This is a genomic window from Pseudanabaena sp. SR411 (assembly GCF_002251945.1).
Taxonomy (GTDB): domain Bacteria; phylum Cyanobacteriota; class Cyanobacteriia; order Pseudanabaenales; family Pseudanabaenaceae; genus Pseudanabaena.
In genome coordinates, this window is sequence record NZ_NDHW01000184.1 from 1 (window position 1) to 57,671 (window position 57,671).

58 protein-coding genes and 3 pseudogenes (1 of these 61 running past the window's edge) are annotated in these 57,671 nt (G+C 42.8%); 36 read left to right on the forward strand and 25 right to left on the reverse strand.

The annotated features are described in order from the left end of the window. A pseudogene (locus tag B9G53_RS19165) lies at positions 1-250 on the forward strand (transposase); the annotation flags it as partial. Here B9G53_RS19165 and B9G53_RS29150 read toward each other — a convergent pair. The 6 genes from B9G53_RS29150 to B9G53_RS19190 form a co-directional block, all read right to left on the reverse strand. Continuing rightward, complete coding sequence (locus B9G53_RS29150; protein ID WP_369683006.1) at positions 239-454, reverse strand: hypothetical protein; 216 nt, start codon at positions 452-454, stop codon at positions 239-241. The pseudogene B9G53_RS19165 and the gene B9G53_RS29150 sit on opposite strands and share 12 nt — an antisense overlap. Positions 455-497: 43 nt before the next feature. After that, positions 498-2,027 carry a response regulator gene (locus tag B9G53_RS19170; RefSeq protein WP_094535074.1) on the reverse strand — a complete coding sequence of 510 codons (1,530 nt, stop codon included), beginning with the start codon at positions 2,025-2,027 and terminating at the stop codon, positions 498-500. 84 nt (positions 2,028-2,111) lie between these two features. Beyond that, a complete protein-coding gene (locus B9G53_RS19175; RefSeq protein WP_094535075.1) occupies positions 2,112-2,486 on the reverse strand; it encodes a response regulator in 375 nt (124 codons plus the stop codon). Between the two features lie 73 nt (positions 2,487-2,559). Then, positions 2,560-4,359, reverse strand: a complete 1,800-nt coding sequence (locus B9G53_RS19180) for an ATP-binding protein (RefSeq protein ID WP_094535076.1) — start codon at positions 4,357-4,359, stop codon at positions 2,560-2,562. Positions 4,360-4,435: 76 nt separating this feature from the next. After that, a complete protein-coding gene (locus B9G53_RS19185) occupies positions 4,436-5,167 on the reverse strand; it encodes a phycocyanobilin:ferredoxin oxidoreductase (protein ID WP_094535077.1) in 732 nt (243 codons plus the stop codon). An 85-nt stretch (positions 5,168-5,252) separates the two neighbouring features. After that, positions 5,253-5,831 carry a phycobilisome protein gene (locus tag B9G53_RS19190; protein WP_094535078.1) on the reverse strand — a complete coding sequence of 193 codons (579 nt, stop codon included), beginning with the start codon at positions 5,829-5,831 and terminating at the stop codon, positions 5,253-5,255. A 207-nt stretch (positions 5,832-6,038) separates the two neighbouring features. Between B9G53_RS19190 and B9G53_RS19195 the strand changes: the two genes are divergently transcribed. From B9G53_RS19195 to B9G53_RS19215, 5 genes are all read left to right on the forward strand, one after another. Continuing rightward, positions 6,039-6,695 (forward strand): HEAT repeat domain-containing protein, encoded by a 657-nt coding sequence (locus B9G53_RS19195; protein WP_094535079.1) that lies wholly within the window; start codon positions 6,039-6,041, stop codon positions 6,693-6,695. 188 nt (positions 6,696-6,883) lie between these two features. Next, positions 6,884-7,438, forward strand: a complete 555-nt coding sequence (gene cpeB / locus B9G53_RS19200) for a C-phycoerythrin subunit beta (protein ID WP_094535080.1) — start codon at positions 6,884-6,886, stop codon at positions 7,436-7,438. Between the two features lie 126 nt (positions 7,439-7,564). Continuing rightward, the gene (gene cpeA, locus B9G53_RS19205) at positions 7,565-8,059 is read left to right on the forward strand and encodes a C-phycoerythrin subunit alpha (RefSeq protein WP_094535081.1); all 495 of its coding nucleotides are present in this window, start codon (positions 7,565-7,567) and stop codon (positions 8,057-8,059) included. A gap of 117 nt (positions 8,060-8,176) precedes the next feature. Next, positions 8,177-9,448, forward strand: a complete 1,272-nt coding sequence (locus B9G53_RS19210; protein WP_094535082.1) for a HEAT repeat domain-containing protein — start codon at positions 8,177-8,179, stop codon at positions 9,446-9,448. A 69-nt stretch (positions 9,449-9,517) separates the two neighbouring features. After that, positions 9,518-10,126 carry a HEAT repeat domain-containing protein gene (locus B9G53_RS19215; RefSeq protein WP_094535173.1) on the forward strand — a complete coding sequence of 203 codons (609 nt, stop codon included), beginning with the start codon at positions 9,518-9,520 and terminating at the stop codon, positions 10,124-10,126. A 72-nt stretch (positions 10,127-10,198) separates the two neighbouring features. Here the strand turns inward: B9G53_RS19215 and B9G53_RS19220 are convergent, their stop codons facing one another. Further along, entirely contained in the window at positions 10,199-10,999 is an 801-nt protein-coding gene (locus tag B9G53_RS19220; protein ID WP_217901630.1) for a pentapeptide repeat-containing protein, read from the reverse strand. A gap of 168 nt (positions 11,000-11,167) precedes the next feature. Between B9G53_RS19220 and B9G53_RS19225 the strand changes: the two genes are divergently transcribed. The 11 genes from B9G53_RS19225 (at position 11,168) to B9G53_RS19275 (ending at position 19,755) form a co-directional block, all read left to right on the forward strand. Continuing rightward, positions 11,168-11,716: a phycobiliprotein lyase gene (locus B9G53_RS19225; RefSeq protein WP_094535084.1), complete on the forward strand. Its 549-nt coding sequence runs from the start codon at positions 11,168-11,170 to the stop codon at positions 11,714-11,716. A 426-nt stretch (positions 11,717-12,142) separates the two neighbouring features. Beyond that, positions 12,143-12,874 (forward strand): 15,16-dihydrobiliverdin:ferredoxin oxidoreductase, encoded by a 732-nt coding sequence (locus tag B9G53_RS19230; protein ID WP_094535085.1) that lies wholly within the window; start codon positions 12,143-12,145, stop codon positions 12,872-12,874. 1 nt (position 12,875) lies between these two features. Continuing rightward, entirely contained in the window at positions 12,876-13,613 is a 738-nt protein-coding gene (locus B9G53_RS19235) for a phycoerythrobilin:ferredoxin oxidoreductase (RefSeq protein ID WP_094535174.1), read from the forward strand. Positions 13,614-13,926: 313 nt separating this feature from the next. Beyond that, the gene (locus tag B9G53_RS19240; RefSeq protein WP_094535086.1) at positions 13,927-14,787 is read left to right on the forward strand and encodes a phycobilisome linker polypeptide; all 861 of its coding nucleotides are present in this window, start codon (positions 13,927-13,929) and stop codon (positions 14,785-14,787) included. Between the two features lie 276 nt (positions 14,788-15,063). Further along, positions 15,064-15,807 carry a phycobilisome rod-core linker polypeptide gene (locus B9G53_RS19245; RefSeq protein WP_094535087.1) on the forward strand — a complete coding sequence of 248 codons (744 nt, stop codon included), beginning with the start codon at positions 15,064-15,066 and terminating at the stop codon, positions 15,805-15,807. A gap of 93 nt (positions 15,808-15,900) precedes the next feature. Next, positions 15,901-16,605 carry a phycobilisome rod-core linker polypeptide gene (locus B9G53_RS19250; RefSeq protein ID WP_094535088.1) on the forward strand — a complete coding sequence of 235 codons (705 nt, stop codon included), beginning with the start codon at positions 15,901-15,903 and terminating at the stop codon, positions 16,603-16,605. A gap of 206 nt (positions 16,606-16,811) precedes the next feature. Continuing rightward, entirely contained in the window at positions 16,812-17,345 is a 534-nt protein-coding gene (locus tag B9G53_RS19255; RefSeq protein ID WP_094535089.1) for a phycobiliprotein lyase, read from the forward strand. Positions 17,346-17,349: 4 nt separating this feature from the next. Then, on the forward strand, positions 17,350-17,961 hold the full coding sequence (locus tag B9G53_RS19260) for a chromophore lyase CpcT/CpeT (protein WP_094535090.1): 612 nt from the start codon (positions 17,350-17,352) through the stop codon (positions 17,959-17,961). A 58-nt stretch (positions 17,962-18,019) separates the two neighbouring features. After that, positions 18,020-18,325, forward strand: coding sequence for a CpeR family transcriptional regulator (locus tag B9G53_RS19265; RefSeq protein WP_094535175.1), 306 nt, complete (start codon positions 18,020-18,022; stop codon positions 18,323-18,325). Between the two features lie 289 nt (positions 18,326-18,614). Next, positions 18,615-18,854, forward strand: coding sequence for a hypothetical protein (locus B9G53_RS19270; RefSeq protein ID WP_094535091.1), 240 nt, complete (start codon positions 18,615-18,617; stop codon positions 18,852-18,854). A 28-nt stretch (positions 18,855-18,882) separates the two neighbouring features. Next, positions 18,883-19,755: a HEAT repeat domain-containing protein gene (locus tag B9G53_RS19275; protein ID WP_094535092.1), complete on the forward strand. Its 873-nt coding sequence runs from the start codon at positions 18,883-18,885 to the stop codon at positions 19,753-19,755. Between the two features lie 544 nt (positions 19,756-20,299). On the opposite strand, the pseudogene B9G53_RS19280 reads toward B9G53_RS19275, so the two are convergent. After that, positions 20,300-20,542 (reverse strand): annotated as a pseudogene (locus B9G53_RS19280) (transposase); the annotation flags it as partial. Here B9G53_RS19280 and B9G53_RS19285 point away from each other — a divergent pair. Then, positions 20,481-20,813, forward strand: coding sequence for a DUF2202 domain-containing protein (locus B9G53_RS19285; RefSeq protein WP_254923744.1), 333 nt, complete (start codon positions 20,481-20,483; stop codon positions 20,811-20,813). The pseudogene B9G53_RS19280 and the gene B9G53_RS19285 sit on opposite strands and share 62 nt — an antisense overlap. Before the next feature lie 123 nt (positions 20,814-20,936). Here the strand turns inward: B9G53_RS19285 and B9G53_RS19290 are convergent, their stop codons facing one another. The 7 genes and pseudogenes from B9G53_RS19290 to B9G53_RS28670 all read right to left on the reverse strand — a co-directional run. After that, a complete protein-coding gene (locus tag B9G53_RS19290; protein ID WP_094535095.1) occupies positions 20,937-22,217 on the reverse strand; it encodes a hypothetical protein in 1,281 nt (426 codons plus the stop codon). A gap of 194 nt (positions 22,218-22,411) precedes the next feature. Then, a complete protein-coding gene (locus B9G53_RS19295; RefSeq protein WP_094535096.1) occupies positions 22,412-22,564 on the reverse strand; it encodes an ARMT1-like domain-containing protein in 153 nt (50 codons plus the stop codon). 162 nt (positions 22,565-22,726) lie between these two features. Beyond that, positions 22,727-22,906 carry a hypothetical protein gene (locus B9G53_RS28660; protein ID WP_254923737.1) on the reverse strand — a complete coding sequence of 60 codons (180 nt, stop codon included), beginning with the start codon at positions 22,904-22,906 and terminating at the stop codon, positions 22,727-22,729. Then, entirely contained in the window at positions 22,903-23,223 is a 321-nt protein-coding gene (locus B9G53_RS28665; protein WP_254923738.1) for a hypothetical protein, read from the reverse strand. Before B9G53_RS28665 ends, B9G53_RS28660 begins: the two co-directional genes overlap by 4 nt. A gap of 38 nt (positions 23,224-23,261) precedes the next feature. Further along, the gene (locus B9G53_RS19305; protein ID WP_094535097.1) at positions 23,262-24,356 is read right to left on the reverse strand and encodes a nitronate monooxygenase family protein; all 1,095 of its coding nucleotides are present in this window, start codon (positions 24,354-24,356) and stop codon (positions 23,262-23,264) included. A gap of 265 nt (positions 24,357-24,621) precedes the next feature. Next, positions 24,622-25,704 (reverse strand): photosystem II q(b) protein, encoded by a 1,083-nt coding sequence (gene psbA, locus B9G53_RS19310; protein WP_094535098.1) that lies wholly within the window; start codon positions 25,702-25,704, stop codon positions 24,622-24,624. A 435-nt stretch (positions 25,705-26,139) separates the two neighbouring features. Beyond that, positions 26,140-26,334: pseudogene (locus tag B9G53_RS28670) on the reverse strand (transposase); the annotation flags it as partial. 415 nt (positions 26,335-26,749) lie between these two features. Here B9G53_RS28670 and B9G53_RS28675 point away from each other — a divergent pair. Then, positions 26,750-26,878: a hypothetical protein gene (locus tag B9G53_RS28675; protein ID WP_254923739.1), complete on the forward strand. Its 129-nt coding sequence runs from the start codon at positions 26,750-26,752 to the stop codon at positions 26,876-26,878. Positions 26,879-26,895: 17 nt separating this feature from the next. On the opposite strand, the gene B9G53_RS19320 is transcribed toward B9G53_RS28675, so the two are convergent. After that, positions 26,896-28,599, reverse strand: coding sequence for an NAD(P)H-quinone oxidoreductase subunit 4 (locus B9G53_RS19320; RefSeq protein WP_094535100.1), 1,704 nt, complete (start codon positions 28,597-28,599; stop codon positions 26,896-26,898). A 184-nt stretch (positions 28,600-28,783) separates the two neighbouring features. Here B9G53_RS19320 and B9G53_RS26915 point away from each other — a divergent pair, with 184 nt between their 5' ends. From B9G53_RS26915 to B9G53_RS19385, 14 genes are all read left to right on the forward strand, one after another. Then, positions 28,784-28,996 (forward strand): hypothetical protein, encoded by a 213-nt coding sequence (locus B9G53_RS26915; protein ID WP_141211830.1) that lies wholly within the window; start codon positions 28,784-28,786, stop codon positions 28,994-28,996. A 159-nt stretch (positions 28,997-29,155) separates the two neighbouring features. Beyond that, a complete protein-coding gene (locus tag B9G53_RS19325; protein ID WP_094535101.1) occupies positions 29,156-30,052 on the forward strand; it encodes a carbohydrate ABC transporter permease in 897 nt (298 codons plus the stop codon). Between the two features lie 2 nt (positions 30,053-30,054). Then, positions 30,055-30,894: a class D beta-lactamase gene (gene blaOXA, locus B9G53_RS19330; protein WP_094535102.1), complete on the forward strand. Its 840-nt coding sequence runs from the start codon at positions 30,055-30,057 to the stop codon at positions 30,892-30,894. 56 nt (positions 30,895-30,950) lie between these two features. Next, a complete protein-coding gene (locus tag B9G53_RS19335; RefSeq protein ID WP_094535103.1) occupies positions 30,951-31,799 on the forward strand; it encodes a carbohydrate ABC transporter permease in 849 nt (282 codons plus the stop codon). A 181-nt stretch (positions 31,800-31,980) separates the two neighbouring features. Beyond that, positions 31,981-33,651 carry a DUF1565 domain-containing protein gene (locus B9G53_RS19340; protein WP_094535104.1) on the forward strand — a complete coding sequence of 557 codons (1,671 nt, stop codon included), beginning with the start codon at positions 31,981-31,983 and terminating at the stop codon, positions 33,649-33,651. A 388-nt stretch (positions 33,652-34,039) separates the two neighbouring features. Continuing rightward, the gene (locus B9G53_RS19345) at positions 34,040-34,246 is read left to right on the forward strand and encodes a DUF2892 domain-containing protein (protein ID WP_094535105.1); all 207 of its coding nucleotides are present in this window, start codon (positions 34,040-34,042) and stop codon (positions 34,244-34,246) included. A gap of 91 nt (positions 34,247-34,337) precedes the next feature. Next, the gene (locus B9G53_RS19350) at positions 34,338-35,663 is read left to right on the forward strand and encodes an NAD(P)/FAD-dependent oxidoreductase (protein WP_094535106.1); all 1,326 of its coding nucleotides are present in this window, start codon (positions 34,338-34,340) and stop codon (positions 35,661-35,663) included. Positions 35,664-35,706: 43 nt separating this feature from the next. Then, positions 35,707-36,030 (forward strand): helix-turn-helix transcriptional regulator, encoded by a 324-nt coding sequence (locus B9G53_RS19355; protein WP_094535107.1) that lies wholly within the window; start codon positions 35,707-35,709, stop codon positions 36,028-36,030. Positions 36,031-36,067: 37 nt separating this feature from the next. Next, positions 36,068-36,595, forward strand: coding sequence for a DUF3122 domain-containing protein (locus B9G53_RS19360; RefSeq protein ID WP_094535108.1), 528 nt, complete (start codon positions 36,068-36,070; stop codon positions 36,593-36,595). A gap of 262 nt (positions 36,596-36,857) precedes the next feature. After that, on the forward strand, positions 36,858-37,253 hold the full coding sequence (locus B9G53_RS19365; protein ID WP_094535109.1) for an SCP-2 sterol transfer family protein: 396 nt from the start codon (positions 36,858-36,860) through the stop codon (positions 37,251-37,253). A 290-nt stretch (positions 37,254-37,543) separates the two neighbouring features. Next, on the forward strand, positions 37,544-37,897 hold the full coding sequence (locus B9G53_RS19370) for a rhodanese-like domain-containing protein (protein WP_094535110.1): 354 nt from the start codon (positions 37,544-37,546) through the stop codon (positions 37,895-37,897). 32 nt (positions 37,898-37,929) lie between these two features. Then, positions 37,930-39,276 carry an efflux RND transporter periplasmic adaptor subunit gene (locus B9G53_RS19375; protein ID WP_094535111.1) on the forward strand — a complete coding sequence of 449 codons (1,347 nt, stop codon included), beginning with the start codon at positions 37,930-37,932 and terminating at the stop codon, positions 39,274-39,276. 12 nt (positions 39,277-39,288) lie between these two features. After that, on the forward strand, positions 39,289-42,660 hold the full coding sequence (locus tag B9G53_RS19380) for an efflux RND transporter permease subunit (RefSeq protein WP_094535112.1): 3,372 nt from the start codon (positions 39,289-39,291) through the stop codon (positions 42,658-42,660). Between the two features lie 384 nt (positions 42,661-43,044). After that, positions 43,045-43,452 (forward strand): ISAs1 family transposase, encoded by a 408-nt coding sequence (locus B9G53_RS19385; protein ID WP_254923745.1) that lies wholly within the window; start codon positions 43,045-43,047, stop codon positions 43,450-43,452. A gap of 47 nt (positions 43,453-43,499) precedes the next feature. Here B9G53_RS19385 and cbiT read toward each other — a convergent pair whose 3' ends face one another. The 5 genes from cbiT to B9G53_RS19410 all read right to left on the reverse strand — a co-directional run bounded on the left by cbiT (position 43,500) and on the right by B9G53_RS19410 (position 47,847). After that, complete coding sequence (gene cbiT / locus B9G53_RS19390; protein WP_094535114.1) at positions 43,500-44,099, reverse strand: precorrin-6Y C5,15-methyltransferase subunit CbiT; 600 nt, start codon at positions 44,097-44,099, stop codon at positions 43,500-43,502. 89 nt (positions 44,100-44,188) lie between these two features. Beyond that, on the reverse strand, positions 44,189-45,421 hold the full coding sequence (gene ruvB / locus B9G53_RS19395) for a Holliday junction branch migration DNA helicase RuvB (RefSeq protein ID WP_094535115.1): 1,233 nt from the start codon (positions 45,419-45,421) through the stop codon (positions 44,189-44,191). Beyond that, positions 45,402-46,217, reverse strand: coding sequence for a creatininase family protein (locus B9G53_RS19400; RefSeq protein ID WP_094535116.1), 816 nt, complete (start codon positions 46,215-46,217; stop codon positions 45,402-45,404). Before B9G53_RS19400 ends, ruvB begins: the two co-directional genes overlap by 20 nt. Before the next feature lie 189 nt (positions 46,218-46,406). Beyond that, complete coding sequence (locus tag B9G53_RS19405; protein WP_094535117.1) at positions 46,407-47,219, reverse strand: MerR family transcriptional regulator; 813 nt, start codon at positions 47,217-47,219, stop codon at positions 46,407-46,409. A gap of 226 nt (positions 47,220-47,445) precedes the next feature. After that, positions 47,446-47,847, reverse strand: a complete 402-nt coding sequence (locus tag B9G53_RS19410; protein WP_094535118.1) for a helix-turn-helix transcriptional regulator — start codon at positions 47,845-47,847, stop codon at positions 47,446-47,448. Positions 47,848-48,285: 438 nt separating this feature from the next. On the opposite strand from B9G53_RS19410, the gene B9G53_RS19415 reads away from it, so the two are divergent. Continuing rightward, the gene (locus tag B9G53_RS19415) at positions 48,286-48,846 is read left to right on the forward strand and encodes a hypothetical protein (protein WP_141211832.1); all 561 of its coding nucleotides are present in this window, start codon (positions 48,286-48,288) and stop codon (positions 48,844-48,846) included. A gap of 93 nt (positions 48,847-48,939) precedes the next feature. Here B9G53_RS19415 and B9G53_RS19420 read toward each other — a convergent pair whose 3' ends face one another. From B9G53_RS19420 to B9G53_RS28680, 3 genes are all read right to left on the reverse strand, one after another. Then, positions 48,940-49,815 (reverse strand): hypothetical protein, encoded by an 876-nt coding sequence (locus B9G53_RS19420; protein ID WP_094535120.1) that lies wholly within the window; start codon positions 49,813-49,815, stop codon positions 48,940-48,942. Between the two features lie 166 nt (positions 49,816-49,981). After that, a complete protein-coding gene (locus B9G53_RS19425; protein ID WP_094535121.1) occupies positions 49,982-51,478 on the reverse strand; it encodes a bifunctional orotidine-5'-phosphate decarboxylase/orotate phosphoribosyltransferase in 1,497 nt (498 codons plus the stop codon). Positions 51,479-51,721: 243 nt separating this feature from the next. Then, positions 51,722-53,761: a diguanylate cyclase gene (locus B9G53_RS28680; RefSeq protein ID WP_094535122.1), complete on the reverse strand. Its 2,040-nt coding sequence runs from the start codon at positions 53,759-53,761 to the stop codon at positions 51,722-51,724. Between the two features lie 663 nt (positions 53,762-54,424). Here B9G53_RS28680 and B9G53_RS19440 point away from each other — a divergent pair. After that, positions 54,425-55,360, forward strand: coding sequence for a peptidoglycan DD-metalloendopeptidase family protein (locus B9G53_RS19440; protein WP_094535124.1), 936 nt, complete (start codon positions 54,425-54,427; stop codon positions 55,358-55,360). An 82-nt stretch (positions 55,361-55,442) separates the two neighbouring features. Here B9G53_RS19440 and B9G53_RS19445 read toward each other — a convergent pair whose 3' ends face one another. Next, positions 55,443-56,459 (reverse strand): adenylate/guanylate cyclase domain-containing protein, encoded by a 1,017-nt coding sequence (locus tag B9G53_RS19445; protein ID WP_094535125.1) that lies wholly within the window; start codon positions 56,457-56,459, stop codon positions 55,443-55,445. Positions 56,460-56,893: 434 nt separating this feature from the next. Here B9G53_RS19445 and B9G53_RS19450 point away from each other — a divergent pair, with 434 nt between their 5' ends. Continuing rightward, positions 56,894-57,671 carry the 5' portion of an efflux RND transporter periplasmic adaptor subunit gene (locus B9G53_RS19450; protein WP_094535126.1) on the forward strand. 563 nt of this gene lie beyond the right edge of the window, so only the first 778 of its 1,341 coding nucleotides appear in the window; its start codon is at positions 56,894-56,896; the stop codon falls past the right edge of the window.

A 57,671-nucleotide genomic window follows, 5' to 3' on the forward strand; every position in this document is an offset into this window, starting at 1 on the left:
TTTGATTGCTTGTGTTGATGGTTTGACTGGGTTTCCTAAGGCACTTGAAATGGTGTTTCCCAAAACGCAGGTACAGTTATGCATTGTCCACATGGTCAGAAACTCAGTCGCTTTTGTGCCTTGGCAACAACGCAAGCAAGTTTGTGCCGACCTCAAGGCAATTTATGCTGCGGCAACGGAATCGGAGGCGGAGTTTAACCTTGAACTCTTTGCGGAGAAGTGGGACAAGCAATATCCATCAATCTCCAAAGTCATGCACATTTTTATAGGTACTTTCGATTCCTAGTTTTTCCTGTAGCCATTGTCGTATCTCTCCGTAGCTATTAAATCCTTCTTCCTGTTGCAGTTGTTTGTCCAGTGCTTTTTGCACCCACTCTGGGATTTTGGGTATTCTGCCTACTCTTGGTTTATGGCTTAGTATTCCTGCTATTCCTCCCTCTCGATATCCTCTGATCCACTCTTGTACTGTGCTGCTGTAGAAACTTCCACGTCACCAGTTACTGATAAGCTCTAACTCTTTGCAGGCGATTGTGAATGCGGCTGGCTAGATCTATGCCCACGATTGGCTTACATAAATAATCATCTGCACCGACACCAAAGGCAAGGTTCTGAGTATTCGCATCTGTCATAATACTCAAAAATAAGACTGGTAAACGCTGCCAATTGAGATCGCTTCTAAGGGATTGACAAAGCTCAAATCCATTGATTGGAGGCATATTTATATCTAAAACCAATATATCAGGCAATACCGATCGCAGCACTGCCCAAAATTCCTGTGGATCAGCTAAGGTAGTTACATTAAATCCCCAAGGTTTGAGAAGTCTCGATAGCGATCGCAAACAATCCACATCATCATCAACAATCATCACTTTCGGCTCAATGAGCGATCGCTCTATCTTCAGCACTGGTGATGCGGCACTTGCACTTATTGGTAAGCTTTTGATTGCATCGGTATTTTGAATTGCTTGCTCTAGAGAAGTCACTAATGGTTGCAATATTTCCAACTGTGATTTTTTGATTAATTCTTGGCTTTTGAGCAGGTTTTCCAATTGAGATGCTAGATGCATGGCGTTGGTTAATCCTAAAGTTCCTAAGGTTCCAGCTAATTTATGAGCCGTTTGGGAAGCGAGGTCTTGGAACTGAGGATCAAGCAAACCAGATTCTAATTTATCGATCATTTGAAATAATATTACCAATTGTTCTAAACTCTTTGGTTTAGTAGTTATCCAAAGCTGATTTAAGAACTCCAAATACTGTTCCTGTTGAATATCTTGAACATTCACTTCAGGTAAATTCAGTAAATTAGAAGGAGCAGTTTCAGGTAGATTTGATATTTCTACAGCAGCAGCTTTATCTGGTGCTTTGAGATAATATCCACGCCCATGCACCGTAGCAATAAAGTCTGATGGAGCACCTGCCGCTGCTAACTTGGTACGCAATCGCCGAATATGCGATCGCACAGTTGCTTCCGAAGGAAACTCATCTGAAGACCAAAGGCGATCGAGAAGATCCTCAACACTGAGTACATGCTGACTATCCCGCAGTAGAATCTCTAATAATTCATATTCTTTATTTGTAAGGGTTAGAGCATGGTTATTGTAAGAAACTTCAGAGGTATTAGGATTCAAAAGTAAATCACCCCAAACTAGTAACGGAGAAGAACTTGCATTACCCCGTCTCAGTAATGCCCGAATGCGAGCAATTAACTCTGGTACATCAAAAGGCTTAACCACATAATCATCTGCTCCCGCATCTAAACCATTTACCTTATCAGTACTGGTATTTTGTGATGTCAGCAAAAGAATGGGAGCGCTATATCCTTCAGTACGAAAACGTTGACACAAGCGAATTCCATCTAACTTAGGCAAACCAATATCTAAAATGATGAGGTCATACTCAAAGGTCGAGCCATAACTCCATGCTATTTCACCATCCTTAACCACATCCACAATATAGCGATGTTCGGTAAGAGTTTTCGTCAAGACCGCAATTAAAACCTCATCATCTTCTACTAACAATATCTTCATAGGATTTGAGAACTATTTACAGCTTTGTGGAGATTAATTAAGGTGTGCGTCCAAAGGTTTCGATTTTTATAACCTATTTTAGATTTACCAATCAAGTATTTTTGCAATTAAATCGGGCAGATCAAGTGAATTGAATGGTTTTGTGATCACTCCACTCACACCTAAATCGTTAAACTGTCGCCTTTCTGAGGTTTGAGCTTTAGCCGTTAAGAAAATCACAGGAATTTGGGCAGTTTGTGGATCTGCCTGAAGTGCCTTAAATGTATCGATACCATTCATATCTGGCATCATCACATCTAATAAAATCACATCAGGTTTTTCTGCACAAGCGGTCTCAATACCCTGATGTCCTGAACTCGCAATAAGGACTTTCCAATCTACGACCATCTGAACACCAAACTGCACGACAGTTTGAATACATTCTTCATCATCAACAATTAAAATCTTCTTAGTTGGCATAGTTTTAGGAGATTTCTGCAAAATAGCTTACCCAATTTTTGAGACGAGGGTGCGGATTTGCTTTATGTTCATTTCAATTTAATAAAGGTAGAGTAAACGAAAAAGTACTACCTTTACCAAGAGTACTCTCGACCCAAATTTTACCCTCATGTTGTTCAACGATTTTACGACAGATTGTTAACCCTAGACCTGTACCACCTTTGCGGCGAGAGTCAGAGGAGTCTACCTGTTGGAATCGTTCAAAAATACTTTCCAGTTTGTCTGATGGAATTCCCTGACCTTCATCGCAAACAGAAAAAAGAACTTCGGCATTAGGTGTATTTTCTGCGCTTAGCCATACTGTACTATCAGAAGAAGAGAATTTAATCGCATTGCTGATCAGATTTGTTAGCGCTTGTACGATGTAGTCGGAATCAACGAAAATCTCGATATCAATCTGATTCACGACTAACACCACACCATGTTGCTGTGCCATTGGTTGCATTGCTTCCGTTGCCTGAATCATTAAAGTCGAGACATTACAGATTTGTTTTTCCATTTTGACTTCGCCCGACTCAATGCGCTGCAAGTCGAGAACGTTATTCACCAGACGAACTAAACGCTCTGTGTTGTCATCAGCAATTTCCAGCATTTGCTGCCCATCTTTTGAAAGAGTTCCTAATCTGCCTGTTGCTAAAATCTTTAAGGCGCTGTGCATAGAAGTTAAAGGCGTTCTCAATTCGTGACTGACGACAGCGATAAATTCATCTTTCATGCGCTCGATCGCTTTGCGATCGCTAATATCGGTGGTCAGCGCAAAAAAGCCTTTCACATTTTGCTGTTCGTCAAGATGAGGAATATAAGTAACATTTACCGAACAGGGCAGACCATCCTTCAAGAGAATTTCATTTTCATAGGTCACAGCTTGTCCTAATAGAGCCAGATTCACATAGACTTGCATCCTTTGGTAGCAGTTGTTTCCCCACACAGTTTTAATGTTGCTGCCGTAGATATCGGCTGGTACTTGACCTAGCCAATCTTCATAGGCTTTATTGTTAAAGCGATAACACTGATGATCATCCACATAGGCAATCAGCACAGGTAAGGCATTGGTAATCAGTCGTAACTGCTCTTCACTCCTTCTCAATGCAGCTTCAGCTTGCATCCGATCATTGATTTCCTGCTGAAGGTTGCGATTGACTTCTTGCAATTCGGCAGTGCGAACTTCGACTATTTCTTCTAAATGCTCTAGAAATTGCGCTTGCGATAGAGCAATACCAATTTGATCGGCAAGTTGTTGCATTAGTTCCAACTCAAAATCTAGCCATTGGTAGGGGCGATCGCAATGGTGGGCAATCAGCAATCCCCATAACTGGTTAGATGAACTGGATTCATTTTGTTGATGAGAATTCAGATTTTGCAGAATTGGCACAATCATCTTTGCTTTGATATTGAACTGATCAACAAATTCAATCAGACAGTCAGATAATCCTGCTTGGCGATCGCGCACATCGGCGATCGCTCTTACCCGTCCCTTCGCATAAAGTTGCTGATATTCGGTTGGAAAGACTTCTTCGGGAAATTCTAAATCGAGAATCGGTGGATAATCTGGTAGAACCGCTTCGGTAATAGCGCGACCTGTACCATCGAGGAAAACTTGATAAATCAGTACTCGATCGGCTTGTAAAATACGCTGTACTTCGGTGACGGTTGCTCGCAAAATTTCCTTAAAATTCAACGATTGCCGAATTTTAAACGTAACTTCTGCAAACAATTTTACCCACTGCCTTTGTCGAAGTAACTCATCTTGCTCGTTATGTTTGAGAGGACGATGGTTGTTGGCAATGGTAGGCTGATTTTTTTTGCGCGATTTGGAACTCTTACGTTTAGACATGACTGAATTTTACACTTACAGCGCTTTGCGCTCAAATCTAAAACTGAAAGGGGTGCTTTGCAACCCTTTCAGTTTTTTAAACTATTGAGTCAAATAACATTGAAGTCATATAACGATCAGCCCATTCTTCACCAAAAGATTTTTCGAGAACTCGACGAGTTTTATCGTTTTGTTGTTGCTTGGCGCAGTAATATTGCTGACCTGCGATCGCATTAGCAACATCAGTTTCAGAAGTTAATGGCTCGATGTTGTTAGCAATCTGACAATGAATAGTCAAAAAATCTTCAACTCTTTGCAAAAATGCTGCTTCTTCCTCGGCTCCTATGGGGCGAACAAATAAACAAAACTCAGAAAAAATATCTGCCCATTCAGGTAGGGCGCGAGGATGTGTAAATTCTACATTCTTTAAACTAGCTAAGCTTTGTTGGTAATTAGCAGGTAAAGATTTTTCTCGGTTGCTCGGTGACAGATCGGCGATCGCGGCACTAATTGCACCTCCACGTCCTCCCACAATATCTGCCCCAAAAATGGGTAAAGCATACTCAGGATTGGGGAACATTACACAATGCAAAATATCTAAGCCATTGCCTACCTGAGCTAGTTCTAGATGCAGCTTGCGAAATTGTTTGGTTTGATAACAACAATTTTCAATTACTAACTTTTCTCCCTCTAAATGCCCTTCAATGTAGCCTAATCCCTCTGGAATTATATATGGTTCAAGATCTAGATTTTTTTGCCAAATTTCTTCAATAGAGTTAGCTAATTTCTGAATTAAATGATGTTGACGAGTGCGTAATGATGCTGACATAGACTTTTTTAAAAATATTAAATAATTAAACAAAGGGAGCAATAATATATTTTTTGCTAGTAAGCATTCCTCATTTTCACATCGTCTAAAAAAGCTTTAATTCTTCAATTAGACAATCAAAATAAGGTGCTAATAAGGTTTGCTGATCTGGCTCTAGTCGATTGAGACTGGCAATTTTGATACTTGTTAAACCAAGAATCATAGCATCAAGAGGTACTTGTAGCTCTTGATAAAGTTGTTGCATATACCCCAGTCCTTCCGCACTCAAATAATCAAGACGCTGACCAGTAATACCGTAGGTAATACAGCGTAAAAAATGCCAAAAGTCTCGCCAGCAAGCGTTAGCTCGTTCCGCAGGATAAAGCCCACCGCCTTCTTGAGTAATGTCTGGGAAATTTGTTAAGACTTGTGTACGCGCTTCGTCAACGATGCTCGCTGCTTGCTCAGTCAATAGCTTTACAATGGGGATATATGCTGCGATCGCAGGTGTTAATCTCTGTAAATCATCGAGATCTTGATCAGTAAGATAACGACCTTGATCATCGGCGGCTTGAAATTTGGCGATTGCGAGGTCTGGATAAATACTTTGCCAAGAGGTAAAGCTAACAATTCGCGATTTTTGAATTAATTCACGAACTTTTTCGCTGAGTTTGGGGTTAGACATTAAGTTGAATTTGTGGGGAATGGTGGCAAGCAATTAAGTAGCCCAGCATAGTTAAAACCCAAAACCAGAGCTTGTGCCGCCCGCGTAGCGGGCGGCACAAGCTTCTAGGTTTTAAGTTTATTTGGCTTGAAAATAGTCTAGCTGATTGCGTTAGGCTTAAATTAATTAAGCACTCTTCCTCAAAAAATTTTCACCTCCTAACTATTTATGGATCTTTCTCAGATCAAGATTGATTTACAAAATCCTGACTTTCAGTATCGGCTCAAAGCGATCGCTGCCCTCAAAGATTTTACGGCGGAAGTTGCGATTCCTTTATTACTCCAGCACGTCAAAGATCCAGAATTTTTGGTGCGGACTTTTGTGGCTAGAGAGCTAGGTCGTCAAAAAAATGCCGAATCCTTTGCGGCGCTCCTGCAAATCATGCGCTACGACAATACCCCCAATGTCCGAGCCGAAGCTGCTAACTCTATTTCCCTCTTTGATCGCATTGCCGCATCTCACTTAGTCCAAGCCTTTCATCAAGATGATCATTGGCTGGTCAGGCGGAGTATCTTATCGGCGCTAGTGGAAATGCAATGCTATCCAGAGACCTTTGAAATATGTTGTGTGGGATTAGCAGGAGATGATGCAGCCGTACAGGAAGCTTGTATCGATGGTTTAGGTTCTCTAGCTAGTTCTAATCAATCTGCATTAGCTTTATCAAAACTATTAGAACTTAAAAACTCAGAATTTGAATATATCCGTGTGCGGGTTGCCTATGCACTGACGCAATTTGATACCCCTGAAGCGAAAGCAGCGATCGTTGAACTCAGATGCGATCGGGATTATCGGGTGGTGGGTGCAGCTATGGAAAATCTGCTGTAATCCTTGCTAAATATAGAGAAAGGCTTTTTTCTGACTATATCTTTAGAGTGATTTGTTAAGGATTGTTACTTACTTTACAAAAGATGAGACTAGAACGCGACCTATCTTTTATGTTCTATATGTCTTGTAGATTACATAAGACAAAAACGTTTTAAATAAGATAACTATTTTTTAAGGAGAGCTATTAAATGCTTGACGCTTTTTCTAGAGCTGTAGTTTCAGCTGACGCTAGCACCTCTGTAGTCGGTGATATTAATGCTCTTAAGGCATTCGTTGCTAGTGGCAACCGCCGTTTGGACGCTGTAAACGCGATCGCCAGCAACGCAAGCTGCATGGTTTCTGACGCAGTTGCAGGTATGATTTGCGAAAACCAAGGCTTGATTCAAGCTGGTGGTAACTGCTACCCTAACCGTCGCATGGCTGCTTGCTTGCGCGATGCTGAAATCGTTCTACGTTATGTCACCTATGCTTTGTTGGCTGGTGATTCTTCCGTACTAGATGATCGTTGCTTGAATGGTTTGAGAGAAACCTACGCAGCTTTGGGCGTACCTACAACCTCCACAGTACGTGCTGTCCAAATCATGAAAGCACAAGCTGCTGCTCACATTCAAGACAATCCTAGCGAAGCTCGTGCAGGTGCTAAGCTCCGCAAGATGGGAACCCCTGTTGTAGAAGATCGTTGCGCTAGCTTGGTTGCTGAAGCTTCCAGCTACTTCGATCGCGTAATCGCAGCTCTCAGCTAATTGATATCTGTCAATTGATATCTGCTAGTTAAATAGCTGATTGCGACTTCACTGGTTGAAACTTGATTGACCAAAACAAAAACTAAGCTCACTGAATAAAAAGAATCCAGTTTGGAGATTTAATAAATGAAATCCGTTGTTACCACCGTTATTGCCTCTGCTGATGCAGCAGGTCGTTTCCCTAGCACCTCAGACCTCGAATCAGTACAAGGTTCTATCCAACGCGCTGCTGCTCGTTTGGAAGCTGCTGAAAAGCTAGCTGCTAACCTTGATGCAGTTGCTTCTGAAGCTTACAATGCTTGTATCAAAAAGTATCCTTACCTGAACAATGCAGGTGAAGCAAACTCCACCGATACCTTCAAGGCAAAGTGCGCTCGTGACATCAAGCACTACTTGCGCTTGATTCAGTACAGCCTCGTTGTTGGCGGTACAGGTCCTTTGGATGAGTGGGGTATTGCAGGTCAGCGCGAAGTTTATCGTGCATTGGGCTTGCCTACCGCTCCTTACGTTGAAGCATTGAGCTATGCTCGTAACCGTGGTTGCACACCTCGCGATATGTCTGCACAAGCATTGACCGAGTACAATGCATTGCTAGACTATGCAATCAATTCTCTTTCCTAATTGATTCTCTTGGTAAGCGATGAGTTTCATCGCTTACTAAAAAAACAAAAGTAGGGGCAATTCATGAATTGCCCCTACTTTTGTTTTGGGACTAGCGATTGATATAATTCAAAGATTATGGATAAACGTTTTTATAGTTTTTTTAATTTGACGGAAGATCAGGCGATCGCCATTTTAGATACGCCACAGGATCAAATAGGAGAAGAGGATTCTCGTTATATTGCTGCTTCCCATTTAGTGAATTTTAATTCTGAACAAGCGATCACCGCTTTGGTGAGAGCGATCCATCAAACTGATCCTGAAATGGATAATCAGATTGTGAGACGGAAGTCCGTCGAAACTTTAGGTCGTCTTCAAGCCGTGACCACTTTGCCTGTGCTTCGTAAATGTCTAACTGATCCAGACTGCTATATGGTAGAAAATGCAGTGTGGGCGATCGGGGAAATTGGTACACAAGATCCAGAGATTTTAGAGGAGATTACGCAGCTATTAGATAAGCATGGACAAACTTACCGCGTGATTATTCAGACATTGGCGAAGTTAGATTATCAACCTGCGATCGCGAAAATTCGTCAATTTTTGAATGATCAGAGTTTGCCAGTCTCTAGTGCTGCAATCACGGCAATTTGTCGATTAACTAAAGATTTTTCGCAAATGGATAAGATCGTCGCGTTGCTCCAAAATCGCAATGTGATTGCCCGACGTTTATCCATTCAAGATTTAATCGATGCCAAATATTATGCGGCAATTCCTGATATCTCGCGCTGTCCTGTGTCATTAGTATTTCGGTTGCGCGGCATTCGGATGTTAGCGGAAGAAGGTATCCAATCAGGGGCGATCGCCTTTGCCGATGTGCAACCATTTTTAGAAAAATCTTTAATCGATCATCCTTCCAGTCTTTCACCAGTACATCACTATAGTACTTTTCCCGATCTGCCACGTCTGATTCATGAACTGTATGAAACGGATTTTGGTAGATGCTATTTAGCAATCCAAACTATTTTAGATAACTATGCCGAAGATGCTCCTGCGGCGCTCTTTGCTGCTTACGAGCAGGAAGCGAAAAATGATTACGGCGCACATTTCCATGTAGTTAAACTCTTTGGTTGGTTGAAACACGCACCAGCTTATGATCTATTAATTGAGAGTTTGCATAACAAACAGCCACAGTATCAAAAGTCTCGTGCGGCAGCAGCGATCGCCCTTGCAGAAATTGGTGATCAGAGAGCGATTCCCGAACTAAAAGTTTGTTTAGAAGCAAAAATATGGGACTTGAAATATGCGGCTCTGTTAGCATTAGAGAAGTTTGGCGATCGCAGTGGTTATGAAGTGCTTGCCAATGATAGCGATTTGTTAATTCGCGAAAAAACAAAGACTCTAGCAATTTAGAGAAGTCATGATTTGTCCGCTATGCGCGGCAAATCATTAAAAACAATCAAAATTATCAATTTAATCAAAATGTCTCTTGAAACTTTCTTCCAACAACTTAAACATCCCAATCCCAATGTTCGCAATCAAGCGATGTGGGAAATTGCTGCTAATTATGATGCTGAAGTCATTACGAGATTGATGAGTATTCTCGATGATGAGGATACCAACTATCGCAGAGCCGCCGTGAAAACTTTAGGCGAGATTGGTCATGAGGCTGTACCATCTCTAGTTGAAGCGATGCTCCATAGCGACAATGTGACCGTGCGTGGCAGTGCCACTAAAGCTCTCGCACAAGTAGTAATTTGTCATCGTGATGAGCCGCTATCGGCTGAAGGCATCGCAGGTTTAAAGGCGGCTTTGCAAGATCCCAATCCTGTGGTGAATATCGCGGCAGTGATGGCGATGGGAGAAATTGGTGAGCCTATTTTGGATATCCTGATTGAAGCTTTAAAAGAAACAGATAATCCTGCTTTGGCAATTTCGCTAGTGAATGCGATCGCCTCGATTGGCAGCAGTCGAGGTATGGATGTTTTGCGTTGGATTATTGACAATGAAGAGGCAGATTCCTATGTCAAAGAATCGGCTGTCAGTGCTTTATCTAGGTGTGAAATGACTGATGGATTTAAGCAAAATTGAACTTAAAACAGCTAAGCTTGTACCGTCAACTAAGCGAGTGATACAAGCTTAGCTGTTTTATTTTTTTTAAATTTAGTCCTTGTTAGCCAGACTAGCTAATGTTGTCTTCAGAGTTAAAGGATTAAGCGTTTCTAGATCTTGTTGCGGATGACTGAGTAGGCGCGATCGCATTTGGTCAGTCAAACCCACAACATAAGTAAAATCTGCTCCTGCAATACTTTCAAACTGCTCGAAATCTGCATCAGTGAGATTGGCTGTCCGCAAGTCTACCCCCGCCAAATTTGCACCATTCAAGCGTGCGTTCTGCAAACAAGTGCCGATTAAGGAAGCTCTTCGTAAATCTGCTTGGACTAATCGCGCCCCCATTAAATTTGCACCAGACAGATCGGCTCCTCCCAAGTATGCGCCCAAAAAGTTGACTCCTTGTAAATCAGCATTTTTGAGATTTGCGGTGTTAAATGGTGCACCATTTAAGTTTGCGTTTGGTCCCACTGCTCCCGATGACTTATAAGCAAAAGCTTCTGGAAAAATTGTCTGACTGTCATACATGGCTCCTTGTAATTTGGCATCTTGCAAATTTGCGCCTGACAAATCGGCTCCACATAAATTGACACGATATAAACAAGCCCCTTCCAAATTTGCTTGTCTTAACACCGATTGGCTAAGATCTGCTCCCCTTAAATCCACTGCACTTAAATTCGCATTACTCAAGTTAGTGTGGCTGAGATTTGCCCGTACAAGAATTGCTTTGTGAAAATTTGCACCACTTAAGTTCTGACCACTAAGATCGCACTGATAAAGGTCCGCCATGCTTAAAGTCTGTCCAGACTTAATCGCATCTAAAGTTTCTTGAGTTTTGTTTTTTGTTTCCATATTTGTCATGCCATTGAGTGCAATATTTTTGATAGTCTATTGAAATTGTCACACTGCTCTGTAACTATTGTTTCCCCGCCTTTGGGAAACAATTCAGTAACTAGACTGTAAAACGCTATAACTACAGGGAAATCATTATGAAGGAGAAGCTAAGTGTTAGTACCACCAATGACAATGATGGAATTCTTTCGCAAGAGTGAGGGGATTTGGTTTATCCATCGTACCGTACATCATTTTGATGCGGTGAAGGATGAGTCGGGAGAATCCAAAATTCATGTCAAAGTTTTGACCCGCGATGATGAAAGAATAAAAAAAATCTGTGAAGCGCAGGGCGGACAACTTGCGGCGGCGATCGCCTCTGGCGGGGCGAGTTTTATGTGGCAAGCCCATGAAGAAGGTGGACAAGAACCCAACCCAGATCACGCTGCCATATTGGTAGATGTACCAGATGATGAAACAGGGCGATCGGGCAAGCTTTTACGCAATCAAGGCTATGTCGAAAAAATTCCTGTGATCAGTCGCTATTGGTTTGGGCAGGATGGCATCTTAACCATTGATACAGACTATGACAATAACCAAGGGCAAGAGCGCTGCTGGTTTATTACTGATGATTTTCGAGTCCGTGTCAGCAATGTGCGGATGATGAATGGCGTATATTTAATGACCTACTGCTCCGAAAAGCGTTATCTCAGCGATGCCAATTTAATTAAAAACTAAGTGCAGCGCAAAGCGCTGAATAAAATCCCCAAAAAAATTTTGAACGCGCCGCTTTGCGGTGCGTTCAAAATTTTTTTGGGCTACTTAACCTAAGAAGTGAGTGGCGGTGCTTTGCACCGCCACTCACTTCTTAGGTTTTGATACCTATAAAAAAGTAAAAACTATCTTTAATTTAATGGGTAAGTGGACGAACTGCGCTACAGATCTACGCCCCAAGAATTGTGCAAAATGTATGCAAGTTAACAAATCTTGATAATTAAAGTTGCTGACTTATACGAAAATCAATCATAACAAGGCGAGGTAAAAGCCTTTTGTACTAAGGCTTGACTATCCAAGAATTGTGCAATTGAGATTTACTTTTTAATTATTTTTTAATTACTTTATCTATTGAGATTTTTTTTACTTTTTACTTTTGCTTAAAAAATCATGTATAAACCTTTCTTGGAACACCTAGAGCAATCAATGTTTCAGAGATTTAGTCTACAAAGCCGATCAATACCAGCAGGTTTAGAGTCTTGTACCAGCGATCGCGGTCGCAGCCCCGCCACAATTCGTAGTTGGTGCTATCAATGTCCTGAACTTCGCAAAATTCGCTATACATATATTGATGCAGGTTCTAGCGCTCAGATTTTTAACAGTGTCATCTATCCCAATCATTATTATGACTTGCCCTTGTTGGGAATTGACTTTTTGTCATTTGGACAGGTCAAAAACTTGATTGTGATGGACTTTCAGCCATTGTTTCAAGATTTGGTATATCTTGAGAAATATATCCATCCTCTTAAGGTTCTGCACGATAAATATCCAGAACTTTCGCAGAATCTGGAAATGAAGTTTTACGATGCCAATCAGTACTTCTCGAAATATTTACTGTTTGCTAAAACTGATCCAGAAACAGTGAGAACTCGTGTATTTGAGGCTTTTCAAGACTATTTGAATTTGTATTGGCAGATGCTTGCAGAGGCTACTCCCTTAGATGATCAATCAGATATTCAGAGAGTTGTGAAAGCACAAAAAGATTACGACCAATACAGCGCCGATCGCGATCCTGCTTCTGGTTTGTTCAGCAGCTATTTCGGACATGAATGGTCGGAAAAATTCCTATATGGATTTTTGTTTGAAGATGCGATGCCACTAGCGACAGGAGTACGTGCTTAACTTGACACTCTATCAACCATTCTTAGACTATGCGATCGCCTATTTACAAGAACGCTTACCCGATTTGCAACCTTATCCAATTCCTGAAGGATTTGAATCAAAATCAGCGATCGTGGGCAAGGGAAATCATCAAAATGAAGTTTTGACCACTAGCTATGGTTATCAATCAGCAAAACTACGGCAAATTCGAGCAGCTCATGTTCAAGGTGGAAGTTCTCTTCAGGTCTTAAATTTTGTGATTTTTCCACGACTAAATTATGATCTGCCTTTTTTTGGCGCAGATTTAGTCACTTTACCTGGTGGACACTTGATTGCTCTAGATATGCAGCCGCTATTTCGAGATAGTCCTGAATATCAAGCAAAATATACGCAGCCAATTTTGCCAATCTTTGATTCCTATCAACCGCATTTGCCTTGGGGTGGTGATTTCCCTGAAGAGGCGAGTCAGTTTTTCTCCCCAGCTTTTCTGTGGACGAGACCGCAACAAAATGATGTAGTTGAGACCCATGTATTTAACGCTTTTAAAGATTATCTGCGGGAATATTGTGATTTTAGCGATCGCGCTGTTCCTGTGACTGATCCTGAGCAATTACAAGCGATCAAAGCCTCTCAGCTACGTTACTTACGGTATCGTGCCGAGAAAGATCCTGCTAGAGGTATGTTTAATCGCTTTTATGGCTCTGAGTGGACCGAAGAATATATTCATGGTTTTTTGTTCGATTTAGAGCGTCATATATAGCGCTTTTCAAGCAAGCGAGGTATATAGGATTGTTTCCCCGCCGAAGGCGGGGAAACAATCCCGTACTTCACTAGACTGAAAAGTGCTATATGGGCAATACTTAACATTTAAGAATTGTGCAAGATTTATGCAAGTTAACAAATCTTGATAATTGATGGCACGGACTTGTAAGACAATTTAGTCATCAGCGCGTAATAAAAGCGGTTTTTTTAGATGCTTAACTAAAAGTTGGCAAGACAACAAGATTTTTTGAAATCACTTTTGTAAGGTCACTTTTATTAAATCCTTTAGTTAAATTAGGAGATATTTCGTAATGGCCTTTGGACCAGCCTCGCGATTGGGTGTAAGCCTGTTTGATGAAACTCCGCCTGTTGAGTCGGTAGTAGGACAATCTCAGGGAGATACTGAAACTATTATTCGTGCAGTTTATCGGCAAGTTCTTGGCAATGCTTATGTAATGGAGAGTGAACGACTAACTGTTGCTGAATCTCAGTTCAAACGTGGCGAACTAAGCGTCCGTGAGTTTGTAAGGGCTGTAGCTAAGTCCGATCTTTACTGCTCTCGGTTCTTTACAAGTTGTGCTCGCTATCGTGCGATCGAACTTAACTTCCGCCACTTGTTAGGTCGCCCACCACTAGATTTGGAAGAAATGCGTTCACATAGCACAATTCTTGATACTCAAGGATTTGCGGCTGACATTGATTCCTATATCGACAGTGATGAGTACCAAAATACTTTTGGTGAGAATATCGTTCCTTTCATTCGCGGTTACAAGACCGAAGCCTGTACCAGTATGGTGCAGTTTACGCATACCTTTGAGTTGGTACGCGGTGCTTCTAGCAGTAGCTTGAAGGGCGATCTCTCAGGTAACAGCCCTAAGCTGAATTCTCTAGTAATTAACCCAACTCCAACTGCGGTTATTCCTTCTGTAGGTGCTGGATCGACATTCCGTAATCCTTCTGATGCTCCTTTAACTCGTCGTGGTGCTTTTGCTGCACCTAGCAGCAACTTCTATCGCATTGAAGTTACTGGTTATCGTGCCAAAACCGTTAACAAGGTTTCACAGTTCCGTCGTAGCAACAAAGTGTATTTAGTCCCCTTTGAGCAACTTTCGGCACAATTCCAACGCATTCATGCACAAGGCGGTTTGATTTCTAGCGTCACAGTTGTCTAGTCTAGAATTTATAGGAAGGGAATAATTTGTTAGAGACATTTTATTCCCATGCTTCCCACATATTTACACTGCTTGATCAATTGAAGGGAAATTGCTATTAACTAACAACCCTGTCAATTGTTGATATAGCTAGTTTTCTTTAGTTAATACTTCTTTTTTTTGTATCTACTTTTAATTAGTTTTGAAAACCCTTACTGGGTTGGTTTTTTAATTCACACAAGTGTTGTCACACTTTTATGAATTGGTATAAATACATAAGCTTGGAGATAAATTTTTATGGCAACTTTAATCAATCCTGAATTTGTTACTCCCAGTGCGGATGATGTCAATACCGTCATTCGTGCAGTTTACAAACAGGTTTGGGGCAATCCTCATGTGATGGAGAGCGAACGTCTGGTTTCCGCAGAATCGAAACTTACCAATGGTGAAATTTCTGTTCGCGAATTTGTGAGAATTGTTGCCAAGTCTGACTTCTATCGCGATCGCTACTTCTCTTCTTGTGCGCCCTATCGCTTTGTAGAATTGAACTTTTTACATTTGCTCGGTCGCGCTCCCCAAGATCAACGCGAAGTTTCGGAACACATCATTCGTTGTGTGGCTGAAGGCTATGACGCAGAAATCGATTCTTACATTGATAGTGATGAGTACGAAGTTGCCTTTGGTGAAAATACCGTTCCTTCCTATCGTGGTAAGGATAGTGCCGCCAATGCTAAGCAGGTTGGTTACAATCATATGTTTGCTCTTGATCGCGGTGCAGCACAGGTTGACAGCGCTGTTCAAGCATCGCAACTGGTGTTTGCGGTTGCAACCAACAAAGCTAGTAAGATCAATGCATCTACCGCAACTGTGATTGGTTCTGGCACTGAAAAGCGTTTCAAGATTCTGGTTTCTGGCTCAAATTTTGAGAATAAACCATCTGCTACCACTACTGAGTACCTTGTTTCGGCAAGCAGAATGACTTCTCAAATCCAAGCGATTAATCGCTCTTCTGGCAAGATCCTTAGCATTAAAGCTGCTTAATGTTTAATGTGATGGGCGGCGCAAAGCACCGCCCATCACATTAATAAAAATTCCATAGAGATATCCTTCTATACAACATTGGAGATAATTATTATGACAATTGATACCGTTATTCGTGCAGTTTACAAGCAGGTTTTGGGCAATCCTCATGTGATGGAGAGCGAACGTCTGGTTTCCGCAGAATCGAAACTTACCAATGGTGAAATCTCTGTTCGTGAATTTGTGAGAATTGTAGCCAAGTCTGACTTTTATCGCGATCGCTACTTCTCCTCCTGTGCGCCCTATCGCTTTGTAGAATTGAATTTCCTACATTTGCTAGGACGCGCTCCTCAAGATCAGCGTGAAGTTTCGGAACACATCGTCCGTTGTGTCGCTGAAGGCTATGATGCCGAAATCGATTCTTACATCGATAGTGATGAGTACCAAGCTGCCTTTGGCGAAAATAACATTCCTTCCTATCGTGGTAAGGATAGTGCTGCTAATCCTAAGCAGATTGGTTACAACCGTATGTTTGCTCTTGATCGCGGTGCAGCACAGGTTGATAGCGCTGTTCAATCGTCACAACTAGTATTTGCGGTTGCCACCAACAGCGCCAATACCATCAATTCATCTACCGCAACGGTAATTGGTTCTGGCACTGAAAAACGTTTCAAAATCTTGGTTTCTGGCTCCAAATTTGACACCAAACGCCGCATCAGCACCACTGAGTACATTGTTTCCGCAAGCAAGATGACTCCTCAAATCCAACGGATTAACCGCACCTCTGGCAGAATTGTGAGTATTACCGAAGTAATCTAGTTTTTGTCACTATATCCTCAGTAAGAGTCACTTTTCCATAAGGCTACGGGTTCACCCCCCCCTTTAATTCCCCCTTGCAAAGGGGGAAGACCAGAAATCTAGTTTCTTCCCCTTTGCAAGAGGAGGGTTAGAGAGGGGTTAAAGAATGGCTTTTACTGAGGAGCTAATCAAAAGCAAATTAAGAAAACAATCAAGTCTAGGGATTAATGGATATTCGGGAGTTTGTTGAGCAATCAATTGGCAATTGGCGATCACAGCGTAGCGCTCATCATCTAGCTTTTGGGCATTTTGAAGCAGTGCTATCTGATATTGAAATAGTCTCACTTGCTGAGGACGATCCAGAGGCGATCGCCCTGTGTAATTCCTATAACATCGATCCGCAATTGGCAGTTTCTCCATTTCGGATGAGTTGGGAAGGACAATCTGATTGGGAAGATAGCGAAGCGATCAAAGGTACTTGCGTACTGGTTCCCATCCCCGATCCTGAAGATCCACTTCGAGGTAGTCTCCTTCGCGATCGCGGTTATGCTGAAGAAATGGCGGCGATCGGCAAGTATCACTTTACCGACGATGGCACATTTGTCTTAACCACTCCCTATGATCGCGCTTCTGCTGAAGAGAAAATTTGGTTCATTAATCCGAACGTAAGGTGTCGCGTATCCCTGATCAAAACTAGTACTGGTTCTGGCGTGGTTACGGCTTCTTTCTCATCGGAGATTCGTCAAACAGCTAAGGCTTAATAGAATGGATAAATCTGAAGTCAATGACTTAATCACTCTAGCGCGATGGATGTCAGGAGACTTTAGCAACTATAAGCAAGCCTCAGCAAGCCCAAAAGATTACGCCCATATTCATGTGTTCTTCCGTCCATTACCCTTTGATTTTTTCTCTGGAATTGGGCTTTATTCTGAACAGGTCTATGACTATGATCTCTGGACTCCCTATCGTCAAGGTGTACATCGTTTAGTTTCGCAGGGCGATCGCATTTACATCGAGAACTTTAGTCTTAAAAATGCAATGTTCTTTGCTGGTAGTGGTCGCGATCTCAGCATCCTCAGGACGATTACCCCAGATGTGATTGAACGTCGTTATAACTGCTCAATGGTGTTTAAACGCAATGGTTCCATGTTTACTGGATCTGTAGAAGGAACTCAATGCTTGATTGAAAAGCATGGCTGCCAAACTTATCTAGATAGTTACGTTGAAGTCACTGAAACCACTTGGCTCAGCCTCGATAAGGGTTTAGACGTAAATACTCATCAACAAGTCTGGGGTTCTACGACAGGGCCTCTAAAATTTGAAAAGAGAGAGAGTTTTGCTAATGAAGTGCCAAATATCTCCAACAGTATCTCCTGAATCTTCTGAAACGGGATTGGTTTATTTAGCTTCCGATGAAGCTCAGCTTGGAGCCAAAATGCTGCCCCCAGAAGCAGAGAAAAAAATGCAGTGCTGGATTCGTAGCCGACATCTAATTTGTTCTGGCAATTTATATGTCTTTGAAACTGTAGATTATAGTGCTGTAGAAAGATTTGCCGAATGTGTTACTGCTCTAGGCGGAACGGTTATTGCTGTTGATGCCGTCGATAAAGTTTGGATTGGCGATCATCGTCAAGTCATTCTCTATCGCTCGAAAGCAAGTCTACACACACCACATCATAAACTTAAGCCCTATTGGATTAAATATGGAAATTTTCGGACAAGATTCGATCAAGGCGTCTAAGTGAAACGTGGACTCATGTTACATTTCATGAATCTCAGCTAATGGTCTAGGCTTTAAAAACTAAAGATGCAATGATTAAGATCCCTAACTTTTTAAATTGTTAACTGATGTTACGTGGAATCCTCATCTCCCAACCCTTTCTGCCGCAGGAGAAGGGGAGCAAAACCCATATTTTTCTTATCCCTCTCTCCTGCGGGTGAGGGGCTAGGGGTGAGTGCTGTAGAAACTTCCACGTAACACCAGTTGTTAAGTTGTATTTAATTTGTATTCTAAAATTATTTAAAAAATTATGTTTGATGTCCCTGAACTTACCTCCCTCGAACTCGCAACTCCTGAGCAACTTACGGAAATGATCACTGACTTAGAGAGCTATCGCGAAAGGATCGTCAGTGATACGCTAGCAATGGCTCAAAAAGCAAAAATCATGAAATCTCAAGCATTGGCTAACTTGGAACCAAATCTGGCAAAAATTGATGCCACTATTGAGTCGTTACGTCAGCAAAAATCAAAAGCAACTGAAGCGCAATAATTTACACTTGTCTCTGAACATCTGCACAATGGAAAATTCTATTCTCGAAATTCAAGCAGCAAACGATCTTCTGGTCGCAAAAGTAAACGATCAAATTTCTTTTGGTACTTTTGATGATAGCGATTCCCAAACTTTAGAGCAACTAGTAGAAGGATTGGGAGATCAGCGTGGGTTAGTCAGACTGAGATTTGCTGAGACTTTGGGCGAAATTGGTGAAGCTGCCACTCCATTCTTGATGAAGTCTTTAGCTAACCATGAAAATGTTGTGGTACGTCGCGCTGCTGCCAAAACGCTGACGATTATTGGCGACCCCATCGCTGTACCGACTTTACTACATTCTTTTCTCAATGATCCCGATACCGTAGTCAGAAGTTCCGCAGCAGGGGCTTTAGCCAAAACGGGAGAAGCATCCGTGCCAGCATTGCTGGAAGTTTTAGGAGATGAGCATCAATCTCAAGATATTAAAGGTCATGCAGCTTGGGCTTTAGCATTTATTGGATCTGAAGGTGCTGAGTATTTGTATAAAGCCTTAGATTCTGCTTCCCTTGATGTTCGCTGTGCCGTAATTGGCGCGATCGGCCATGTGGCTCAGGAACAGTCGGACGAAAAGTCTTGCAATTTGTTGGTGGCAGCACTCACCGATCCAGAAGCAATCATTCGGGCTGAAGCGGCAACAGCATTGGCACAAGTCAATTATCCACCTGCGATTTCGCATCTAATTTTGGCTCTGCAAGATACGGATCTGGATGTACGCAAAGCGGCGGTCAATTCTCTCGGTAAAATGGGCAATCCGATCGCATTAGAACCTTTGCAAAACTTACTTGATGACAAAGAGCAGGTGATTAAAGTATTAGCAAAACTTGCGATCGCCCAAATTCATCGGCAAGCAGAAGAATATTAATCAAAAAATGGGGCTTGCACTGCAAGCTCCATTTTTTATTGTTGTTTGTGTTCCACTTTAAAAATTTCTTCGATAGGTTTGGAGTCGATCGTGGGAGACGACAACGATTCGTGCATTTAAGGGACATAAAAGTAGGTTTACATCTCAAACAAACAGGTCTATAGCTTTTTTCAAGTCAATCTGAGTTTAACGATTAACGATATTAAAAAAACGTACGTTTTTTTGGTACACCTCCTTATGTTCCTCTAAGTCTGATTTTAGGTAGTTCTGAGCTACTTTTTTGCACCAAAAAACTCATCTACGAAATCATAGTACCAAACTCGTCATATGGATTGAGTTGCGCGATATAGCTGTAGCCATTCTTGTTAGGACATAAAACCCAAATAGTGTGAGGCGGCGCGAAGCGCCGCCTCACACTATTTGGGTTTTGATTTGTCCTGATACAGGTGGCTATAGCTATACTAACTTTTAACGGCTGATTATCAAACAATACTACGGACAAAGGTAGGCAGAAATGGAGCCGTAGTTACAAAGCTTGTGGAAATTAACGTGAGTTCAGGTTAAGAAGCAGAAGGCAAAGCCCACGACTATGCAAAGAAGGCTTCTTTGGTTGGTGACAATMAGCAATAAGCCCACAAATGAMWTTGATCAGTGCCTTGATGGGACTGCGATGACGAGAATGTTCAATCTGTGAAATATTTTTGRGTTGGTCAATGATCGTCTCAATGATTGAGCGTTTGCGAGCGAGAAACTTATCAGTCAAGCGCATCAAGCGATTTTTCATATTGCGCTACGGACAGACTTCGTTGCCTGAAGCCTTAAAGGTGGGCGCATTGATCGAAGAAACGGATATAAAAGATTGGCGCGATCGCCTGAATACAACTGCTAATCCTCAGATTAAAGCGACTTATGGATATTTGCTCCAAGGTTCCTACAATCATTTGCAAGCCTTTGTGAGACAGATTGAGCGACAAGGTGGATCTTATATTCCTCAAGTTCTTTCACAGCAGGAGCTTACAGAGATTTTGGCTCAGGGACATCGCTCTGGTCGGCGTTAGGCATAAATCTTATCGCTATACAGACAATTGAGGCTTTGAGTAGTACAGAGAAATTTTGGGAAGCGGCGCTCCGCGCCGCTTCCCAAAATTTCTCTGGTTTTAATTAAGCGCAAAGCGCTATATTTACTCGTTCATATTCTTGTAAGTGGCGACCGCAGATGGCGATACGCGGCTGAGATAGCAGAAAATCCAATATTTGAAAATTGAATCTAAAATCACAGGGAAAGTCGCGATGAATAGGTAAATAAAATCTCTGTTTTCGGGTATGCCCAAATGCCTGAGCAGCCCTTCCATAACTACTTCCCATCCGTGCGAAGAGTGGAATCCTACAAATACATCAGTGAATAAAATAATCAAAAAGGCTTTTGCACTTTCATTTAAACCATAAATTTTTTCATCTAAAAAGTCTTTGAGGATCTCCACGCTTCTTGTGCCAGCGATCAGAATCCATGCAAATGCGATCGCGGAAAGGAGATCGGCAAAAATATTTTGCAAAGCATTGGAGCCTTCATGTTCGCTCTTTCTAGCAACTTCGATACTTTTTTGATGCACCATCTTTTCCACATCTTCTGGAGATAGATTTGGAGTTTTACCGATATTTATCTCAAACTTAATCTTTTTCTCAAAAGCCTCAACTTCTTCAATCGCTTCTCTTTCTAACTGCGAATTAAGTGAAATCTCGATCAGGTTAGTAGCTTGAAAATGAGAGAACAGAGGTGAAAAAATAAAATTCTTAGCAATTTGTTGAGTCAGTAAGGGAACAATAATTAAAATTGCTAGAAATTTTAACGCTCTTTTGGTGCGATATCGTGAGAGCTGAAACTCCTTAATCGCATCGGCTTCTGTATTTACTCTGCGTTCACGATTGTATTTTGTAAAATTAGGGAAAATTGATCGCAGTAAAGGTACTGGCTTATTTACTAAAATTTCTGGTTCGGGTATTGGTTTAGCGACTACTTTTGGATCAAGATCTAACGATTGACTAACCTCCGACAACCGATCAAGACCATTAAAATCCTCGATCAAGATTTCCGATTCCTTATATCTGGCTAAAATCTGATCCACTACCGCTAACTTATTGAGGATTTGTTTTGCTTTTTGACTGGTTTGGTCTTCAGGATTTGACGCGATCGCATTAGCCATCCGAAACTCGGCTAAACTCCACTGCATTTTACGTAACAACTGATGCAGCTTTGTTTGAAAATAGGCTGTTGTTGTATTACCCTCTAGCTGATGGGTTGCGTTAGCATCGATCTTGTTGCCATCAAAATATTCTGTTTCCAAATCTTGAATTGCGATCGCCGATTTAAAAGCTCGATCTAGTGATCGCAAATGCGTATCACGAAACCATCGATAAATATTACTGGTAAAGACTTCAACAGGTGTTGGGGTAATTAATTTCATAGGACAGCGATCGCAAAAAATTAATATCTGGTATTAATCACTAACTTAGTTACTCACTAATGGCTAAGGAGAGCTACAGATGAAAATGCCCAACCAAAGCAATTGTGAGCTTAGCTCATTATATTATTATATAGTAATGTAATTGCAAATATTTAACTAAGCTGAAGCAGCCTCTCCTATTACGTTTTGTGATCTTAGCCAAGTTGAGAATGTACTAGCATTTGCATACCGATCGGTTGATTAACGAGATTGGCAATTACTGCACATTTGACCTTGAATAGGAAAAAGATATTGCTGGGATTATTACTAAGCGTCTCAAAATTTCCTTGCCCTTTAGCAATAATCAAATCAGCCTCAGCAAAGTTGCGTCGTTGAGTACTGGCGAACCTCGGACAACTAGGGTCACTCGTTCTGGTGGAACTTGTTTAATTATTTGTTCCACTGAAGTTGAGTCGATATGTCCTGTTTCTACCTTGACATCTTATTTCGCTACCCTTTCAGGCTGATTCCTAAAAAGGAATCAATTTTTTAGACTGAGATCGATATTGATCATAGTCAGAGAATTTAGTACTCAGCCATGATTCTTCTTTTCCCGCTTTGATGTCAAAAAATAGTAACAGGATCATTGCGCCGATCGCATGGGCAAGACTCAATTTCCAACAACTATAGGCGATCGCTAGAAAAATCACACCGCTTGTCTAACCAACGCATACACACCACCAGTCACCAATTCACCATCATGTTTTGGGTGTGGCAAGGGCGTAAGATTCGTTCCTAACTCAAGGCTGCCCGAAAATAAAAGAAGCAAGGCTATTAGCCCAAAAATTCCCGTCAATACCCAATCTGCATATTTCCAGATTGGGGATAAATCGCTCAAAGCGATCGCGGGATAAACGGACAGCAGCGCAAAGCCAACGGAGAGAACTGTCTGCCCAAGCACCCAATACTCGCCTTTCTCACCGCGCCACCATTGGGCTGAAAATCCCCATTCTTTGAGTTGATTCATATTCTTATATTATTTTTCTAGAAATTATTGTAAGTGGTCTAAGCAACTAACTCAGCCATCAGTTCCGCAACAGGAATAATCCGTTCCGCTCTACCAGCATTACTGCCTGAAAAGATAAGCCCATTCTCAATATCACCTCGCGCCGCTTTGTCCAACACCTGAATGATGCAGTAATGTTTCTGCTCATCTCGGCATTTACAATGATGCAGACAACTTGCCAAGCAACGTTTATTGAGATCGGGAGAACCTGCGATCGCCTTTTCCACAAAAGTATTTCTCAATGCCCGTCCCGGCATTCCCACAGGGCTAGAGATAATCACCACATCTTCGGGTTGAGCATGAAGGTGAAACTCTTTATAGCGAATATCCGCATCACATTCATCGGTGCTGATAAAGCGCGTGCCAATCTGGACTCCACTAGCACCTAATGCCAACATGCGATCGATGTCATCCCGATCCCATACACCACCTGCGGCAATTACGGGAATTGATTTTCCCAGTTCCTGTTGCAGATAGGTCACTAATTCGGGGATGACTTGTTCAGCCTCCAAAGTGCGATCGCCTAATTCCTCTAATTTCGCACCTAGATGCCCACCTGCGGAATTGGGATTTTCTACGATAAAAGCATCAGGCAATTTTCCGTAATTCCGTTCCCATTTACGGCACATAATTCGCGCAGCACGGGTGCTAGAAACGATTGGCACTAGTGCGACTTCTGGATAGTCGGCAGTAAATTCTGGTAATTGCATGGGCAATCCTGCCCCAGAAATAATTAAATTTATCCCTTGCTCAGCCGATGTACGCACTAAGGTTTCATAATCTTGAGCTGCAACCATAACATTGACAGCCAAAATACCATCGGGGCTGAGTTTACGCGCTTTTTGAATTTCATCGATTAGCGCCAGTCGATTTGCTTCAAAAAACTGCTCTCTTCGTTTACCAACATTAGTCTGAGTGATATCAAAATAGGGTGAATTTAGTCCTAAAGCAACAGCAGAGATCACTCCAATACCACCCGCATTAGCAACCGCCGCCGCCAGATTCGCTCCCGAAATACGAATACCCATTCCTCCCTGAATAATGGGATAGTGAGCAGTATGTTGACCGATTTGCAGAGATGGTAATGTTAGCATCTTCAAAGCCAGAGTAGAGTTTTGTCTCTAGTATATAACAAATAATAACTATATAGTTATAAACTAGTCAAAAACAGCAATTCTCATTATGAAACCGATTTTGGTGTTGTCAGCGCCTTCGGCGCTGACAACACCAAAATCGGTTTTTTGAAAGCTCGCCTACGGAGAGCTTTCAAAAAACCGATTTTTATAATGAGAATTGATTAGCTAAAAAGTCCTCCTTATGGAGGGCTTTTTAGCTAATCAAAGAGTCGCTCTTTAAGGATTAACCGTTAATAGCTGGAGATTTCATGCCGATCGGAGTTACATCAAGTGCTGCCAAATCAAGCGGGAAGTTATGAACATTGCGCTCGTGCATCACTTCGATACCCAAGTTAGCGCGATTGATCACATCTGCCCAAGTAGGTACTAAATTTCCTTGGCTGCTAGAAATGGAGTGGTTGAAGTTAAAGCCATTCAAGTTGAAAGCGAAGGAACTTACACCCAAAGCGGCAAACCAGATGCCAACTACTGGCCACATTGCTAAGAAGAAGTGCAAGCTACGGCTGTTGTTGAAGGATGCGTATTGGAAGATCAAGCGTCCAAAGTAGCCATGGGCAGCCACGATGTTGTAGGTTTCTTCTTCCTGTCCGAACTTGTAGCCAGCGTTTTGGGATTCATTTTCAGTGGTTTCACGAATCAAGCTAGAGGTTACAAGGGAACCATGCATAGCAGCAAACAATGCACCACCGAATACACCTGCGACACCTAACATATGGAAGGGATGCATCAGGACATTATGTTCTGCTTGAAGCACAAGCATGAAGTTGAAAGTACCAGAGATTCCCAAGGGTAGACCGTCAGAGAATGATCCTTGTCCCACAGAATATATGAAGAGTACTGCGGTTGCTGCTGCTACAGGCGCAGAATAGGCTACGGCGATCCAAGGACGCATACCGAGGCGGTAGGACAATTCCCATTCACGTCCCATATAGGAGAAAATACCAAGCAAGAAATGGAAGACAATCAGTTGGTAAGGTCCACCGTTGTATAACCATTCATCAAGACTGTCAGCTTCCCAAATGGGGTAAAAGTGCAAGCCGATCGCGTTCGAGGAGGGAACAACGGCGGCGGTAATCAAGTTGTTGCCAGCGAGAAGGGAGCCAGAGATAGGCTCACGAATACCATCAATATCGACGGGGGGCGCACCGATGAAGGCGATGATGAAACAAGTGGTGGCGGTAAGCAATGTGGGAATCATGATAATCCCGAACCAGCCGATGTAGAGGCGGTTTTCGGTGCTAGTGACCCAATCACAAAATTGATCCCACACCGACGCATTGTTGCGTCTTTGTACTGCTGTTGTCATATCTATTGTATGTGAGGTTTGTTAAGTAGATTGGTTGCTTTGAATATCAATATATAACCAATCAGTTATACAACTATACATCATAGAAAGAGGTTGTCAACATAAATCAGTTGTCAGAATGCTAAGAAAAGATAAAGGCTGGTCATGGAAGAGAAGAACATTTTGTGATTAGAGGGATTTGCTATAAGTCTTACTGGTAAAGTCATTTAGCCTGTATATATAGCTGCCGTTGCTTGTGTTAGGACAAAAGCAAAACCCAAGAAGAGAATGGCGGCGCTTCGCGCCACCATTCTCTTCTTGGGTTTTATGTACTAGTACACTTGGCGACAGCTATAAATATAGGGATTGAGATAATAAGTACTTGTGCAAAATAAATTACCAAACCCGTAAAGTTGCGCCCCGCAGGGACGCAACTTTACGGGTTTGGGTTTGCAATTAAAAAGTATGCAGAATAGCCATAATGAAAGCTTGCCTCCTATAGCCACGATCTACCCAAATCGCTGATAAACGTGGAAATTGGTCACAAATTTCATTCAACTTTTCTAAAAGCATGGTCGCACCCTTGCGGTCATTAAGATTTGCCGCAGTCACAACCACCATCATCAGCAAACCCAAAGTATCCACCAGAATAGAGCTATGCTCAGTTGCCTTCATCGAATGGACAACCCCTCCAGCCTTATCAGGCAAAGCGCCAACGTCGCTTTGAAAAGTTTTGTAAACTGCGTTATGCTCAATATATTTTATTTCAATCATCTTCAAAAAGCAGAGAGAACATTTTGTGGACTAAATAATTTTGCGCGGTAGAAATTCATCTAAACAATATCGGCGATCGCATTTACAGGTAGTGAGAAGGGAGTAATACCAAAACATAAAATGGCGTAACCATTTTGTGTTTTTAAAACCCTTACTGGGTTTGGTTTTTAATTCACGAAAGTGTGGCTACACTTTCGTGAATTGGTATAACATGAGATGAAATTTTGGTAAAGAATAGAGATTGACTTGTATAGCTGTAGCCATTCTTGTTAGGACATAAAATCCAAATAGTGTGAGGCGGCGCGAAGCGCCGCCTCACACTATTTGGGTTTTGATTTGTCCTGATACAGGTGGCTATAGCTATAGCTACTTCACCACACTAAAAAATAAGCGATCGCTTATTAAGACGATCGCTCGTTAAATTTAATTAGAGAATTTTTACTTATTTGCTACAACTGCCTTGCTTTTAGCTTCGGACAATGTAGGGAAAGAAGATTGCTCAGCAAAAGTCTCGTTATTCCTGATCAAAGCAACTTGCTCATGGGCAAGACGCATCTGTGAATTAATCGCAGTTGTCGTTGCGTCATAGAGATTAGTTGCCATTTTGGGATAAGCACCGATCGCAATAATTGGTACTAAGAAGCAAACTGCAATAAACACTTCGCGAGGTCGGGCATCACTAAATTCAGCTTCACTAGGCAAAACGCAATTTGTACCGAAACAAACTACATCTTGGTTACCTTGAGCCTTGAGGCTGATGTCCGAAATATCGCAAGAAGGATTGATATCACAGGTGGGATTCGCATCGGAAGCGTAGAAAATCTGACGCAACATCGACAGCAAATAAATTGGTGTAAGAATCACTCCAACTGCGGCTAAAAATACCGTCACTGTTCGGAAGGTAGAGCTATAAACATCACTGGAAGTCATCCCGACAAAGATCGAGATTTCACTAGCAAATCCACTCATCCCAGGAAGGGCAAGGGAAGCCAACGCACCAACAGTAAATAGCGCAAATACCTTAGGCATTACCTTACCGATATAACCCATCTCGGTCATTAACATCGTGTGGGTGCGATCATAGGTGACACCTGCGAGGAAGAACAATACAGAAGCAATTAAACCGTGAGAAAGCATTTGCAACATTGCGCCACTGATACCCAAGTCAGTGAACGAAGCAATCCCGATCAGCACAAATCCCATGTGCGACACCGATGAAAATGCAAGGCGGCGCTTCATATTGACTTGGGCAAAGGAATTCACAGCACCATAAACAATATTAATCACACCGAGCATCGCCAAAACTGGCGCAAAATAAACATGGGCATGGTCAAGTAATCCCATATTCAGTCGGATTAAGCCATAGCCACCCATCTTCAGTAATACACCTGCCAAAATCATCGATACGGGAGAAGATGCTTCACCGTGAGCATCGGGTAGCCAAGTATGGAGAGGGAAAATCGCCAGTTTGACTCCAAAGGCAATTAATAAACCTGCATAAAGTGGAAGCTCTAAGGCAATAGGGAAATCTTTGAGAGCTAGCTCAGCCATGTCAAAGGTGAGGTTGTTACCGTAGAGTGCCATCGCTAAGCCAGCAACTAAGATAAAAATGGATGCGGCAGCGGTATAAAGCAAAAATTTGGTAGCTGCATATTGACGTTTCTGACCTCCCCAGATCGAAACGAGCAGATACACAGGAATTAGCTCAACCTCCCACATGATGAAGAACAGCAGTAAATCTTGGGCAACAAATACACCGATTTGCGCGGCGTACAGTACCAACATCAGGAAGTAAAACAAGCGAGGTTTGATATTAACTTGCCATGCTGCGAAGATGGAAAGCGTGGTGACAAGTCCTGCCAGCAGCACTAGAGGTGCGGAGATGCCATCAACTGAAACTGCCCAACTAAGACCTAATTGGGGTATCCAAGTGTACTTTTCCGCGAGTTGAAATGTCGCGCTGCTCGGATCGTAGTTTTTCCAGAAGGCATAGCACATCAAAATGAAGTCAGCGATGCCTACCCCTAATGCATACCAACGTACAGTTTTGCCTTCTTTGTCGGGCAGTATGGGTATAAGTAAGGAACCTACGAGGGGCAGCAGGACGATCGCGGTAAGCCAAGGAAATTGGGCTGATGTCATGTCAATGAGTCTAAATACTTACTCTAGGGAATATTAAGTATTGTACTAAACTTTACAAAGTTTTAAGCATTATTGTTTTCGATAGCTATCATCAAAAACAACAAAAATATGTCCTCACAATATTTTTAAGGGCTGTCTTGTTTCACTGAGATGGTTTCTGCGATATCTTAAACATATTGCCTCCATGCTTTCCAAAATCTTTCGTTCTCTCAATAAAAAGCGATCGCCCACCTCAGAAAAAACAACTAGCGATCGCTCACTCACCCCATCAACCAGAGATCGCTGCAATCTGGGGGAATGGAGAGAATTCAACATAATAATTTGTATATGGACATCAGTATTAGTACCATTTGGTAAGATGAATGGCGTTATTGTATTGACTAACCAGAAATTCTAATTGTAAAAATCAATTTTTTGAAAGTCCGCCGTTGGCGGGCTTTCAAAAAATTGATTTTGGTGTTTCCAGCGCCGAAGGCGCTGGAAACACCAAAATCGGTTTCATAATGAGAATTGCTGATTGACTAACTTTGATAGATGCTAATTTTTGAGATTTTCTATGCAGTCCAAACTAAAACGACAAAAACTAGGTAAGAAATTTTCTTGGACTCCATACTTATTTCTATTACCAGCGATCGCTTTTCTTAGCTTGACATCATTTTTGCCAGTATTCCAAGCTATATATTTAAGTTTTACCAATTATGATTTTGTCGGTAATCCTGAATTTATTGGTTGGAAAAACTATCTAAATCTCTGGAAAGATCAAACTTTTTGGAAAACCTTGGGTAATACCTTAACTTACTTGATATTTGCAGTTCCTAGCCTTGTAATTTTGCCTTTAGCTTTAGCAATATTAGTAAATCAAAAATTACGCAGCATTAAATTCTTTCGAGCCATTTATTATTTTCCAGTGATTGTTTCTGTGGTTGTCGCTGGTATTGCATGGAAATGGGTTTACGCTCAGAATGGAATTTTGAATTATTTTCTATCAACGATTTCATTTCAAAATATTAAAATCCCTTGGTTAACTGATCCAAAAACTGCCATTTTTGCGATTATTGCGGTAGTAATCTGGCGAGGCGTTGGTTACTATATGGTCATCTATCTGGCTGGTTTGCAGGCGATTCCCGCAGATTTGTATGAGGCGGCTGCGATCGATGGTTCTGATGGTTGGCAAAAGCATTTAGATATTACGATTCCATTAATGAAGCCCTATATTATTCTCGTGGCAGTGATTTCTGCGATTGGAGCTATGAAGGTGTTTGAAGAAGTCTATATCATGTCTCAAGGGGGCCCCGCGAATAGTACCAAAACCGTAGTTTATTATTTATATGACAAAGGTTTTACAAGTTTAGAGATGGGATATGCTTCAGCGATTGGGGTGTTTTTATTTCTGATTATTTTTATTATTTCAATTCTAACTTTCAAATTTATTAATCCTGCCAAAACAATTTAAATATGTTTAAGACTGGTTCTTTTTTGTTGAGTGTTTCTCTGTTTCTCTCTTTACCTGTTTTTGCTCAGAATAGCTCCATTAAATCAACTCCAATATTTCAATCGCAATTTTCCCGTAATCTGTCAAAAAACTTTCAAGAAGCAAAATCTGAAGGCTGCTTTGTTTTATATGACTTAAAACGCGATCGCTATATTCGCTATAACTCTCAACATTGCCAAAAACGCTTTATTCCTGCCTCGACATTTAAGATTTTCAATTCCCTAGTTGCCCTCGAAACTAAAGCGATCGCTGATGAAAATACCGTAATTCTCTGGGATGGAGTCCAACGTCGATTCCCTTTGTGGAATCAAGACCAAAATATGCGAACTGCCTTTACGCGATCGGTTGTTTGGTTTTACCAAGACTTAGCGCGGCGGATTGGGAATGAAAAAATGGCTAAGTATATAAAAGCTGCTAGCTATGGTAATCAAGATATTTCAGACAAGATTGATTCTTTTTGGTTAAATGGCAATTTGAGAATTTCGCCAGAGGAGCAAATCAAGTTTCTCGTCAGACTTTATCAAGAAGATTTGCCATTTTCAACTTCTGTGATGAGAACGGTGAAAGACATTATGCTAATTGAGCGCAAAGATAATTACATTCTTAGAGGTAAAACTGGCTGGGGAACTAATGTTGAGGGCGTGCAGAATATTGGTTGGTATGTTGGTTATATAGAGCGAGATAACAACGTTTATTTCTATGCGTTGAATTTTGAAAATCAAGATCCTAACTTTGAGATGATTCCTATCCGTAAAAAGATTTTGTTTGATGTTTTTAGCGATTTACAACTCATTGAAAAGTAAAAGTCAATATTTTTGATGCGGGCTTCGTTCGCATCAAAAATATAAGAATCAACATTATGAAAAATAAAAACCAGACATTATCATCAAATATCTTTAAAAATATTCCGCAATTTGTGCTTTTAATTGCGATCGCCACTTTAACGGTATTTCCTTTAATGTGGCTAGTCAGCACTGCTTTTAAATCACCTAGCGAAAATATTTTTCAGGCGACACCACAACTCTTACCCGCCCAGCCCACCTTTGAGAACTTCCTCAAGGTCTGGAAAAATTCCCGCTTCGATCTTTATCTTTGGAATAGCTTTTTTGTTTCCAGCATCACCGTAATTTTAAATTTGCTATTCTGCTCCCTCGCTGCCTTTCCCCTTGCGAGATTGGATTTTAAAGGACGGGATTCGATTTTTTGGGCGATCGTGGGAACGACCATGATTCCGTTTCAAATTACGATGATTCCCCTATATATTCTGGCAGTGCAACTAAATCTCAAAAATACCTATGCTGGCTTGATTTTTCCCTATGTAATTTCAGCTTTTGGCATATTTCTACTGCGCCAAGCCTTCCAGAGCGTTCCTAAAGAAATGGAAGAAGCCGCACGAATGGATGGTTGCTCTAGTTTGGGGATTTGGTGGCATGTGATGTTACCTGCGGCGCGTCCTGCTCTGACTACCCTCGCTGTATTTACCTTTGTGGCGATGTGGGGCGATTTTTTATGGCCATTGGTGATCGTCGATAAAGCTGAGCTTTATACATTACCGAGAGGAATTGCCAGTCTGGCAAGTGCCTTCTCTGAGGATTGGCGCTTAATTGCCGCAGGTTCCGCGATTTCGATGCTGCCAGTATTTATCGTGTTTGTATTTCTGCAACGCTACATTATCCCTACAGATGCAAGCATTGGTGTCAAAGGATAAAGACGACGCTTTGCGTTGTCTTTATCCTTTGACTTGTTGCTCTTGCCATAGTTGTGAACTTAAGGTAGTTTATGATTCTTAAGACTAGGGTTTTAAATTTAATCTAGATTTAATATTTCCAGTCAGCCTGCCCACTATCCTGTTCAGCAACTTCAGCAAATTTAAGGGAAGCAATCCGTACATGAAAATGAGCATCTGTAAGACATTTCAAGGCTTTATTTTTCAAAACCTGATTTATTTGCTTCCGATCGCGATCTTGTCACCAAGCTTAGCGATCGCCTCCCCTGTGGTCGCTCAATCACAGACATCGCCTAGCTCATCAGCGATTACCCAAAATATCATCTATGTAAATCCCCAAACAGGTAGCGATCGCCCTGAACAAGGTAGTACTGTTGCACCTTTCAAGACAGTTACCTATGCGATGAGTCGCGCTCAGACTGGACAGATTGTTCAGCTAGCCTATGGAACCTACAGCAGTGCTACGGGTGAGCAGTTCCCAATGCGACTACGCCCTAATGTGACATTACGAGGTAGCGAAGCAACTAAGGGCAAAGGCATCATAATTTTAGGCGGGGGAACCTTACGCACAGGATCAGGGTTTCCTCAAAATGTGGCGATCGCTCTTGGCGATGGATCAGAATTGCGGGGTGTGACTGTCACCAATCCTAATCCTAGAGGTTATGGACTGTGGATTGAAAATGTGAGTCCTGCGATCGCCAATAATACTTTTATCGATAATCAGCAAGATGGCGGCTTAATTACAGGCAAATCAACGGCGATTATTTCTGCGAATCAATTTTTTCGCAATGGGACTAGTGGCTTAGCGATCGAGGGTGAAGCCAGTCCAGATATTCGCGGTAATCTCTTTCAACAAACTACTTTTGGCATGAGTATTCGCCAAGATGCGGCTCCGCAAATCACGGAAAACACCTTTACTCAAAATCAAAATGGACTCCTGATCCAATCCAATGCCAAGCCAATTTTGCGTGGCAATGCGATCGTCAATAATCGAGCCTATGGAGTAACGATTTCTGATGCTGCCAAGCCAGATCTGGGCAAGCCTAACGATGATGGTAACAACACTTTTCAGGGAAATGGCACATTCGATTTGCAAAACGTCAGCCGTAATGCGGTTGCCGTGATTGGCAATCAATTGGACATTAAAAGAGTCAAGGGAAATTTGCAATTGTCGGGTGTGCGATCGCCATCCAATCTATTTGCTAATAGGCTTACTAATAGTCCTTCGACAAATGCGACAACGGCAAAAGCGGCTGTAAGTCAGCCATCATCAACTGCGCCCACAAGCGATCGTTTTGCCAATATCAACCAACAACTAGAACAACAGATTGCAGCCAGTCAGCCTATGAATCTTGCACCTCCCCTTGATAATCCACCCGCATTGATTAGATCGACATCTTCCATCATCAATCAAGGCAGTCAAGCAAATAATCCTTTTTGGTACGAGCCTGTGACCTCTGTAATTGTGAGAATTACACCTAAAAGTTTTAACTCTCCGATACCTGCTAATCCCGAAATTAGTACTAGTTTGCCTCCTGTGCGATCGCAGCCTCCTAGCGGCGAACCTGTCAATCAACCGATCCAAATTGCGCCGCTGGCTAATACCAGTTTTAAACCTCAAACCCCACCTCGTTATCGGGTAGTTGTGCCTGTTTCTTCACCTAATGCCGTTGCTCAAGTACGTCAAATTGTGCCAAATTCCTTTGCGTCTCGACTTAATGGATACTTAGTAGTGCAGATTGGAGCCTATAGCGATCGGCGTATCGCCGAAGTCCAAGTGTCTCGCCTCGCGCAACAAGGTTTATCGGCAAGGATTGAGTCAATTAATCCATAGCAAAAAAAACAAAAAGCTCTCGTAAGATGCGTTAGGGCAACGTAACGCATTCATCAGTAAAAATGATGGGTTAGAGATCGCGTAACCCATCATTTTATTGCGATTTTCAAGTTGTCTCCGACAACTTGAAAAATGTAAGTTTTGCTTAGGACATAAAACCCAAAAGATGAGTGGCAGCGCTTCGCGCTGCCACTCATCTTTTGGGTTTTGATTTGTTTATCTCTTGCGCAGCTATATCAAGTAATATTCTCGCGGCTTACACATTGGCACAGAAAATGTGTAAGCCGCGAGAATTCTAATAAGTTTTAAAATATTTCAATTTATCAACTAAATTACTGTATAGTAATATAATTATTATGCTAAGTTTAAAAACACGACGTAGAAACCGATGATTAGTAGTAACCGATCTTGGAATCAATCGCAGTGGTTGCGCTTAGTCGCAGGCAGTATGGTTTTGCTCAGCTTGTCTCTATCGCTGATTAATATCAACTGGTTATTTTTGACTGCATTTGTCGGACTAAATTTGCTGCAATCGGCTTTTACCAACTGGTGTCCGTTGATTGTCATACTGCAAAAACTAGGAGTGAGAGAGTGAAGGTGTGAGGATGATGCTTTGCCCCATTCTCACATTATGAGCATTTATTAAAAAATTTTATTAAAAATTTATTTTTTTAGGAGTCGAAATTATGGCTCGCGTTGTTGTGATTGGTGCTGGATTAGGAGGTTTACCTGCTGCTTACGAGTTGAGGCATGTATTACCCCGTGAACATAAGATCACGCTTATTTCCAATCAACCAAAGTTTACCTTTGTGCCTTCTCTGCCTTGGGTGGCTCTAGGATTAAAATCCCTTGATAGCATTCAATTAGATTTAGCTACAACCGTCATTAAGCATGACATTGAGTTTATTCATGCAGCGGTTACGGCGATCGATCCTAAGTTGCGGCAAATCAAGATGGACGAGATTGCTCCGCAACGCCAAAGCGATCGCACATTGGACTATGACTATGCGGTGATTGCCACGGGGCCAGAACTTGCCCTAGATGCTCTGAAGGGATTAGGTCCCGAAGGTGGCTATACCCAGTCGATTTGTAATCCCCACCATGCGTTATTGGCTGATGAAGCATGGCAAAAATTTCTTGCCAATCCAGGACCGATCGTAGTGGGTGCATCCCCAGGGGCAAGTTGCTTTGGTCCCGCCTATGAGTTTGCATTCCTAATTCATGATGAATTGAAGAGAAAAGGACTGCGATCGCAGGTTCCGATCACCTTCATTACCTCAGAACCCTATGCAGGACATCTAGGGATCGGCGGCATGGCAAGTTCTCGCTGGCTGATGCGTAAGTTTATGGCAGATCGCGAAATCGAACTGATGGAAAATACGGCTATTTCGCACTTTGAGGCTGATGCAGTGCATTTAGTTGATGGACGCAGTATTCCCTCTAAGTTCACCATGGTTTTACCACCTTTCCGAGGTCCCAAATTTCTCCGCGAAGCGGTCGGATTAACCGATGTCAAAGGTTTTGTGCCTGTCTTGCCGACCTATCGCCATCCAGAATTTACATCAATTTATTCTGTCGGCGTAGTCACCCAACTCAAAGCCGTGGAGCAAACTCCAATTCCTACGGGTGCGCCCAAGGTGGGATTGATGTCGGAAGAAATGGCTTTGGCGATCGCTCAGAATATTGCCCTAGAGTTGGGAGTCTTTACTGGCAATCAATGCAGACCAACCTTACAAGCGATTTGCTTTGCCGATTTTGGGAATACGGGAGCGCTATTTTTAGCCGATCCGCTTTTGCCTAATGTGTCAGGCGATCGCAAACGTGCTTTGATCTATCACGGAATCTGGGTGTCTTGGATGAAGGCTGGATTTGAGAAATATTTTCTCACAAAAATGCGCTTTGGTTGGACAATTCCTTGGTTTGAGAAGCTTGGCTTCAGAGCGATCGGGTTGCCATTAGTGGAGCCAATTATTCCTATCCCAGAACCTGAAGCAGTTCAAGTTAAAGCATGAATAGGAATGGGCTCTACCCTAATTTTGAATGATAGGAGCAGACATGGATATCACTCTCAATCCTAGTGAATTGGAAACTCTGGCAAATCGATTCCGAGCCTTGTCAGACCCAACCCGTCTGCAAATCCTGATGGTGATTTGTAACCAAGAGCGCAGTGTTCAGGATATCTGCGATCGCACTGGACTGCATCAAGGCAATGTATCGAAGCATTTGCGATTGATGAAGGATGCGGGAGTGGTAGCCTGTCGGCGCGAGAGTGTGTGGCGATTTTATCGAGTCATTGATACAGAGTTGCTCTTGCTATGCCGTTCTACTCGTGGATCGTTAGATAGTTCAAAAAACAGTTCAAATCTTTGCCAGAGTTAATTTTTAGCAATTTCAAAAATAATAGGATCTAGATTCAATGAGCTGCCAAATTCGTCAATTTTTTTCTTGGTTATTGCTGATTAGTGCGATCGCAATTTTTGCATTAATCGGATTCGGTGTAATCGATACGCCTAGTGCATCCGCCGCAATTCGCCAACTTGAGGAAGCGCCAAATCAGATGGTTTATCAGTCACGCCAATCTCTCAAAGATCAGCATGGTAATACTTGGCAAACCGTTGCTTTCAAGCGATCGCGTCCTGATGGCAATAGTAGCTTTGAGTTGCGCATAGTGGGATTTCCTAATTTAGTGGCGATCGATCATGCTCAGCCCTTAACTTTAAGCAATTCCTTGGGTAAAACCCTCACGGCTATTGATACCTCTAGCAATATTTTTAAAGAGGGAGCGCAGGCGAATGTCGGACAGTATGATCTGCAACCTTTGTTATCAGAATTGCAAGCTGAGATTCCTTTAAAGATTTCTCTGTCCACGCTCAAAGGTGATGCGATTAGTCTATCGGTTCCACCTGCATTAGTCGCAGAATGGCAAACTGTGGCGAATTATTAAAGTCCTCACCACCCAGCTTCCTCTCCCAAAAACTACTTTGTACAGGCAAGTCATAAAACCTAGATAAGTCAACAATTAATCGCCCCCTAGCCCCCAATTCTGGGGGAACAAGAAAATAACATTCTTTCAAAGTCCCCCAGAATTGGGGGATTTAGGGGGCTTAGATACATTGAAACGAAGATAGAGAGACTTGTGTATACGGTAGTTCCTAAAAGGGGAGAGGTCTAATCAAAATCAAAATTAAATTATTTTGGAGAGAACAATGGCAGATTTATTTTCCCATGAATGGATGAAAGCTTTTGGTGAACTATGGAATGCTGATGCAGAGATTGTTAATGGACTTGCGAAGATACATTTTAACTCAGTAATTGGCTATGGCTTTGAAGATCAAGACAAACCCAGTGGAATACTGGTGGTTCAGGAAGGCAAGGTGGTTTTTGCAGGAGCCTATGATGGTCAGTCATTGAACTGGGATTTACGCGCCGATCGCCCCCATTGGCAAAAGTGGACGATTAAAGGCTTGGATATGTTGGGGTTGAGTATGGCGTATATGAGCCGCAAGCTACAATTCCGCGTTGGTGACTACACAGCCATGATTAAAGATCCAAGGATGGCATCTCCATTTATCAAATCATTTGCAGTGATGAGTAAGGTTTAGGAACCCTCACCCCCCAGCCCCCTCTCCCATTAAGGGAGCTACCGTGTACACACAAGTCATCAAAACCTGTCAAGTCAACAATTATCTACCCCCTAGCCCCCAATTCTGGGGGAACAAGAAAATAAAAGTCTTTCAAAGTCCCCCAGAATTGGGGGATTTAGGGGGCTTAGATCAATCGAACCGTAGACAGCTAGACTTGTACACGGTAGTTCCCAAAAGGGGAGAGGGGCTAGGGGTGAGGGTCTGGTCAACTTCCACGTAACATCAGTAATTTTTAAAGGAATAACATCATGAAACCAAAATCAGCAGCTAAAAAACAAACTAGCCAACCCCTAGCTCCTTCGCCCCTATCTCCATCACAATTAAAGTCTCGCCAGAGTCAATTAATGGTAATGGATGTGCGGGGATGGTTTGAGTATTTCATGGGACATATCGCAGGGGCAAAGAGAATGAGCCGCGATCGCATTCTTAAAGAAGTTCCCCAAGATCAAGCGATCGCGATTACTTGCCTATCTGGATATCGCAGCGATATGGCGGCGCAATGGCTAGTTGCTCAGGGCTATAGCAAAGTCTATAGCCTCAAGGGTGGTTTACTCGCTTGGCAGAGTGCTGGCTATGCTGTTCACCGTGGTAATCAACCTTAATCCTTAACATTCAAGCAGGAAGGCTTAATCCTATGACTCACAGCACATCAGGCAAACCGTCTCATGAATCTCTTACCCAAACAAGCGATCAATTGATGGAAGGAACAGATGAGCAACCACAAGAAAAATTACCCTCCCCAAAAAACTTGTCAAAAATGTCACCAAAGGGGTGGGGAATTTTGATCGGTGGTGTGTTGTTGCTAGCAGGTGGAACTTGGGCAATTTTGCAAATGAACCGATCGCCACATTCTCCAGAAACAACGACAACTCAAGCGATTGCTGTATCCACAATGACACTGAAATCGCAATCGATCACCAATACCTTAGAACTCTCAGGCTCAATTCGTCCTGTGGAACAGGCTACACTCTCCACAAGAGTGATGGGTCGGATTACGGCTTTATCATTGGAATCAGGCGATCGCTTTCGTAAAGGTGATGTCCTCGCAAGCATTGATGTGATGGATATCAATGCTCAAACTGGACAGGCGCAGTTGGGTGTCGCCCAAGCCCAAGCGGAAGTATTTCGTTCTCAAGCAAGTTTAAATCAATTAGAATCGCAAAAATTAGAGGCGCAGTCGGCTTTGCGCTTAGCTCAAGTCACCCAGTCACGGATGTCTCGACTGCAAGCTGAAGGCGCGGTTTCGCAATCGGTATTGGATGATGCGAATACGGCGCTCGAACAGGCAAGGGCAAGGGTCGCTCAGTCGGAAGCGGGGATTCGTCAGTCACAAGCGGCGATCGATCAAACCCAAGCTGCCGTCAGTCGCGCCGAACTGAGCGTAATTTCATCGGATATCAGTGCCAGCTACGGCACAATCTTCGCTCCCTTTGATGGTGTGGTCGTTCAAAAAATGGCTTACGAAGGGGAAATGGCAGCCCCTGGGACTCCAATATTGAAAGTGGAAAATCCCAATAAACTTGAACTAGAAATTTCTGTACCTGAAGAGAATTTGCGCCTAGTGCGAGTCGGACAATCAGTTAAAGTACAGATTGATGCGGTTAACCAAACCATCAATGGCACAATTCAACAAATCGTGCCAGCCGCCAATGCTCAGTCACGCAGTTTTCTAGTCAAAATCCCTCTGAATAATTCTAGTAAATTAATCTCTGGAATGTTTGGCAGAATTGCGTTACCTCTAGGCGCAAATAGAGAGACTTTACTTGTTCCTACTAAGGCGCTGATTCAACGGGGACAGTTGCAAGGAGTCTATGTGGTGGAAAGCACGGAAGAGAAAGCGATCGCCGTTCTACGTTGGGTGAAAACAGGTAAGCCCCAAAATGAACAGATTGAGATCGTGTCAGGCTTGAAAACAGGCGATCGCATCATTACCAGCAACATCGTTCAACTCAGCGACGGACAACCCGTTGCGGCGCGGTAATAGGAGAAAATTATGCAGGATTCACCAAACGGTCAAAATGGTTCTCAATCGCCGCCACCCCGTCACAAACTTGGTTTTGTTGGTCAACTGGCGAAGCAATTCATCGACTCCAAGCTGACCCCATTGATTATCATTGTGGCGATCCTGTTGGGGATTGGTGCAACCCTGATGTTGCCACGGGAAGAAGAACCGCAAATTACCGTACCAATGGCGGATGTGTTTGTGCAGATGCCGGGAGCTTCGGCGAAGGACGTGGAACAGCGCGTCACAGCACCGATGGAGAAATTGATTAAAGAATTGCCCGGAGTGGAATATGTTTACTCCACCTCGCGGCCGGGTTCATCTTTAGTCATCGTCAGGTTTATAGTTGGACAGAATACGGAAGATTCTATTGTTCAGCTTTACAACAAGCTCTATGCCAATTTTGACAAAATTCCTGCGGGAGTTTCTCAACCTCTCATTAAGTCACGAGCGATTAATGATGTACCAATTCTAGCCCTAACCCTATCAGGAGATGGGGTTTCAGGCACGGAATTACGGCAGATTGCGGCGCAATTGGATGAGCAAATCAAGCAAGTTCCCGATGTTTCAGAAACGACGATCATCGGTGGACAGAAGCGCCAATTGCGGGTAGAACTCGATCCCACTCGCCTAAAAGCCTATGGACTCACACCTCTAGAAATCTCCCAAGCCTTTCAGTCCCAAAACTCAGAATTAGCGGGTGGGGCTTTGAGCCAAAACAATCAATCCTTTTTGGTGCGAACTCAAAGTTTTATCCGATCGCCTGAAGATGCGAAAGGGCTAGTCGTAGCGGTGGCTAATAATCAGCCCGTATATTTGCGGGATGTTGCCACAATTACCGATGGTGCGGAAGAACCTGCCAGTTATGTCTTGTTTGGCTATGGCGATGTTGCCCAAGAACATACTGCTAAAGATGTTTCTCAAAAGGACAAGAAGGAAGCCAAAATCACCAAGCATAAGGGGGAAACTGAAGCCGTAACGATCGCGATCGCTAAACGTGGAGGTGCAAACGCCATTCAAGTTTCCCATCGGGTTTTACATAAATTAGATGAGATTAAGCACAACTATCTTCCTAATAATATTAATTTGACGGTTACCCGCGACTATGGCGAGACGGCTGCTGAACGCTCCAATGAGTTGCTATTTCATATGCTGATTGCGGTTGGTTCGGTAACGTTGCTAATGTGGTTTGCTATGGGTCGAAGAGAAGCGATCGTCGTGGCGGTATCGATCCCTGTCACCTTAGCGCTGACCCTTGCCAGTTTTGTCTTTTACGGATTCTCTCTCAATCGTGTTACCTTCTTTGCCTTGATCTTCTCGATTGGCATTCTCGTTGATGATGCGATCGTGGTCGTAGAAAATGTCGGTCGTCATTTGGAACTCCCTGAAAATAAAACTCGTTTAAAATATTCTCCCAATCGTCAGCGCACTTTGCGACAAATTGTCCTTGAAGCCGTTGATGAAGTGGGCAATCCCACAATTTTGGCAACGGTAGCGGTGATTGCAGCGATCTTACCGATGGCATTTGTAGGCGGGTTGATGGGTCCCTATATGCGCCCAATTCCTTTGGGAGCTTCAGCAGCGATGATTTTCTCGGCTTTAGTAGCTTTCATCGTCGTACCTTGGACAACGATGAAAGTGTTTACAGGCGGCAGTCATGGCGGACATCAAGAGGGTGAGGAAGATGCTCTCAGCAAGCTCTATCGCCGCTTTATGTATCCTTTGGTGCATTATCCCAAAAAGGGAACGACGTTTCTAATTGCGACAACACTGGCTTTAGTGGTGATTGTAGTGGGGCTGGCAGGATTCAAATTGGTGATCCTGAAGATGCTCCCCTTTGATAACAAGAGCGAATTGCAAGTGGTGGTCAATATGCCTGAAGGCACGACCCTTGAGCAAACTGCAAGAGTAACGCGCGAACTAGGACAATACCTTGCTTCTGTACCCGAAGTTACCCATTATCAAAGCTATGTTGGTACATCTTCCCCCTATAATTTCAACGGGTTAGTGCGCCATTACTTTTTGCGATCAGGTGCTAACGTTGCCGATATTCAGGTCAATTTTTTACCGCGAGAAGAGCGCAAACGTCAGAGCCATGATATCGCCAAGGCAATTCGTCCTAAGCTCAAGGAAATCGGCGATCGCTACAGTGCGCGGATTCAAGTTGCCGAAATTCCCCCAGGTCCTCCCGTACTGCAAACCCTAGTTACGGAAGTCTATGGACCTAATTACCAAGGACAAATCGAAGTTGCTAAAGAAATCTATCGATTATATAAATCCACCGATGGTGTGGTGGATGTGGATTGGTATGTGGAATCGCCCCAAACGGATTATCACTTAGTAATCGATCGCGAAAAAGCATCTTTAAATGGCATCAGTCCCGCCCAAATTTCCCAAGTTTTGCAAATGGCAATTTCTGGGCAGAATGTGGGCTTACTCCATGATGAAAACTCCCGTGAAGATGTGACGATCAATCTCCGCTTTAGTCAGTCTAGCCGCACTAGTCTAGAAGATCTCAAGGCTCTCAATGTCAAGGGCATCAATGGAAATCTAGTTCCCCTCAGTTCCCTTGTTAAAACCGAAACGGCTACAGTTGACACCAGTATTTATCACAAAAATCTTCAGCCCGTTGTCTATGTGTTAGGCGATGTGTCAGGTCGTGTAGAAAGTTCTGTCTATGCGATGCTGGCTTTACAACCACAGATCGATAAATTAACACCTCCCACAGGTGAAAAAATCAAGACCTATCTCACCGAACAACCTCCCACCACGGAAACCTATTCCATGAAATGGGATGGCGAATGGCAAGTCACCTATGAAGTCTTCCGCGATCTGAGTATTGCCTTTGCGGTGGTGATGCTGTTGATTTACGCTCTAGTGGTCGGTTGGTTCCAATCCTTCACCACGCCCCTAGCAATCATGGTCGCTATTCCCTTCTCCCTCGTCGGGATTATGCCTGCCCACTGGTTGATGGGTTCCTTCTTTACGGCGACCTCAATGATTGGCTTTATTGCAGGTGCAGGAATTGTGGTACGCAACTCGATTATTCTCGTTGATTTTATTGAGTTGCGCCTTAAGGAAGGAATGCCCCTCGAAGAAGCTGTTATTGATGCAGGAGCTGTGCGGTTCCGTCCAATGTTACTCACGGCGGCGGCGGTAATTGTTGGCTCGGCAATTATTCTTGCTGATCCAATCTTCCAAGGTTTAGCGATCTCGCTGATGGCAGGTGAAGTTGCATCCTTGCTACTTTCGCGATCGGCGGTTCCAATTCTTTATTACAAACTCTGGCGCAATAAGAAACCACCGATTTTAGAATCTGCCGAGGAGGAACAGGAAATGGCGATCGCTAGTGTTGATAGCTAAAATCACATTTAAAAAACGATTTTAAGAGATCCCCCTCAAATGCCAGTGCTATAGCTGTCGCCATTCTTGTTAGGACAAATCAAAACCCAAATAGTGTTAGGCGGCGCTTCGCGCCGCCTAACACTATGATCGTCACAGGGGTGATGGAAAACAAAAAAGAGAGTGAGATTAGCGTCATTCAACAGTTGCTATCACAGCTTAAGTTAGAAAATCATGTATTTACGATGGATGCTTTACACTGTCAAAAAAAACAGTCGAAGCGATTGTCGTTAGCAAAAATGACTACATAATCAAAGTCAAGAAAAATCAACCAAAACTACAAGCAGCGATTCAAGCGCATACTGAGCAAGCAAAACCAGTCCAAGTTAAAGTTGAAGACGACTTATCGGACGAAAAGTTAAGAGAATGGTAGAGGTATTTACACCACCACCAGATATCCACCCAAGTTGGCAAAAAGTGCTTTCGGTGATTAGAGTTACTCGTTCAGGAGTTAGAGATGGTATTGCTTTCAGTACTCTAAGCTACTACATCAGTTCTCTTACTCCTACTTCAACTAGGATTGCCAAAGTAATTAGACAGCATTGGCATATTGAAAATCGCTTACATTGGGTAAAAGATGTCATTTTCAATGAAGATCAGAGTAAGCAAAGAGCAGGTAAAACACCGATTAATCTATCGATTATTAGGACTTGGGTGCTTTCTATATTTAGAAATAATGGCTTTGAATCAATGAAAGGTGCTATTGACTATTTTGCACATAATTTACCTGCTATCTTGTCTTTACTTTCTTAAAATCTCTCTAGCTCTTTCTTGAAATAGTCTTGGGGAATTAAAGGGGGTTACAGTTTTTCGCCGCTAATAATAAACATCGGACTAACAGCAGCAAAGACTTGACGGTTGCCGCGAGTTTCTAAGCGGTTTACCGAGGACTGCACTACTTCTACATTTCGCGCTTGTAGTTTGGCAAAACTTTCAGAAATTGCATATAAACCCTCCAGACTATTTGTAGTTGCGATTGCCCTACCATCAATTTGCAAACGCTCCCAACAATATTCTAGAATTTCCGATACTGATCGCCCACCTTCAATACAAATGCGATCGGGGTTAGTCGTCAGACTAGTAAGACATTCTGGCGCACTACCAATTTTAATTTCGACATTATTCACGCCAAATTTCTGGCAATTCTTGTCAATCAATCCTGCCACATCTTCATCACGCTCGATCGCTACAATTTTACCCTGAGGACATAGCAAACCCGTCTCAATGGGGATTGTCCCTGTACCTGCACCAATATCCCATAGTACTGAGTCAGCCTTGAGCCGTAACTGACCAATAATTAACAGTCTTGTTTCACATTTGCTCATCGGTATTCCTGGCAAGCGATCGAATAATTCGTCAGGTATACCAGGGGTGACATAGGACCAGATAGGTTCAGACATGAGCTTCGCGCACGGGATGGTTAAACATGATAAATATAGCGTTTTTCTACCCTAATTATTTTCCCCTTCTTTTGAGAGTAGAATGTGGGCTATAACAAACCTGCGATCGCTGTTTGCACAGGATAGCCCAAATGTTTCCATGCGGCTGCCGTAGCCACCCGTCCGCGAGGCGTGCGATTGATATAGCCAATCTGTAATAAGTACGGCTCATACACTTCTTCAATCGTATGAGCATCCTCACCTGTCGCCGCCGCCAAGGTATCCAAACCTGCGGGACCACCATTAAAGTTCTCAATTAACACCGTTAGCAATTTGCGATCAATCCAATCGAGTCCTTTCGGATCAACATTAAATAATTCCAATGCTGACTCCGCGATCGCCCCTGTAATATGTTCGCCCTTAGCCTTAACTTCGGCATAGTCCCGCACTCGCTTTAAGAGCCGATTAGCAATCCGAGGCGTACCTCTTGATCTTGCAGCGATCGCGATCGCACCATCGTCATGGATTGGAGTCTCTAGAATCTTGGCACTGCGGGACACAATTTGTGTTAGTTCATCCTGCTCATAGAAACGGAAATGTTGCACAAAGCCAAAGCGATCGCGCAATGGTGAAGATAAAGCCCCAATTCTCGTAGTCGCGCCAATCAGCGTAAATTTATTTAACTGCACACTGCGAATCCTTGCCCCTTGTCCTTTCCCAATCGTAATGTCAAGGCGATAATCTTCCATCGCAGGATAGAGAATCTCTTCGGTCACGCTTGGCAAACGATGGATTTCATCAATAAAGAGAATGTCTCCCTGTTGCAGAGAAACCAATAGACCAGCGACATCACGGGGACGCTCTAGGGCTGGAGCCGAGGTGATTTTGCATTGCACGCCCATTTCCTGAGCGATGATTAGCGCCAGAGAAGTTTTCCCTAATCCGGGAGGACCATATAACAGCAAATGATCGAGGGCTGATGATCGCGACTTTGCCGCCGCGATCGCAATATGGAGCAACTCCTTTAAATCTTTCTGTCCAATATAGTCTTCGAGATTTTTGGGACGGATATTAATATCAACCGAAACTTGAGCAGGAGCATCTTTTGCTAGTTGATCCTCTAATTTCTCCTCTGGCGTGGCTTCCGCTTGCAGCAAATCTAACGCCTGTTGCATTTCGGGCGATGTTACTTCTTTTTTGGTGGATTTTTTAGGAGATCGGGGAGTTGCTTTTTTACCCGCAGTCTTTTCAGAAATTGCGTCCGATGGATTTTGAGAGTCAACCTGATTCGCAAGGCGATCGCCTTCAGGATTTGGATTTGGTTTAGAGGAGATGATTGCCATACGCCTTCGGTTGCTCAAATTTATAAATATCTTCGATCAATTGCACCCAACCATCAACTAAAGAATCAAGAATTTTCTCACCTTTTTCTTTGGTCGCCGCCTTGGCATCCCCCAACACCCCACTTCTCGTCAAATCGCGCATCACCCATGCAAAAGGGTTTGCTGATTCCATACTCAGTAAACTATTTTCAGGCAATCCATAGGGATATTCGGTAACTGCCTTGTCCATTTGTACCTGTTCAGGCAAAAGCGCCAACATCAGACTGGTTTCGGCATCACCACCATGAATTCCAAATTCTAATTCTTTTTCAGTCAATAAATCTTTAGCCACATTGGGAACGCGCCAAGTAAAGAGCGGAAAAATCGAAAAGTCGGCATATTTCTCATGGAGATCGCGAGCAATTATTTCCAAAATCTGCGGCTGTCCCCCGTGAGAATTCATCAGAGCCAACTTCCGAAATCCTGCTCGATAGACACTTTCGGCAATATCGGTTAAAACTGCCAACATTGTCTGCGATCGCATTGTGATTGTGCCTGCAAAAGTACTATGTTCATTCGACTTACCATAATATAGAGGGGGCAAAGCATAGGCGGGAATCGCTGAATCTAATTTTTCTAAAGCCCTTGCCAATACCCCAATACTAATCGCCGCATCAACGATCAATGGCAAATGTGCGCCATGCTGCTCAATCGCCCCCATGGGTTGAATAATCACCACGTTTTGCTTATCTGGCATTGAGGCGATCGCTGGCGAAGTAAGGTAAGCAAAATATCGATGAGCAGGAAAATAATTCATAGTCAATATTTTATACCAAAACACAGAGTGGCTACGCTATTTTGTATTTTGAAAACCCTTACTGGGTTTGGGCTTTATAGCGCTTTGCGCTCAAATTCAAACTAAAAGATTTTTTGAAAGTGTTACTGCCACACTTTCAAAAAATCTCTTGTGAAGCCGACTGTATGGCAACCCTACAGAGCTTAGCACTTAAATTTTCTCGACTGGGAATTGAATCTCGGTAATGTAAGACTCATTGTCTAGCTCAACGCCACCTTGAATATAGAACTCACGGTTTGCGCCGATGCAACGATAGCCATTATTCTCAATCCAAGTTAGCAAATATTGATAACCATTGTTAAGAGTGCTGTAGCTACCATGATGAACCACACAGGCGATCGCCTCATATCCCTGAAGCTCATAGACCTTGATGCGATCGCTCCCTTTTACCGAAGCAGGTACAGACACAACTGCCTCAGCATCAACATCGCTCTCCTTGTAGCCAGAATCATGCCAGATCCCAGCATCATAGTCAAACTTGGTAACTCCATGCTGTGCGAGATACTGATATAGCTCTTGAAAGAGCTTAGCGATCTCAAAATAATGAGGCAAAATCTCGCGAATTGAAGCAACTGTAATCGGTTCAAACTTCTTAATCACAACTTCGTAATCAGACATAACATCCTCCTGTTCTATTTGTTTAAGGCGGGCTGCTACTCTCACCAATCGCGCTTGTTCCTCCTCAATCTGCTGTTGCAAATCAGCTTGCTTCAGCCGCAACATTCCGCGCATCTGTTCAGGAGAAATCTCTTCATTTAGCAGTTGAGAAATTTGCTCTAAAGAGAATCCCAAATCTTTGAAGGCAAGGATACGATTGAGTCTGGGTAATTGACTCGCAGAATAAAAGCGATATCCCGTAAAGCGATCGACGGTGATTGGCTTGAGTAAACCCATTTCGTCATAGAGGCGTAGGGCTTTAATAGACACCTGACTGAGTTTAGAAAAATCTCCAATTTTGAGCATTTCGTTGACCTCATCAACCTCTTGTTGTGATTACACACTATCCCCTAAGGGTAGAGTCAAGGATAAACCCAAAGAAGTGCGGCGCTGAGCGCCGCACTTCTTTGGGTTTACTCAATTTCATAAGGGCTTCACTGTAAAATAAGGAACCGATTTTGATCGTGCATCTTCGCCACGCGATCCAAATCGGTTCCTTATGAAATTGCAGAACTTTTACTTACAGAAGTTTTTAGGCATAACTTTTTGATTTAACTTTTTTAGAATTCTTTCGTCCTACCGCCGCGACAGGTTCAGATCTCCTTAATCCTTCTAATTGCTTTAGTTGTTGAGACTGTTCTTCCAAACGAATAGAAAGGCGATCGCCTACCAATTCACATAAATCAAAAATGAATGGTTCCACGATCGCATAATAAACACTGACTCCTTGAGGAGTTCGCGAAACAATTCCAGCCTGAGCTAATATTTTCAGATGTTTAGAAACATTGGCTTGTCCTAATCCCGTTTCTTCCATAATTTCTGTGACATTCTTCGAGCCAGACTTCAGGGAACACAATACCTGCAATCGGCTGAGTTCCGACAACACTTTAAAGTAATCGGCAACTTGAGTCAGGGCAGAAGAATTTAAGGTCATAGTTTTGAAAGTAAGTAATCTTTAATTGTATATACTGACTATAGCATATTGCCATATAGTGATATGGATAGAGCAAGAAACAGGGACTTAGAGGCAGCGCTTTGTGATGTCTCTAACTTAGAGAACATAGGAACAAAGGACTGATCAAGAGCATCTATATAATTTAGGGTAGTGTAATTCAATAAGGAACCAAATTTTTGATAGCGTAGATTCGCCGCGCTATCAAAAATCGGTTCCTTACTTTACAACAAAACCCTTATGTAGGAGTTTGATTTTTAATTCACAAAAGTGTGGTCACACTTTTGTGAATTTGGTATTAGATTTAAGTTAGAAAGCAGGGCAAATATAAAAATTCATATTCTATTTTGTCCCAATTATTCATTTATTTAGCTTACTATGCGCCACAAATACTTAGATTGGAGAATTAGTGCTTGGGGAATGAGCATCGGTCTACTGTTGGCGATCGCCCCTAGTGCTTTTGCAGTAACACCTGCATCAGTGAACCAAAATGCTGATGTATCTTGGTCGAATGTTGTTGAGAATCCCTTTGACGGAAAACTTGTTTATGACAAGCACTTTAGCGATGATTTTGCCTTTGTTTCCAGTTGGTCAAAGCAGGGAATTAAAGCAACATATACGGAATATTGGTCAGATGTAGTCGGTTATCGCCGCGTATGGAAAAATCGTCGTGTTTGGCATCACGATCGCTACATTAATCAACGCTATAGCGATCAAGAGCCTGTTTATGAAAAAAGAGAGCGATCGCGATCGCCCAAGGCGCTTTTATTTAGTGTTCAAGGCAAGATTTACACCTATACCGACGGTGAGGTTGATCCTGAGCTATCCGCCGCTCTAGCAAGTTTACCCGCAGGCAATACGACGATTCGGGCTGTGTGGAACAATGATCAAACCACTGACTTTCCCATTGGTGCAGGCACAGTAGAAGCTTGGAAGACGATTTTTAAAGTCGAGCCACCACCTTCTCGGTTTGGAAATTAATAAAAAAGCACCCGAAGGGTGCTTTTTTATTAATTTCCAAACCCAGTAAGGTTTTCAAAAACAGAAATGGCTACGCCATTTTCTGTTTTTGAATTAGAGAGTTTGATCATTGTTAGGGCGTGGACGGACACGGCTAGGAGTCGTATCTGGTTCAGGTAGAGGCGTATATTGATTGCCCGTGAAATCTTTGCTAACTCGCAAACGTTGGCTAGTGATCGTAATGCCCGACTCACGTACCAACACTACTGAAATCCAGCGATCGCCTGAAGAAAAAGGAGCCTGACCAATTTTGAACAAGCCACCTGCACGCAAAGGACGCAGATTGATCATGTTTTCATTTAGATAATTCTTCGCTTCGACAGGTTCTTCGATCGCTGCCCCTAATAATAAACTCGTACCCAGTGGCTCGGTGACGATCGCATCAAGGACATACTGCCGACCTACGCCGATTAGTTCAGGCACTTTCAACTTAACGGGTGGAGGGGCATCACCCGTACTCAATGAAGACTGTTCTGCTAAAACTTGCTGCGACACAACCTGTAACTGTCCATTGATATTTTTATAGGTCTGCGTCGAAATCAACCTTGCGTCTAACTTGAAGTTGTCATTCTCAGCCCCACGCATCCCTTGCACCATCGTTACTGTTTCCGCAGTAATCAAGTCTCCTTGTTTTTCCCATTTGGAGATTTCAGTGCGATAGGTAATGTTTTTGTAACGTTGCCAGAGTTCGCTTAATGTCTGCTTGTAGCGATCGCGGGTTAACCCATCGGAATGATTAAAAGTCGGAGCATAATATTTCATCACCGTTTCAATATCTTGCTTGCTGGCAGCCTTGTCCAGCGCAAATACGATATTTTCTAATTCGGCGGGAGCAGGTTTCGATGATTGGGCAGCCAGTGCAGGATTGGCGATCGGTGCAAGCGTGGCAACTGCCGCAGAAACAAGTAACAGACTAATTCTTTTGAACATGCGTAACTCTAATCAATAATCTGTAACGATGGTTTTGTGAATATAAATTTGTCTACGACAAATTTATATTCGTGATATTTATACCAAAACATAATAGATTTTTTGAAAGTGTTGCTTAGCAACACTTTCAAAAAATCTATTGGTTTTGGTTTGAGCGCAAAGCGCTTTAAGAATGCGACAAAGCAAGAAATTGTTTCTCAGTTATACGCCCAGATTGGTATAGTGTCTCATTTATTTCAGAGATTTTTAACACCGCGTGGGGTGAATACCCACTTTCTTGAATGCGATCGCATACTCCCGACTCATGATCGATAAATACGACGATATCACGCACCTTTAAGCCGCAGCTTTCAATTTTTTGCGCTCCTTCGATCGCACTCTTTCCCGAAATCAAAATATCATCAACCACGACTATAGTTTCACCTGCTTCATAATTTCCCTCAATCAAGCGTCTGGCTCCATAGGCTTTCACCTCTTTACGCGGGAAAATCAATGGAAAATTTAAACGCAGTGCTAGCCCTGAAGCTGTGGGTAATGAGCCGTAGGGAATTCCTGCAATGCGATCAAATTTCAGATCTTGCAAGATCTCTGCATACGTGCCGATTACCGCATCAAATACTTGGGGATTAGAAATAATTCGCCGTAAATCGATGTAATAGGGGAAAACTTGTCCAGAGGCTTGCACGGTTTCTTCAAAGGTAATGCAGCCAATATCAAACAACTGCAAGATCAGATTGGAATGGGGATGTCCTGCTTGATCGAGTAAACAAACATTTGGCATCCACAGATCGCAGGTAGGACGTTGATGCGTAGTCAAAGAGATCGCTTGATTGACCTCATCCCGTAGCGATCTCACTAATTGTGCAGGTTCACCAATTGCCAAAGCATCTTGATTCACAGGCAAAATTAAGCCACCACCATTGGCATCTAGCCCAGCATTGAGAATAGCCGCTAGATTTTCGATGCGCTGACCACTACCTTGACTATTTGCCCAGATACTTCTCGCTAAGATTAAGCGCTCAGGAGCCAGCGATCGCACCTTTGCCAAAGCTTCAGGATTTGCTGCCCCAATTTCTAGGGCTAAATTATCCATTCCTGCCCAAGCTTGACAATTTTGCACCACATTTAGATATAAAGGCTGCTCTAGGTTGGGATATTCTTGAAAATCTTGGGCAGTTGTATTTGATGAATAGCAACTCACAAAAATGGCTTTATCGGGATACATCAAAAATCGCGCCGCTAAATCTTGCCCCAGATAGGGACTCAGGGTAATCGCATCCACACCCCACTGCTCGAAGGCAGTCTTCGCAATCACTGTGCTGCTATTGAGATCGGTATGTTTAGCATCGAGTATGATCGGAATTTCTGGTGGAATCGCCTCTAAAGTTTTGGCTAATAGCTCTAACCCGCCCGCCCCTAACGCTGTATAAAATCCTAAAGTTGGCTTATAGGCACAGACCAGATTAGCCGTGGACTGAATGATAAAGTTCATCCATTCCCACAGATAAGCAACCGCATGATCGGGATAAGCTCCAGACTTCATTTCCGAGTCATATCTTGCCTTGTACTTGTCAGGCATCACTTCAGGATTTGGGTCAAGTCCCAAACATAAAATGCTCTGATTAGTAGCGATCGCAGTCCTGAGTTTTGAGGCAAAGCTCATAATTTAACAGCTTAGATGCAAGCAGGTTTTTGAGATTGCAACAAATATACCGCCTACGGCTGACTATATTAACGTCAGTTCGACAAAAGCGCAAAATGGTAAAAATTGCAAAGCAATTTTTACCATTTTGCGCCATTTGCGCCGCACTTCGCGCGGCGCAAATGGCTATATCGAACTCACGTTATATAAAAAAAACAAAAAGTAGACTGTTCATAAAACCCATCCTCTACTTACTTAACTTGCCTAACAATAAAAACGATCACGTCCTTGTTGTTTTGCCTGATAGAGATTTTTGTCGGCGATCGCGATGAGATCTTCAAGAGATTGTTCTTGTGTGGGAATGATGCTGGCAATACCTAAGCTAATTGTCACATTAGAACTGACTTTAGAGGCCTCGTGAGGAATTTTTAAATCATGAATAGCATGTTGGATTAATTCGACAACGGCGATCGCGCCTTCCATATTCGTATTGGGTAGAATCACCACAAACTCTTCGCCTCCATAACGGGCAAAAAGATCAGTAGGACGTTTGAGTTGACTAGCGGCAGTTTGTGCGACTTGAATTAAGCAAGCATCTCCTGCTTGATGTCCATAGCAATCATTGTAGAGTTTGAAATAATCAATATCTAAGAAAATTAGGGAAAGACTTTGTTTTTCTCTTACTGAACGTTGCCATTCTGTTTGTAAGCGATCATCAAAACAGCGCCGATTAGCAACTTGAGTTAACCCATCAGTTAAAGATCTAACATGAGCTAACTCCGCTTCCATTTTTAGCATTTCTTGAGCTAATTTTTTTTCTGTGATATCGGCAAAAGAAGCTACTACAGCATAAGGGGATGTCTGATCGGGATGACGTAAAGGTTGGGAATTAATCGATATCCATCTTGTCGGACAGTCTTCCTTACAGATTCCCATAATTACGTTGGTTTGTGGTTGTCCTGTTCTGAGCGTAACCATAGCGGGATGATCTTCACTCAAAAAAATCGAGCCATCCTCTCGAATTGTCGATCTTTCAAAATCAACGGACTTAAGCCCTCGCATCTGATCTGCGGATAATCCCAAGATCTTTTCCGCGTTTTCATTACAAGCAGTAATTTGCCCGTCTGCCTGTTGCAATACGATGCCTTCAGACATACTGGTAATGACTGAACGATATCGGGATTCACTTTCTTGAAGTTCTGTCAGTAGAATTTTTCTAGAGTCGGCTTCCTTTTCTCGTTCTAATAGCTCTTGTTCTAACAGTTCAAATAAGCTGGCTTGTTTAATGGCTATCTCTAACTGGGTAGCAATTCGCCTTGCAAAATTAATCTCGGAGTCTTGCCAATGACGTGGTGCTGAACATTGATGAATGCAGAGCAAACCCCACAAATTCTCTGTTTGTATGATGGGGACTACTAAATTAGAAATAACTTGAAATCGCTGTAAAATATCTTGATGACAGTCTGTAAGTCCCGATTCGTTAATGTTATTTATGACCTGTATGCGACCTTCTTTATAATACGCAGCATATTGATCGCCAAAGCAATGATCATAAATCTTCAATGCGATTACCGAATCAAATCCTGCTATTACAGATTCAGATACGAATTCTCCGTTGCAGCAGTTAGAATCTGGATCGAACTTAAATATACCGATGCGATCGGCATTCATAGATTGACGAAGTTCTTGAGCGGCAATTTGGAAAATAGCATCTAAATTAAGAGATTGCCTAATTCTTTGGGTGATTTCTGCAAGCAAGACTTCCCGTTTATATTGTTCATCTAACGCATCTTCTGCTGCTTTGCGAGTTGCATTACTGCGGCGCAATTCAAACTGGCTAATCGCTAGCCGACTGAGAGATTCTAATTGTCGAATTTGTTTTTCAGTCAGATTTCTAGGCTGGTGATCGATGACACACAAAGTCCCTAGAGTAAAATTATCTGATGTCTTTAAGGGCATACCTGCATAAAAGCGAATACTCGGATCTTTTGCCACCAGAGGATTGTCAGTAAAACGAATATCTTGGGTTGTATCAGGAACATTTAAGAAGGCACTATCGGCAACTGCATGACCACAAAAGGAGATATCGCGTGGTGTTTCCGACACATCCAAACCCACTTTTGACTTAAACCATTGTCGATCACGATCAACTAATGATATTAAGGCGATCGGTGTGCCACAAATCTCCGCTGCTAGTCGCGTCAAGTCGTCATATTCTTGCTCTGGTAAGGTATCAAGAATATGGTAGCGATTGAGAGCTTCTAGGCGATCACTTTCATTTTTAGGGAGTTTAGGTTTCTGCATGAAGATCAACTAGACAAAGCATGATTAGTCAATAAATAATATTCCTCTATAGTTACCCAAGAGGTTACCACCTATTTGGTTATGCGATATCTGGCAGGATACTTGAGTAATTTACTAGCAGCTTAGCGATCGCAGTCCTGAGTTTTGAGGCAAAGCTCATAATTTATAGCTATAGCCAGCCAAGTCAGGACATAAAACCCAAAAGAGAGTTGCGGCGCTTCGCGCCGCAACTCTCTTTTGGGTTTTGGCTTTGTCTTAACATTGATGTCTATAGCTATAACAGCTTAGATGCAAGCAGTTTTTTTTGAAGTTGCAACAAATATACCGCTTAGATCTTCATTATTTAGGGTTCGGCAATATTTTTGGTGGCGCGGCGAAGCCGCGCCACCAAAAACTGATTCTCTTGATTGACATCTGCTATAAAAAGTTGTTTTTGCAGACAAGTACTTGTCTGCAAAAACAACTTTTTATCTGACTAATAATCGCGAGTTGTCATATTTCATCAAAATTGATGTAGAATCTCACTCGTTCTCGTTTCGCAAATCTTCAGAGCATTATCCCTAGCCTTCTACAAGTCGAATTACAGGGCTTTTTGTACATTTTTGTATGGCTTGTAGCTTGCTCTCAACCGTCCTACAGCGCAACGTTCCCATGCAAAACTTTATGTCTCGCTCCCACCAGTCATTTAATTTGTTGTCTAATCGCGAATTGTCTAATCGCAAAGTAGCCAATAAATCCAAATCCCTGAATATACGTCTGCTATCACTGACTCTGTGTGGCTTAGCTGGTAGTTTAGCGATCGCCACACCCACAGCCCAAGCAAATCGTCTCGAAACCTTCGTCTATGATTTGACCGATAGCAAGATCGAGTTTTCGCTCAAAAACGACATTGAGCCAAAGGGAACTGTGATTAGCAATCCCACGCGCATTGTGATTGACTTACCAGGGATTGTCTATCAGGGCCCAACAGTAAGGCGGCGCGTCGGACGCGGAGTGCAAGCAGTGCGCGTCGGACAGGTTGATGCCAATACCACCAGAATGGTGGTGGAGCTTTCGCCCGAAGTAACGCTCAATCCTCAAGATTTACGACTCAGATCTAGACAACCGGGACGTTGGACGATGCAACTTCCCCAAAATATTGCGGCGATCGATCTTAATAGTGTTTCCAATTTCACTTTGCCTGTAACGGGTGCAATTAGTTCTGGGTTCGGTTGGCGAGTCCATCCGATCACAGGTCAGAGAAAATTGCACAAAGGTGTTGATTTTGCGGCTCCCACTGGTACACCGATTTTTGCGGCGGCTGATGGTGTAGTCACCTATTCAGGATGGACGGATGATGGCTATGGCAATGTTGTCGAGTTGCGCCATGGGAACGGTGAGTTGACGCTTTATGCCCATACCAACAGGGTGTTCGTATCAAAGGGACAGGTTATTAACAAAGGACAGGCGATCGCTGAAGTCGGCTCAACAGGACGCAGCACGGGTCCACATCTGCACTTTGAAATTCAACCCGATGGTAGAACTGCTGTCGATCCTATGGATTATTTACAACTTCGCCAAGTGACCCTTGATTTAGCCTCTAATAGTTTTAAAGATTAAAAATCAAAAAATTAATGGCGGCGCTTCGCGCCACCATTAATTTAAAGAAAGCATTCCTTTGGAATGCTTTCTTTATGGGGTTTTATTCTGCGTCTAGCTTCTGGATATAGGTTCCTAATTCTTTAAAAGTGCCAGCATAGGTGACGGTGGGAGTCGTGTAACCTTTAAGCTCCACAGAATATTGCTTGAGTGGCAACAATACCGCAGCATAGGGAGTATGGCTGTAAGTTGCAGAACCGATCGCTACATCCAATCCCAATTGCTTAGTTGAGGACTCCAACCGAAAGGCGGCATTTACGGTATCACCAAGAGCCGTGTAGTCTGGATGCTCACTAGTTCCCATTTGTCCAACCATGGCATAGCCAGTGTTTATGCCAGCACCTACACGCAATTGAAATGGTAATTCAAACTGCTGATTGAGTTCATTGCTCATTTCATACAGCTCATAGAGAGCACGATAGACTTTGAGCATATCTTGGGTAGCCACAGTATCTGAACCCTTGCCAGCCTCATGAATCCAGACCGTCATCACCGCATCTCCAATATACTTATCTACCCAACTACCATGGCGATCGATGATCTCACCAGCGCGGCGAAACCATGTGCCGATCGCCTCTGAGAGAATATGCTCATCCATTTGTTGGGTCAGTTTGGTGAAATCTCGAATATCCACGACTAAAACTGTAATTAGTTGCCGCTTATGCAGCATAGCCGTCGCTGCTGCATCGGTATTTTCTTCGTTTTGAGTACTGCTAGTATCGGGAGAAGTGATTGTTTCGGGACAATAAAATTCTAAATTTGTTTCGCCAAGGGTGACGCGATCGCCATTTTTTAAGCTGACAGGAATGGTCACCCGCCGCCCATTCACAAATGAACCATTGCGACTACCAAGATCGATCAGAAAATAACTACTTTCTCCCACAATTTGAAACATGGCGTGGTTGCGCGATGCACATTTATCAGATAGGGGAATATCATTTTCTGAGCCGCGCCCTAACGTCCAAGAATATGCATTCACAAGGGGAATCTGCATCGCACCTTGAGATCCATGAAGTACGATATGTGGTTTTTCATCCCAAGTTGTGACAGGCTGACTCACAAGGTTATTAACCCCCAAATATAAATTTACGAGTGGATTTACAAATTTTCTGCGTCTCTTTGAGTCCTTGCTTTTGCTAATATACCGTTTTTTGAGGGTTGCGATAACCCTAAGAACAAAGGTAGCGCGAAGCGCTACCTTTGTTCTTAGGACTCAGAAAGATTTTTGAAAGAGCCGCTTTCAAAAATCTTTCTGGGCTTTAAATCAACGCAAAGTGCTGTCATCCCTTAGCAATGATGCTGAGGGATGATGCAAAATAAGCGCCAATACCATAACTTATTTATATATAGCGCTTTGCGCTCAAACCCAAACCAAGAGATTTTTTGAAAGTGTTGCAAAGCAACACTTTCAAAAAATCTCTTGTGGTTCGTTTGATCGGTAATTGCTGTAGATATAATTTTTCATGCCGTTAGCTTCGTTCAGGCTTAATCTCGATGCAAACTACTGTTTCCCCAAAACAAGAAAATAAACAGCCCAAAAGTTTTTGGACAAAGCCTTGGTTCGTTGTAGTTTTACTCGTTGTTCTCCTAGGTGGTGGATTTATCGCCTTTCGTGTTTTGGCTAGCATGAATCAAAGCCCAACATCTCTCAATGACAAAACTCAATTAGTTGAGTCTAAGTCTTTAGATATCAAAATCAAAGCGAGTGGCTCAGTTGTACCGATCGAAACTGTTAATCTCAGCCCCAAGCAAGCAGGAAAATTAGTTGAGCTATTAGTTGAGCAAGGGGCGCGAGTTAATCAGGGACAAGTCATCGCCAGAATGGACAATGCGAACTTGATCCCGCAGCTTTATCAGGCTCAAGCTAGTGCGGCAGCGAGTGAAGCTAATTTGGCTAAATTACGCAATGGGAACCGTCCTGAAGATATTGCGGCGGCTCAGGCTAGGGTCGAGTCAGCCCGTGGTCGTGTCGAGTCAGCCCGATCGCGCTTAGCATTAACCAATATGAAAACATCTCGCTTTCGGGGTTTACAAACTGAAGGAGCCATTTCTAGCGATCGCTTTGATGAAGTGTTAACCGACGATCGCAGCGCTCAGGCTGACTTGTTAACGGCTCAAGCTAATCTAGCGGAAGCAACACGTTTATTAGAAGAAACCCGCAATGGTAGCCGTGTTGAAGATATTGCTCAAGCTGAAGCGCAACTTGCCCAAGCGATCGCAGGGATCAGAGTGATCGAAGTCCAGATCGAAGATACAATTATTCGCGCTCCCT

Coding starts and splice junctions, on each gene's coding strand:
- B9G53_RS19170 (WP_094535074.1), bottom strand. CDS start 2,027: ATGAAGATATTGTTAGTAGAAGATGATGAGGTTTTAATTGCGGTCTTG.
- B9G53_RS19175 (WP_094535075.1), bottom strand. CDS start 2,486: ATGCCAACTAAGAAGATTTTAATTGTTGATGATGAAGAATGTATTCAA.
- B9G53_RS19180 (WP_094535076.1), bottom strand. CDS start 4,359: ATGTCTAAACGTAAGAGTTCCAAATCGCGCAAAAAAAATCAGCCTACC.
- B9G53_RS19185 (WP_094535077.1), bottom strand. CDS start 5,167: ATGTCAGCATCATTACGCACTCGTCAACATCATTTAATTCAGAAATTA.
- B9G53_RS19190 (WP_094535078.1), bottom strand. CDS start 5,831: ATGTCTAACCCCAAACTCAGCGAAAAAGTTCGTGAATTAATTCAAAAA.
- B9G53_RS19195 (WP_094535079.1), top strand. CDS start 6,039: ATGGATCTTTCTCAGATCAAGATTGATTTACAAAATCCTGACTTTCAG.
- cpeB (WP_094535080.1), top strand. CDS start 6,884: ATGCTTGACGCTTTTTCTAGAGCTGTAGTTTCAGCTGACGCTAGCACC.
- cpeA (WP_094535081.1), top strand. CDS start 7,565: ATGAAATCCGTTGTTACCACCGTTATTGCCTCTGCTGATGCAGCAGGT.
- B9G53_RS19210 (WP_094535082.1), top strand. CDS start 8,177: ATGGATAAACGTTTTTATAGTTTTTTTAATTTGACGGAAGATCAGGCG.
- B9G53_RS19215 (WP_094535173.1), top strand. CDS start 9,518: ATGTCTCTTGAAACTTTCTTCCAACAACTTAAACATCCCAATCCCAAT.
- B9G53_RS19220 (WP_217901630.1), bottom strand. CDS start 10,999: ATGGAAACAAAAAACAAAACTCAAGAAACTTTAGATGCGATTAAGTCT.
- B9G53_RS19225 (WP_094535084.1), top strand. CDS start 11,168: ATGACAATGATGGAATTCTTTCGCAAGAGTGAGGGGATTTGGTTTATC.
- B9G53_RS19230 (WP_094535085.1), top strand. CDS start 12,143: ATGTATAAACCTTTCTTGGAACACCTAGAGCAATCAATGTTTCAGAGA.
- B9G53_RS19240 (WP_094535086.1), top strand. CDS start 13,927: ATGGCCTTTGGACCAGCCTCGCGATTGGGTGTAAGCCTGTTTGATGAA.
- B9G53_RS19245 (WP_094535087.1), top strand. CDS start 15,064: ATGGCAACTTTAATCAATCCTGAATTTGTTACTCCCAGTGCGGATGAT.
- B9G53_RS19250 (WP_094535088.1), top strand. CDS start 15,901: ATGACAATTGATACCGTTATTCGTGCAGTTTACAAGCAGGTTTTGGGC.
- B9G53_RS19255 (WP_094535089.1), top strand. CDS start 16,812: ATGGATATTCGGGAGTTTGTTGAGCAATCAATTGGCAATTGGCGATCA.
- B9G53_RS19260 (WP_094535090.1), top strand. CDS start 17,350: ATGGATAAATCTGAAGTCAATGACTTAATCACTCTAGCGCGATGGATG.
- B9G53_RS19265 (WP_094535175.1), top strand. CDS start 18,020: ATGCTGCCCCCAGAAGCAGAGAAAAAAATGCAGTGCTGGATTCGTAGC.
- B9G53_RS19270 (WP_094535091.1), top strand. CDS start 18,615: ATGTTTGATGTCCCTGAACTTACCTCCCTCGAACTCGCAACTCCTGAG.
- B9G53_RS19275 (WP_094535092.1), top strand. CDS start 18,883: ATGGAAAATTCTATTCTCGAAATTCAAGCAGCAAACGATCTTCTGGTC.
- B9G53_RS19285 (WP_254923744.1), top strand. CDS start 20,481: ATGATTGAGCGTTTGCGAGCGAGAAACTTATCAGTCAAGCGCATCAAG.
- B9G53_RS19290 (WP_094535095.1), bottom strand. CDS start 22,217: ATGAAATTAATTACCCCAACACCTGTTGAAGTCTTTACCAGTAATATT.
- B9G53_RS28665 (WP_254923738.1), bottom strand. CDS start 23,223: ATGAATCAACTCAAAGAATGGGGATTTTCAGCCCAATGGTGGCGCGGT.
- B9G53_RS19305 (WP_094535097.1), bottom strand. CDS start 24,356: ATGCTAACATTACCATCTCTGCAAATCGGTCAACATACTGCTCACTAT.
- psbA (WP_094535098.1), bottom strand. CDS start 25,704: ATGACAACAGCAGTACAAAGACGCAACAATGCGTCGGTGTGGGATCAA.
- B9G53_RS19320 (WP_094535100.1), bottom strand. CDS start 28,599: ATGACATCAGCCCAATTTCCTTGGCTTACCGCGATCGTCCTGCTGCCC.
- B9G53_RS26915 (WP_141211830.1), top strand. CDS start 28,784: ATGCTTTCCAAAATCTTTCGTTCTCTCAATAAAAAGCGATCGCCCACC.
- B9G53_RS19325 (WP_094535101.1), top strand. CDS start 29,156: ATGCAGTCCAAACTAAAACGACAAAAACTAGGTAAGAAATTTTCTTGG.
- blaOXA (WP_094535102.1), top strand. CDS start 30,055: ATGTTTAAGACTGGTTCTTTTTTGTTGAGTGTTTCTCTGTTTCTCTCT.
- B9G53_RS19335 (WP_094535103.1), top strand. CDS start 30,951: ATGAAAAATAAAAACCAGACATTATCATCAAATATCTTTAAAAATATT.
- B9G53_RS19340 (WP_094535104.1), top strand. CDS start 31,981: ATGAAAATGAGCATCTGTAAGACATTTCAAGGCTTTATTTTTCAAAAC.
- B9G53_RS19345 (WP_094535105.1), top strand. CDS start 34,040: ATGATTAGTAGTAACCGATCTTGGAATCAATCGCAGTGGTTGCGCTTA.
- B9G53_RS19350 (WP_094535106.1), top strand. CDS start 34,338: ATGGCTCGCGTTGTTGTGATTGGTGCTGGATTAGGAGGTTTACCTGCT.
- B9G53_RS19355 (WP_094535107.1), top strand. CDS start 35,707: ATGGATATCACTCTCAATCCTAGTGAATTGGAAACTCTGGCAAATCGA.
- B9G53_RS19360 (WP_094535108.1), top strand. CDS start 36,068: ATGAGCTGCCAAATTCGTCAATTTTTTTCTTGGTTATTGCTGATTAGT.
- B9G53_RS19365 (WP_094535109.1), top strand. CDS start 36,858: ATGGCAGATTTATTTTCCCATGAATGGATGAAAGCTTTTGGTGAACTA.
- B9G53_RS19370 (WP_094535110.1), top strand. CDS start 37,544: ATGAAACCAAAATCAGCAGCTAAAAAACAAACTAGCCAACCCCTAGCT.
- B9G53_RS19375 (WP_094535111.1), top strand. CDS start 37,930: ATGACTCACAGCACATCAGGCAAACCGTCTCATGAATCTCTTACCCAA.
- B9G53_RS19380 (WP_094535112.1), top strand. CDS start 39,289: ATGCAGGATTCACCAAACGGTCAAAATGGTTCTCAATCGCCGCCACCC.
- cbiT (WP_094535114.1), bottom strand. CDS start 44,099: ATGTCTGAACCTATCTGGTCCTATGTCACCCCTGGTATACCTGACGAA.
- ruvB (WP_094535115.1), bottom strand. CDS start 45,421: ATGGCAATCATCTCCTCTAAACCAAATCCAAATCCTGAAGGCGATCGC.
- B9G53_RS19400 (WP_094535116.1), bottom strand. CDS start 46,217: ATGAATTATTTTCCTGCTCATCGATATTTTGCTTACCTTACTTCGCCA.
- B9G53_RS19405 (WP_094535117.1), bottom strand. CDS start 47,219: ATGCTCAAAATTGGAGATTTTTCTAAACTCAGTCAGGTGTCTATTAAA.
- B9G53_RS19410 (WP_094535118.1), bottom strand. CDS start 47,847: ATGACCTTAAATTCTTCTGCCCTGACTCAAGTTGCCGATTACTTTAAA.
- B9G53_RS19415 (WP_141211832.1), top strand. CDS start 48,286: ATGAGCATCGGTCTACTGTTGGCGATCGCCCCTAGTGCTTTTGCAGTA.
- B9G53_RS19420 (WP_094535120.1), bottom strand. CDS start 49,815: ATGTTCAAAAGAATTAGTCTGTTACTTGTTTCTGCGGCAGTTGCCACG.
- B9G53_RS19425 (WP_094535121.1), bottom strand. CDS start 51,478: ATGAGCTTTGCCTCAAAACTCAGGACTGCGATCGCTACTAATCAGAGC.
- B9G53_RS28680 (WP_094535122.1), bottom strand. CDS start 53,761: ATGCAGAAACCTAAACTCCCTAAAAATGAAAGTGATCGCCTAGAAGCT.
- B9G53_RS19440 (WP_094535124.1), top strand. CDS start 54,425: ATGTCTCGCTCCCACCAGTCATTTAATTTGTTGTCTAATCGCGAATTG.